The sequence below is a fragment of the Streptomyces sp. NPDC001604 genome, from assembly GCF_042893475.1.
In the GTDB taxonomy this organism is placed as follows: Bacteria; Actinomycetota; Actinomycetes; order Streptomycetales; family Streptomycetaceae; genus Streptomyces.
Map to the genome: position 1 here is coordinate 598,264 of NZ_JBIAUY010000002.1, position 57,043 is coordinate 655,306.

The 57,043-nt window shown below is 67.9% G+C and carries 56 protein-coding genes and 3 tRNA genes (1 of these 59 cut by a window edge); 27 read left to right on the plus strand and 32 right to left on the minus strand.

The annotated features are described in order from the left end of the window. Nucleotides 1-28 precede the first annotated feature (28 nt). The gene (locus ACFY1E_RS07975; protein WP_389072769.1) at nt 29-1,060 is read left to right on the plus strand and encodes a restriction endonuclease; all 1,032 of its coding nucleotides are present in this window, start codon (nt 29-31) and stop codon (nt 1,058-1,060) included. 85 nt (nt 1,061-1,145) lie between these two features. Here the strand turns inward: ACFY1E_RS07975 and ACFY1E_RS07980 are convergent, their stop codons facing one another. Genes ACFY1E_RS07980 through ACFY1E_RS08005 form a run of 6 tightly spaced genes read right to left on the minus strand, consistent with a single transcriptional unit; the run spans nt 1,146 to nt 5,420 of the window. Continuing rightward, nucleotides 1,146-1,904 carry a class E sortase gene (locus ACFY1E_RS07980; RefSeq protein WP_389072771.1) on the minus strand — a complete coding sequence of 253 codons (759 nt, stop codon included), beginning with the start codon at nt 1,902-1,904 and terminating at the stop codon, nt 1,146-1,148. A gap of 6 nt (nt 1,905-1,910) precedes the next feature. Next, the gene (locus tag ACFY1E_RS07985; protein ID WP_389072774.1) at nt 1,911-3,077 is read right to left on the minus strand and encodes a class E sortase; all 1,167 of its coding nucleotides are present in this window, start codon (nt 3,075-3,077) and stop codon (nt 1,911-1,913) included. Then, nucleotides 3,074-3,712 (minus strand): aminodeoxychorismate/anthranilate synthase component II, encoded by a 639-nt coding sequence (locus ACFY1E_RS07990; RefSeq protein ID WP_030939022.1) that lies wholly within the window; start codon nt 3,710-3,712, stop codon nt 3,074-3,076. Before ACFY1E_RS07990 ends, ACFY1E_RS07985 begins: the two co-directional genes overlap by 4 nt. Then, complete coding sequence (locus tag ACFY1E_RS07995) at nt 3,709-3,897, minus strand: hypothetical protein (RefSeq protein WP_115907047.1); 189 nt, start codon at nt 3,895-3,897, stop codon at nt 3,709-3,711. The genes ACFY1E_RS07990 and ACFY1E_RS07995 overlap by 4 nt, the downstream gene beginning before the upstream one ends. 26 nt (nt 3,898-3,923) lie before the next feature. Then, a complete protein-coding gene (locus ACFY1E_RS08000) occupies nt 3,924-4,616 on the minus strand; it encodes a class E sortase (protein ID WP_389072777.1) in 693 nt (230 codons plus the stop codon). 24 nt (nt 4,617-4,640) lie between these two features. Then, the gene (locus tag ACFY1E_RS08005; protein ID WP_389072779.1) at nt 4,641-5,420 is read right to left on the minus strand and encodes a DUF881 domain-containing protein; all 780 of its coding nucleotides are present in this window, start codon (nt 5,418-5,420) and stop codon (nt 4,641-4,643) included. A gap of 141 nt (nt 5,421-5,561) precedes the next feature. Here ACFY1E_RS08005 and crgA point away from each other — a divergent pair, with 141 nt between their 5' ends. Beyond that, nucleotides 5,562-5,816 carry a cell division protein CrgA gene (gene crgA / locus ACFY1E_RS08010; protein WP_389072781.1) on the plus strand — a complete coding sequence of 85 codons (255 nt, stop codon included), beginning with the start codon at nt 5,562-5,564 and terminating at the stop codon, nt 5,814-5,816. Between the two features lie 267 nt (nt 5,817-6,083). Here the strand turns inward: crgA and ACFY1E_RS08015 are convergent, their stop codons facing one another. Both ACFY1E_RS08015 and ACFY1E_RS08020 read right to left on the minus strand, forming a co-directional pair. After that, the gene (locus ACFY1E_RS08015) at nt 6,084-6,992 is read right to left on the minus strand and encodes a rhomboid family intramembrane serine protease (RefSeq protein ID WP_389072783.1); all 909 of its coding nucleotides are present in this window, start codon (nt 6,990-6,992) and stop codon (nt 6,084-6,086) included. A gap of 128 nt (nt 6,993-7,120) precedes the next feature. After that, nucleotides 7,121-7,654 (minus strand): peptidylprolyl isomerase, encoded by a 534-nt coding sequence (locus tag ACFY1E_RS08020; protein ID WP_389072785.1) that lies wholly within the window; start codon nt 7,652-7,654, stop codon nt 7,121-7,123. A gap of 362 nt (nt 7,655-8,016) precedes the next feature. On the opposite strand from ACFY1E_RS08020, the gene ACFY1E_RS08025 reads away from it, so the two are divergent. After that, entirely contained in the window at nt 8,017-8,718 is a 702-nt protein-coding gene (locus ACFY1E_RS08025) for a DUF5324 family protein (RefSeq protein WP_389072788.1), read from the plus strand. Between the two features lie 277 nt (nt 8,719-8,995). On the opposite strand, the gene ACFY1E_RS08030 is transcribed toward ACFY1E_RS08025, so the two are convergent. Further along, nucleotides 8,996-9,068: transfer RNA gene (locus ACFY1E_RS08030), tRNA-Ala, on the minus strand. 181 nt (nt 9,069-9,249) lie between these two features. On the opposite strand from ACFY1E_RS08030, the gene ACFY1E_RS08035 reads away from it, so the two are divergent. Further along, nucleotides 9,250-9,798: a transcriptional regulator gene (locus ACFY1E_RS08035; RefSeq protein WP_030938997.1), complete on the plus strand. Its 549-nt coding sequence runs from the start codon at nt 9,250-9,252 to the stop codon at nt 9,796-9,798. A 172-nt stretch (nt 9,799-9,970) separates the two neighbouring features. Continuing rightward, nucleotides 9,971-11,536, plus strand: coding sequence for a protein kinase (locus ACFY1E_RS08040; protein ID WP_389072791.1), 1,566 nt, complete (start codon nt 9,971-9,973; stop codon nt 11,534-11,536). Nucleotides 11,537-11,610: 74 nt separating this feature from the next. Here the strand turns inward: ACFY1E_RS08040 and ACFY1E_RS08045 are convergent, their stop codons facing one another. Beyond that, entirely contained in the window at nt 11,611-12,894 is a 1,284-nt protein-coding gene (locus tag ACFY1E_RS08045) for a hypothetical protein (protein WP_389072794.1), read from the minus strand. A 201-nt stretch (nt 12,895-13,095) separates the two neighbouring features. Next, a complete protein-coding gene (locus tag ACFY1E_RS08050; protein WP_003999697.1) occupies nt 13,096-13,224 on the minus strand; it encodes a DLW-39 family protein in 129 nt (42 codons plus the stop codon). Nucleotides 13,225-13,551: 327 nt separating this feature from the next. On the opposite strand from ACFY1E_RS08050, the gene ACFY1E_RS08055 reads away from it, so the two are divergent. After that, nucleotides 13,552-13,872, plus strand: coding sequence for a DUF6344 domain-containing protein (locus ACFY1E_RS08055; RefSeq protein ID WP_389072796.1), 321 nt, complete (start codon nt 13,552-13,554; stop codon nt 13,870-13,872). 434 nt (nt 13,873-14,306) lie between these two features. On the opposite strand, the gene ACFY1E_RS08060 is transcribed toward ACFY1E_RS08055, so the two are convergent. Continuing rightward, nucleotides 14,307-14,389, minus strand: a tRNA-Ile gene (locus ACFY1E_RS08060). A 511-nt stretch (nt 14,390-14,900) separates the two neighbouring features. Here ACFY1E_RS08060 and ACFY1E_RS08065 point away from each other — a divergent pair. Further along, nucleotides 14,901-15,191, plus strand: a complete 291-nt coding sequence (locus ACFY1E_RS08065; RefSeq protein WP_389072799.1) for a peptidase inhibitor family I36 protein — start codon at nt 14,901-14,903, stop codon at nt 15,189-15,191. Between the two features lie 659 nt (nt 15,192-15,850). Here ACFY1E_RS08065 and ACFY1E_RS08070 read toward each other — a convergent pair. Both ACFY1E_RS08070 and ACFY1E_RS08075 read right to left on the minus strand, forming a co-directional pair. Beyond that, nucleotides 15,851-16,516 (minus strand): YdcF family protein, encoded by a 666-nt coding sequence (locus ACFY1E_RS08070; protein WP_389072801.1) that lies wholly within the window; start codon nt 16,514-16,516, stop codon nt 15,851-15,853. Between the two features lie 42 nt (nt 16,517-16,558). Further along, nucleotides 16,559-17,317 carry a GntR family transcriptional regulator gene (locus tag ACFY1E_RS08075; protein WP_389072803.1) on the minus strand — a complete coding sequence of 253 codons (759 nt, stop codon included), beginning with the start codon at nt 17,315-17,317 and terminating at the stop codon, nt 16,559-16,561. Between the two features lie 191 nt (nt 17,318-17,508). Here ACFY1E_RS08075 and ACFY1E_RS08080 point away from each other — a divergent pair, with 191 nt between their 5' ends. From ACFY1E_RS08080 to ACFY1E_RS08125, 10 genes are all read left to right on the plus strand, one after another. Continuing rightward, on the plus strand, nt 17,509-17,838 hold the full coding sequence (locus ACFY1E_RS08080; protein ID WP_385229246.1) for a hypothetical protein: 330 nt from the start codon (nt 17,509-17,511) through the stop codon (nt 17,836-17,838). 2 nt (nt 17,839-17,840) lie between these two features. After that, on the plus strand, nt 17,841-19,184 hold the full coding sequence (locus ACFY1E_RS08085; RefSeq protein ID WP_389072806.1) for an FtsK/SpoIIIE domain-containing protein: 1,344 nt from the start codon (nt 17,841-17,843) through the stop codon (nt 19,182-19,184). A 158-nt stretch (nt 19,185-19,342) separates the two neighbouring features. After that, nucleotides 19,343-19,978, plus strand: a complete 636-nt coding sequence (locus ACFY1E_RS08090; RefSeq protein WP_389072809.1) for a DUF2637 domain-containing protein — start codon at nt 19,343-19,345, stop codon at nt 19,976-19,978. A 20-nt stretch (nt 19,979-19,998) separates the two neighbouring features. Further along, complete coding sequence (locus ACFY1E_RS08095) at nt 19,999-20,184, plus strand: mobile element transfer protein (RefSeq protein WP_389072812.1); 186 nt, start codon at nt 19,999-20,001, stop codon at nt 20,182-20,184. Between the two features lie 19 nt (nt 20,185-20,203). Next, nucleotides 20,204-20,530 carry a SpdD protein gene (locus ACFY1E_RS08100; protein ID WP_389072814.1) on the plus strand — a complete coding sequence of 109 codons (327 nt, stop codon included), beginning with the start codon at nt 20,204-20,206 and terminating at the stop codon, nt 20,528-20,530. Nucleotide 20,531: 1 nt separating this feature from the next. Beyond that, a complete protein-coding gene (locus tag ACFY1E_RS08105) occupies nt 20,532-20,774 on the plus strand; it encodes a hypothetical protein (RefSeq protein ID WP_389072816.1) in 243 nt (80 codons plus the stop codon). A 93-nt stretch (nt 20,775-20,867) separates the two neighbouring features. Next, nucleotides 20,868-21,050, plus strand: coding sequence for a hypothetical protein (locus ACFY1E_RS08110; RefSeq protein WP_389072818.1), 183 nt, complete (start codon nt 20,868-20,870; stop codon nt 21,048-21,050). Nucleotides 21,051-21,054: 4 nt separating this feature from the next. Further along, a complete protein-coding gene (gene repSA, locus ACFY1E_RS08115; RefSeq protein WP_389072821.1) occupies nt 21,055-22,479 on the plus strand; it encodes a replication initiator protein RepSA in 1,425 nt (474 codons plus the stop codon). Continuing rightward, nucleotides 22,476-22,664, plus strand: a complete 189-nt coding sequence (locus tag ACFY1E_RS08120; protein ID WP_389072822.1) for a helix-turn-helix domain-containing protein — start codon at nt 22,476-22,478, stop codon at nt 22,662-22,664. The genes repSA and ACFY1E_RS08120 overlap by 4 nt, the downstream gene beginning before the upstream one ends. Next, nucleotides 22,664-23,821 (plus strand): tyrosine-type recombinase/integrase, encoded by a 1,158-nt coding sequence (locus tag ACFY1E_RS08125; protein ID WP_389072824.1) that lies wholly within the window; start codon nt 22,664-22,666, stop codon nt 23,819-23,821. The genes ACFY1E_RS08120 and ACFY1E_RS08125 overlap by 1 nt, the downstream gene beginning before the upstream one ends. Before the next feature lie 69 nt (nt 23,822-23,890). On the opposite strand, the gene ACFY1E_RS08130 is transcribed toward ACFY1E_RS08125, so the two are convergent. The 9 genes from ACFY1E_RS08130 to dnaA all read right to left on the minus strand — a co-directional run bounded on the left by ACFY1E_RS08130 (nt 23,891) and on the right by dnaA (nt 37,011). Further along, a tRNA-Ile gene (locus tag ACFY1E_RS08130) sits at nt 23,891-23,967 on the minus strand. A gap of 135 nt (nt 23,968-24,102) precedes the next feature. Next, a complete protein-coding gene (locus ACFY1E_RS08135; RefSeq protein WP_389072826.1) occupies nt 24,103-24,906 on the minus strand; it encodes a DUF3566 domain-containing protein in 804 nt (267 codons plus the stop codon). 18 nt (nt 24,907-24,924) lie between these two features. Beyond that, nucleotides 24,925-27,519 carry a DNA gyrase subunit A gene (gene gyrA, locus ACFY1E_RS08140; RefSeq protein WP_389072829.1) on the minus strand — a complete coding sequence of 865 codons (2,595 nt, stop codon included), beginning with the start codon at nt 27,517-27,519 and terminating at the stop codon, nt 24,925-24,927. A 42-nt stretch (nt 27,520-27,561) separates the two neighbouring features. Continuing rightward, the gene (gene gyrB / locus ACFY1E_RS08145) at nt 27,562-29,646 is read right to left on the minus strand and encodes a DNA topoisomerase (ATP-hydrolyzing) subunit B (protein WP_389072830.1); all 2,085 of its coding nucleotides are present in this window, start codon (nt 29,644-29,646) and stop codon (nt 27,562-27,564) included. Nucleotides 29,647-30,019: 373 nt separating this feature from the next. After that, nucleotides 30,020-30,553: a DUF721 domain-containing protein gene (locus ACFY1E_RS08150; protein ID WP_389072831.1), complete on the minus strand. Its 534-nt coding sequence runs from the start codon at nt 30,551-30,553 to the stop codon at nt 30,020-30,022. Next, complete coding sequence (gene recF, locus ACFY1E_RS08155; RefSeq protein WP_389072833.1) at nt 30,550-31,671, minus strand: DNA replication/repair protein RecF; 1,122 nt, start codon at nt 31,669-31,671, stop codon at nt 30,550-30,552. The genes ACFY1E_RS08150 and recF overlap by 4 nt, the downstream gene beginning before the upstream one ends. Nucleotides 31,672-31,726: 55 nt before the next feature. Continuing rightward, nucleotides 31,727-32,602, minus strand: coding sequence for a phosphogluconate dehydrogenase (NAD(+)-dependent, decarboxylating) (gene gnd / locus ACFY1E_RS08160; RefSeq protein ID WP_389072835.1), 876 nt, complete (start codon nt 32,600-32,602; stop codon nt 31,727-31,729). Between the two features lie 140 nt (nt 32,603-32,742). After that, entirely contained in the window at nt 32,743-33,873 is a 1,131-nt protein-coding gene (dnaN, locus tag ACFY1E_RS08165; RefSeq protein ID WP_030938963.1) for a DNA polymerase III subunit beta, read from the minus strand. Between the two features lie 1,224 nt (nt 33,874-35,097). After that, a complete protein-coding gene (dnaA, locus tag ACFY1E_RS08170; protein ID WP_389072838.1) occupies nt 35,098-37,011 on the minus strand; it encodes a chromosomal replication initiator protein DnaA in 1,914 nt (637 codons plus the stop codon). Between the two features lie 374 nt (nt 37,012-37,385). Here dnaA and rpmH point away from each other — a divergent pair, with 374 nt between their 5' ends. The 9 genes from rpmH (at nt 37,386) to ACFY1E_RS08215 (ending at nt 44,334) form a co-directional block, all read left to right on the plus strand. Next, entirely contained in the window at nt 37,386-37,523 is a 138-nt protein-coding gene (gene rpmH / locus ACFY1E_RS08175) for a 50S ribosomal protein L34 (protein WP_003956500.1), read from the plus strand. 21 nt (nt 37,524-37,544) lie between these two features. Continuing rightward, a complete protein-coding gene (gene rnpA, locus ACFY1E_RS08180; protein WP_389072841.1) occupies nt 37,545-37,916 on the plus strand; it encodes a ribonuclease P protein component in 372 nt (123 codons plus the stop codon). Then, complete coding sequence (gene yidD, locus ACFY1E_RS08185) at nt 37,913-38,266, plus strand: membrane protein insertion efficiency factor YidD (RefSeq protein WP_389072843.1); 354 nt, start codon at nt 37,913-37,915, stop codon at nt 38,264-38,266. The genes rnpA and yidD overlap by 4 nt, the downstream gene beginning before the upstream one ends. Nucleotides 38,267-38,269: 3 nt before the next feature. Then, nucleotides 38,270-39,553 carry a membrane protein insertase YidC gene (yidC, locus tag ACFY1E_RS08190; RefSeq protein WP_389072845.1) on the plus strand — a complete coding sequence of 428 codons (1,284 nt, stop codon included), beginning with the start codon at nt 38,270-38,272 and terminating at the stop codon, nt 39,551-39,553. A 15-nt stretch (nt 39,554-39,568) separates the two neighbouring features. Then, nucleotides 39,569-40,081: a R3H domain-containing nucleic acid-binding protein gene (locus tag ACFY1E_RS08195; RefSeq protein ID WP_351473061.1), complete on the plus strand. Its 513-nt coding sequence runs from the start codon at nt 39,569-39,571 to the stop codon at nt 40,079-40,081. A gap of 119 nt (nt 40,082-40,200) precedes the next feature. Then, nucleotides 40,201-40,917: a 16S rRNA (guanine(527)-N(7))-methyltransferase RsmG gene (gene rsmG, locus ACFY1E_RS08200; RefSeq protein WP_389072847.1), complete on the plus strand. Its 717-nt coding sequence runs from the start codon at nt 40,201-40,203 to the stop codon at nt 40,915-40,917. Nucleotides 40,918-41,218: 301 nt separating this feature from the next. Further along, on the plus strand, nt 41,219-42,292 hold the full coding sequence (locus ACFY1E_RS08205; RefSeq protein ID WP_389073371.1) for a ParA family protein: 1,074 nt from the start codon (nt 41,219-41,221) through the stop codon (nt 42,290-42,292). Next, the gene (locus ACFY1E_RS08210; protein WP_389072849.1) at nt 42,289-43,389 is read left to right on the plus strand and encodes a ParB/RepB/Spo0J family partition protein; all 1,101 of its coding nucleotides are present in this window, start codon (nt 42,289-42,291) and stop codon (nt 43,387-43,389) included. The genes ACFY1E_RS08205 and ACFY1E_RS08210 overlap by 4 nt, the downstream gene beginning before the upstream one ends. Nucleotides 43,390-43,716: 327 nt before the next feature. Continuing rightward, nucleotides 43,717-44,334 (plus strand): GNAT family N-acetyltransferase, encoded by a 618-nt coding sequence (locus tag ACFY1E_RS08215; RefSeq protein WP_344403187.1) that lies wholly within the window; start codon nt 43,717-43,719, stop codon nt 44,332-44,334. 94 nt (nt 44,335-44,428) lie between these two features. Here the strand turns inward: ACFY1E_RS08215 and trxA are convergent, their stop codons facing one another. From trxA to ACFY1E_RS08250, 7 genes are all read right to left on the minus strand, one after another. Further along, complete coding sequence (trxA, locus tag ACFY1E_RS08220) at nt 44,429-44,761, minus strand: thioredoxin (protein ID WP_003991504.1); 333 nt, start codon at nt 44,759-44,761, stop codon at nt 44,429-44,431. A gap of 41 nt (nt 44,762-44,802) precedes the next feature. Next, nucleotides 44,803-45,771, minus strand: a complete 969-nt coding sequence (trxB, locus tag ACFY1E_RS08225) for a thioredoxin-disulfide reductase (RefSeq protein WP_389072852.1) — start codon at nt 45,769-45,771, stop codon at nt 44,803-44,805. Between the two features lie 168 nt (nt 45,772-45,939). Beyond that, nucleotides 45,940-46,860, minus strand: a complete 921-nt coding sequence (locus ACFY1E_RS08230; protein ID WP_389072854.1) for an anti-sigma factor family protein — start codon at nt 46,858-46,860, stop codon at nt 45,940-45,942. Continuing rightward, entirely contained in the window at nt 46,857-47,594 is a 738-nt protein-coding gene (sigM, locus tag ACFY1E_RS08235; RefSeq protein ID WP_389072857.1) for an RNA polymerase sigma factor SigM, read from the minus strand. The genes ACFY1E_RS08230 and sigM overlap by 4 nt, the downstream gene beginning before the upstream one ends. A 31-nt stretch (nt 47,595-47,625) precedes the next feature. After that, a complete protein-coding gene (locus tag ACFY1E_RS08240) occupies nt 47,626-49,341 on the minus strand; it encodes a protein kinase family protein (RefSeq protein ID WP_389072858.1) in 1,716 nt (571 codons plus the stop codon). A gap of 138 nt (nt 49,342-49,479) precedes the next feature. Continuing rightward, nucleotides 49,480-51,756, minus strand: coding sequence for a murein biosynthesis integral membrane protein MurJ (murJ, locus tag ACFY1E_RS08245; RefSeq protein ID WP_389072860.1), 2,277 nt, complete (start codon nt 51,754-51,756; stop codon nt 49,480-49,482). Nucleotides 51,757-51,800: 44 nt separating this feature from the next. After that, a complete protein-coding gene (locus ACFY1E_RS08250; RefSeq protein WP_389072863.1) occupies nt 51,801-54,191 on the minus strand; it encodes a DUF6049 family protein in 2,391 nt (796 codons plus the stop codon). 259 nt (nt 54,192-54,450) lie between these two features. On the opposite strand from ACFY1E_RS08250, the gene ACFY1E_RS08255 reads away from it, so the two are divergent. Further along, nucleotides 54,451-55,893 (plus strand): CCA tRNA nucleotidyltransferase, encoded by a 1,443-nt coding sequence (locus ACFY1E_RS08255; RefSeq protein ID WP_389072865.1) that lies wholly within the window; start codon nt 54,451-54,453, stop codon nt 55,891-55,893. A 103-nt stretch (nt 55,894-55,996) separates the two neighbouring features. Here the strand turns inward: ACFY1E_RS08255 and ACFY1E_RS08260 are convergent, their stop codons facing one another. Together ACFY1E_RS08260 and ACFY1E_RS08265 are read right to left on the minus strand one after the other, a co-directional pair. Continuing rightward, nucleotides 55,997-56,506 (minus strand): hypothetical protein, encoded by a 510-nt coding sequence (locus ACFY1E_RS08260; RefSeq protein ID WP_389072867.1) that lies wholly within the window; start codon nt 56,504-56,506, stop codon nt 55,997-55,999. Nucleotides 56,507-56,629: 123 nt separating this feature from the next. Then, nucleotides 56,630-57,043, minus strand: partial view of an MFS transporter gene (locus ACFY1E_RS08265; RefSeq protein ID WP_389072870.1) — the final stretch only. Its footprint extends 849 nt past the window's final position; the window shows 414 of its 1,263 coding nt (coding positions 850-1,263); its start codon lies beyond the right edge, outside the window; it ends in the stop codon at nt 56,630-56,632.

The following is a 57,043-nucleotide window of genomic DNA, read 5'->3' on the forward strand; positions in this document are numbered from 1 at the left end:
CGGCCTCACCACAAGCGAAGGGCAGAACGTGATCAACGAATCGGCGCTACTGGAGTCCAAGTCCCTGCGGGACAGCGTCCTGGAGCGCACGGACGTGCTCGACAGAGTGAAGGCGCTGTCGCTGCTGCCGGACGGGATGCATGTGACTACGGCGATGGTGGCGGCGTACTTCGAGGTAGGGCTCACCGCCATCACATCTCTGATCCATGATCACCGGGAAGAGCTCAAAGCCAGCGGCTATCGCGTATTGACAGGTTCAGAACTGACTTCCTTCAAGGAACTCAGTGGAATCCAGTCACGCACAAGGTCCCTTGCCCTCTTCTCCCGCCGAGCCGTCCTCAACGTCGCCATGCTCCTCCGGGACAGCGAAGTCGCACGTCAGGTGCGTGTGTACCTCCTGGACATGGAGTACCTGGCGCGCACCCAGCCTGTGGACAACTCCGTCCACAGCGACGCCGTCTCCCTCGACGACCGCATCGACCAACGCATCACCCTCATCCTCGGCAAGACGGTCGTGCCGATGTTCAACGCCCTGATCGAGACCTCGGGCGAGCACCGCAGGGAACTGATCGCTCTGCGGACGGGCGTCCAGCGCATCGAGCGGAGTCTTCGCAGGCACAGCATTCGCCTGCAGAGGCTGGAAGGGCCGCGTTGTGACTGGTCCAACACTGAGGTCATGGCCTCCGTCGACGCCATGTCCGGCCGCGAGTTCGAGCAATACGTCGCAGAGTTGCTGCGCCTGGACGGCTGCACTGACGTCGTCGTACGAGGCGGCTGCGGGGACCGGGGCGTCGACATCATCGGCCGTACAGCCGACGGGCGCCGCGTCGCCGTCCAGTGCAAGAGATTCGCGCCGGGCCTCTCCATCACCAGCTCTGACGTCCAGAAGTTCGTCGGGGCAGCCAAGGTTCTGCACGTCTCGGAAGTGGCCCTCTTCGTGGCGACATGCCCCTTCACCCGTGAAGCTCTGAAAGTCGCCACCGCGGGCGGCGTGACCGCCGTACACCGCAGGATGGTGGCGGAGTGGAGCGCCGGGGAACCCCTGAAGGTCCTGGAGTAACGACGCCGAGCGCCAAAAGGGCCCGAAGCCGCAAAGGGTAGTTGCGGCTTCGGGCCCGGCTCATTACGCGTGACTGCCCGTCACGCTAACGCAGTTCCTCCGGCGGCGTCCTCTTGCTGTCCACCTTCTCCACCCGCACCAGCTCCCCCCACACCACATACCGATACCGGCTCGTGTACACCGGCGTGCACGTCGTCAGCGTGATGTAGTGGCCCGCCTTCTTCTTCCCCGACTCCTTCGGGATCTGCGAGATGACCTTCACGTTGTACTTCGAGGTCTCGTCGAGGACGTCGTAGACCTTGTAGATGTACCACTTGTCCTTCGTCTCGAAGACGATCGGGTCGCCGACCTTCAGCTTGTCGATGTTGTGGAACTTCGCGCCGTGCCCGTCCCGGTGCGCGGCCAGCGTGAAGTTGCCCTTCTTGCCCGTGGTGGGCAGCGTCGCCTTGACCGGGTCCGTGTAGTAGCCGGCCACGCCGTCGTTGAGGACCTCCGTCGACGTGCCCTTCTCGACCAGGACCTCGCCGTTCTTCATGGCGGGGACATGCAGGAAGCCGATGCCGTTCTTGGTGTCCAGCGCACCGGGGCCCGTGGACCGGCCCTCGTGGGCCCATGTGTCGCGGACCTTCTCGCCCTGCTTGTCCGCCGCCCGGTCGGCTATGACGTTCGTCCACCAGAGCGAGTACACGACGAACAGGCCCAGCACCAGGCCCGCCGTGATGAGGAGTTCACCGAAGACGCTCACCACCGCCGCGATACGGCCCGTGCCGCGGCGGCGGGCCGGTGGCGCCGCGGGCGCGTCCGTGTCCTCTTGAGTGTCGTCGGTGGTCGCTGCCACGTTCATCTGTCCCTACTCGACGAGCGCATCCGGCTTGCCCTTGCTGCGCGGCCGTTCCTCGACCATCTTGCCCCAGACGATCAACCGGTACTTGCTGGTGAACTCCGGAGTACAGGTCGTCAGCGTGATGTACCGGCCAGGCTTGGTGAAACCCGACTGGGGCGGCACGGGGCTGATCACGCTCGTATTGCTCGGTGACGTCACCGGCAGCGTCGACGTCACCTTGTAGACGAAGTACTCGTCCTGCGTCTCGACGACGACCTCGTCGCCCTTCTTCAGCTTGTTGATGTACCGGAAGGGCTCGCCGTGCGTGTTCCGGTGGCCCGCAAGCGCGAAATTGCCGGTCTTCGCGTCGGGCATCGCCGTCTTCAGCCTGCCCTCGCTGTAGTGACCCACCATGCCCTTGTCCAGCACCTGCTTGTTGCTGACGCCCTGGGCGATCGGCACGACCACGTCCAGCTCGGGAATGTGGAGGATCGCGAAACCCTGGCCCGGTTCGAACTCGCCCGGCGCGCGCTTGCCGCTCGCCCAGTCGTTCTGCAGGGTGCTGGTCTCCTTGTCCGCCGCCTCATGCGCCCGGACGTTCGTCCACCACAGCTGGTACGTGACGAACAGCAGCATCAGCACACCGGTGGTGATGAACACCTCACCGATCGCCCGGCTCGCGACGACGCCCGGACTCGGCTTGCGCGCACGGGCCTGCCGACGTGCCTCAACCCGCGAAAGCGGAGCCTTGGAAGCGTCGGCTGACGTCTCCTCGGCGTCTTCCGTGGCCTCCGAAGTCGTACGAGCGCCCCCATGACGCCCATGACGGCGCTTGGCAGCCTTCCTGCGGGCCGCTCGGCCGCCCGGAGTGGTTCCAGTGGCAGGTGTGGCTGCTGAGGCCTCAGAGGGCGATATGGAACCGTCCGACGGCGGCTCCGGTATCCGCAGAGCCACCGTCTCCTCGTCCACGGGCGGAAGATACGGCTCGGGCTCCGCCACCGGGGGCGCGGCGCGGTGCCGCCCCTGCTGCCCCGCCGGCTCGCCGTTCCACTCATCGAACGCACCGGAGGTCTCGAATCCACCGGACGCCTCGAACGAACCGGGCGCCTCGTACCCCCCAAACGAGCCGTACCCCTCGTACGGCTCCTGCCCGTACGAGGCGGCGGACTCACGCTCGGGGCGCAGCGCGGTCACGCCGTGGCCCTGCCCACCACCGGGGCGAGCCCCGCCGACCTCGCCACGGCACCCTGGTCGCCGCACTCCACCAGCCAGTTGGCCAGCATCCGGTGACCGTGCTCCGTCAGCACCGACTCCGGGTGGAACTGCACACCCTCGACCGGGAGTTCACGGTGCCTGAGCCCCATGATGATCCCGTCGTGCGTCCGCGCGGTCACCTCCAGCTCGGCCGGCACCGTCTCCGGCTCCGCGGCCAGCGAGTGGTAGCGCGTCGCCGTGAACGGCGAGGGCAGCCCGGCGAACACGCCCCTGCCCTCGTGCTCGACCAGCGAGGTCTTGCCGTGCAGCAACTCGGGCGCACGGTCCACCACACCCCCGTACGCCACCTGCATCGACTGCATGCCCAGGCAGACACCGAACACCGGGACACCGGTCGCCGCACAGTGCCGCACCATCTCGATGCAGACGCCCGCCTCCTCCGGCGTCCCCGGACCCGGCGACAGCAGCACACCGTCGAAACCGTCCTGGGCATGCGCCGTCGACACCTCGTCGTTGCGCAGCACCTCGCACTCGGCACCCAGCTGGTACAGGTACTGCACCAGGTTGAAGACGAAGCTGTCGTAGTTGTCGACGACGAGAATCCGCGCACTCACTGGTTGTCCACCGTCACATCGTTGAAGGGCAGCAGCGGCTCGGCCCACGGGAAGACGTACTGGAACAGGACATAGACCACTGCCAGGACCAGCAGGAGTGAGATCAACGCCTTCACCCACGCGTTGCCCGGCAGATGCCGCCAGATCCAGCCGTACATGCCGTCCCTTCCGTTCCACCACGGCATCAGACTCACGCCGTACCCGCACCAGACTAACGGCGCAGCGCCTCTGGTTTCCCGGCCTCCACAGGCTGTGTGGAATCCAGGTGCCCCCACACGATCAGCCGATGACTGTGCCCCCACTCCGGATCGCACGTGGTGAGCGTCAGATAGCGGCCCTCACGCGTATACCCCGACTTACGTGGCACAGGATCGATCACCTCAACGTCCGTCGGAACAGTTTTGTAGGGCCCTTTGTCGATCCGATACGTGAACCAGGTGGTCCCGTCCGTCAGCACCACCGCGTCACCCGGCCTCAGCTCGGGGAAGTCCACGAACGGATCTCCGTACGTCCGCCGGTGCCCCGCCACCGCGAAGTTGCCCTCCTGCCCCAACTGCGCGGTGTTGGCGTAGTGCCCCAGCCCCTTCTTCAACGTGCTCACCGCAGTGTCCTCGAGCACCGGCTTGTTCCACGTGAAACCAAGCCGCGGGATGTACATGATCGCGAAGGGCCTGCCCGCGACATACGGCGCCGGCTTCCGCGGACCGGCCGAGGCCCCGGAAGCGACAGGGGCCGTCGGATGCGCCGTCTGCTTCGCCCACTGATCGTGCAGCACATCGATCTGGTGGTTCATCGCACCATCCGCCCGCACACCCGTCCAGAACAGCACATAGATGACGAAAAGCACGATCAGGCTGCCCACGGTGATACAGAGCTCACTGACGGTCCTGACGACGACGCGCACCGGCAGCTCCCGAAACGGCTCAGTTCACTCCACGGGCTGGGCGTAGTGCAGATCCACTGTGCCCGAGTAGCCGGGCAGAGTCACCGTCCCGTCGTGGGTCACTTTCCAGCCGAGGCCATACACATTCACGTAGACCATGTAGTTCTGGATCGCCGTGGAATCCGACAGCGCCTTGTTCAGCTTGTCGGGATCCCCGATCGCCGTGATCTTGTACGGCGGCGAGTAGACGCGCCCCTGAAGGATCAGGGTGTTGCCCACGCAGCGCACGGCACTGGTGGAGATCAGCCGCTGGTCCATCACCTTGATGCCCTTGGCGCCGCCCTGCCACAGCGCATTCACCACCGCCTGCAGATCCTGCTGGTGGATCACCAGGTAGTCCGGCTGCGGCTCGGGATAGCCGGGGAGCTTCGCGGTGGCGTCCGGCGGGGCGTCGTTGAGCGTGACGGTGATCGCCTCACCCTTCAGCTTCTGCGTACCCGCACCCTTCTCCAGACCTGCGAGCTTCTCGTCCTGCGCCTTGGTGCTGCCGTCGTCACGCTCGGCGAAGGACTCGACCTCCCGGCGCAAAGAGCCGTTGGACTCGTCCAGTTCGCCGTTCTTGCGGCTGCGCTCCTGGATGAGGTCGGAAAGCTTCAGCAAGGACGTGTCCGTACGGATATTGGTGCCCTTGGCCGTATTGAAGCTGGTGAAGAAAATGAGCCCCGCGAGGGCGAAGACGGCCACCGTGAGCACCCGCACCGGCCGGAAACGGCGTGCGCGGGCAGGACTGGATCCGTCCTGGTGGGAGTCGGCAGAATTGCTCAACGTACCCTTATCTCCTTCGGCGCCGCGGAAGCACTACGCTAACGGACGCCCGGGGGAGCGCTAAGAGTCCCCTTGTACGCTGCTCCGGAGCCAGCCCAGTTCCCTGCGCGGCCACGCAGCGCATCGACAGGAGAGACCCTCGTGCCGAAGTCACGTATCCGCAAGAAGGCCGACTACACGCCGCCGCCGGCGAAGCAGGCGACCAGCATCAAGCTGAACAGCCACGCGTGGGTCGCGCCCGTCATGCTGGCCATGTTCCTCATCGGCCTGGCCTGGATCGTCGTCTTCTACGTGACCGACGGTTCGCTGCCCATCGATGCGCTGGACAACTGGAACATCGTGGTGGGCTTCGGCTTCATCGCCGCCGGATTCGGCGTCTCCACGCAGTGGAAGTAACGGCCACCTCTCGGTGAACATAGCCCTGCCCAGGGCTATCCGCTGAGTTATCCACAGCCCGCAGAAAAATCCACAGCTCCTGGGGAAAAGAACGACCATCTGTGGATAACCAGTCGGCCATTGACGCCGATACGACCATCCCACCCAGCTTCGCAAGCCTGTTCGCCCCCTGCCTGACCTGCGGAAACACTGGTCGGTGACAGGGGGCACAGCTGTTCCCGCACGCTATGCACAAGAGTGGCAACCCGCTGTGGACAAGTGGGCACGTCAGGTGAGCTGAGCCGTCCTGAGCAGGGTCAGGACCACTACGACGACCAGGACGACGGCGCAGGTGCCGTACTGGACGAGGGCGCGGTGTTCGCGTGGGGCGTGGACCATGGCGTAGCCGGTGATGACGCCGGCGACGAGGCCGCCGATGTGGGCCTGCCAGGCGATGTTGCTCCAGCCGAAGGTGAAGATCAGGTTGATCACCAGCAGGGCGATGATCGGCCGCATGTCGTAGTTGAGGCGGCGCATGAGGACGGCGGTGGCGCCGAAGAGGCCGAAGATGGCGCCGGAGGCACCGAGGGAGGCTTCGGTCGGTGAGGCCAGCAGGTAGGTGAGGGCGCTGCCGGCGAGGCCCGAGACGAAGTAGAGGGAGAGGTAGCGGGCGCGTCCGAGGGCGGCTTCAAGGGGGCCGCCGAGCCACCAGAGGCTGAGCATGTTGAAGCCGATGTGCCAGGGTTCCTGGTGGGTGAACATCGCGGTCACCAGGCGGTACCACTCGCCGTCGGCGACGCCCTGGGTGGCTTTGAAGGGTGCGGGGGGCCATTCGCCGATGAGGACGAGGTGGTCCAGGAGCGAGGTGTGTACGTGGACGGCGATGAACACCGCCACGTTGATCCCGATGAGGATTTTGGTGAGGAGCCGGGGGTCGGCCGTGACGGTGCCGCCGGCGATGGTGCGGGGGCGGGTGGCGGCCGGGGGGTGTCCGGTGCCGGAGTCGCCGCGGGCGCATTCGGGGCATTGGAAGCCGACGGAGGCGTTGACCATGCATTCGGGGCAGATGGGGCGTTCGCAGCGGGTGCAGCGGATGCCGGTCTCGCGGTCGGGGTGGCGGTAGCAGCCGGGCAGGCTCTGGGCGTGCTGGGGTCCCTGGTCGTCCGGGCCTTGTGGGCTGCCTGGCGCCTGGTCCATGAGATCCCCTAGGTCGTCGTTCGGGTGGTGTGCACAAATGCACCGCCCCGCCCATCTTTACGGATGGGCGGGGCGTTTGGTTCCTGCTGTGCGGGGACCCGACGTTGCGGGTGGGGTCCTCGTGGGTCTCAGCCCTCGCGGGTTTCGACGACGACGGACTCGATGACGACGTCGTTGACCGGGCGGTCGGTGCGGGGGTTGGTCTGGGTGGTGGCGATGGTGTCGATCACCTTCTGGCTGGCGGGGTCGGTGACCTCGCCGAAGATGGTGTGCTTGCGGTTCAGCCACGTCGTGGGGGCGACGGTGATGAAGAACTGGGAGCCGTTGGTGCCCGGGCCGGCGTTGGCCATGGCGAGCAGGTAGGGCTTGTTGAAGGAGAGGTCGGGGTGGAATTCGTCCTCGAACTGGTAGCCGGGACCACCGGTGCCGTTGCCCAGCGGGTCTCCGCCCTGGATCATGAATCCGCTGATCACCCGGTGGAAGACCGTGCCGTCGTAGAGCTTGTCCGTGGACTTCTGGCCGGTGGCGGGGTTGGTCCACTCACGCTCGCCGGTGGCGAGCTCGACGAAGTTCCGGACCGTCTTGGGCGCGTGGTTCGGCAGCAGCCGGACCTCGATGTCGCCGTTGTTGGTCTTCAGGGTGGCGTAAAGCTGCTCGGCCACGATCTGCCTTCCGTTGTCTTCCTGTGACTCCCTGATCCTCGCACGGTCTGCGTCGTGCGTCGCCCGGCGCCCGTCTGTGGGGGCTTGGCGGGGGGTGTTGCTTGCAGAAAACCGGTCGAGTGTGTCCGGGCCGGGGGCGCTCGGCGGCGATCCGTGGCATTGTCGACGACAAGCGCCTGTTGCCCCGTATTCATCCTCTATTGGACTTGATCGGCTCTTGATCGGCTCTTGCTCGAGATGGTCCTGAGTCGATGTGCATGACCCGGATGCCTGCCCTCACATGCCCCGGTGTCTGTTGACAGGCATGATCCGTAAAAGGGTGGAAAGTCGAAATACCGTACGCCACCGAGGAGGAGGAACCCGTGACCCGCATCGACAGCGTGCGCGCCGCGACCGGTTCGGCGAAGGACAGCGTGCTGCACGCCGCGGAAGTGGTGGCGCCCTACGCCGACACGGCCAAGGACAGGGCCGCACACTACGCACACGAGGCACGCGTACGGCTCGCGCCGAAGGTGTCCCAAGCCGCGGATCAGGCCCGCGTGCAGTACGAGGCGCATGTCGCGCCGCGTCTGGAGCAGGCCCGTACGCATGTGCCGCCGAAGGTCGACCAGGCCGCCCATGAGGCTGCCGTCCGTACCCGGCAGGCGGCCCGGCAGGCCGCCGATTATTCCCGGCCGAGGCTGGAGCAGGCGGTGGCCGTGGCCGGGCCTGTGAGGGACGAGGCCGCCGCGCGCGGTGCTGCCGCATTGGCTGCGCTGCGCGGTCAGGTCTCGTCGAAGGAGATTCAGAAGCTGGTTCGTCGGCATGAGCGTCGGGCGAGGGCCGGGCGTGCGGCGAAGGTTTTGCTGGTGCTCGGTGCTCTCGCGGGCGGTGCTTTTGCTGCCTGGAAGTGGTGGGACAAGCAGGCCAACCCTGACTGGCTGGTCGAGCCGCCTGCTGCGACGGAGGTTCCGGAGTCGGGCCGGTTGTCGTCGGTGGACGGCAGTGGTCAGTCGTTGCTCGACCCTGAGGTGCAGGCCAAGGAGGCCGAGGAGGAGGCTGCTCAGCGCGACGACGGCCGGTGACGTGCTGTGGGCTGAACTATGGCGTGGGGCGGGAGACTTGAGGGTCTTCCGCCCCACTGCTGTGTTTCACGTGAAACACGTCCGGCGGCGGAGTCCCCTCGCGGATGGCGTCCGTGGTGTCCGGGCCGAGGCTGACATCGAGGTGGGGGCCGTCACCTGCTGACCAGGGCGCGCGGCCGTACACCTCTGTGCCCGGCAGCAGGGTCCCGGCCAGGTGGTCGCGGTGCTTAAAAATCCCCTCCGCACCGCGTTTCCGCAGGTCGGAGGGGATCCGGAGTGGAGCCTAGGGGAGTCGAACCCCTGACATCTGCCATGCAAAGACAGCGCTCTACCAACTGAGCTAAGGCCCCGGAAAGGGGACATCCCCCGGAAGAACCGCGTACCGGTGGGCGCCGCAGACCAGAGTACCGGGTCACCCCCGGTATCTCGCAAAAAGATTGGGGGTCCCCGTGGACGACCACTCTCCGTAAGATGCTCGGCGTGGTTCGCTACAGCGAACCACAGTTCTTGGGGAAGCGATGGGGAGACGCAATGGACGCCGCACAGCAGGAAGCGACCGCAAGAGCGCGGGAACTGCAGCGGAACTGGTACGGGGAGCCGTTGGGGGCGCTCTTCCGTAAGCTCATAGAAGATCTCGGACTCAACCAGGCCCGTCTCGCGGGGGTGCTGGGGCTGTCCGCTCCGATGCTGTCGCAGTTGATGAGCGGGCAGCGGGCGAAGATCGGCAACCCGGCTGTCGTGCAGCGGGTGCAGCTGCTGCAGGACCTGGCGGGGCAGGTCGCGGACGGCAGCGTGAGCGCGGCCGAGGCCACGGAGCGCATGGAAGAGATCAAGAAGTCGCAGGGGGGCTCGGTGCTCAGCAACACCACGACCACGACGAGCAGTTCGGGGGCGCCCACGGTCAAGCGGGTGGTCCGCGAGATCCAGTCGCTGCTGCGCTCAGTGGCGGCTGCGGGGGACATCATCGACGCCGCGGACACTCTCGCCCCCAGTCATCCGGAGCTGGCAGAGTTCCTCCGGGTGTACGGCGCGGGCCGCACTTCCGACGCGGTCACGCATTACCAGTCGCACCAGAGCTGAGTCCGTGGCCCGGTCGCCGAAGGGGGTTCGGCAGCCGGGCCGACGGTCGAGGAGGGGCGCGGGGCTCGTATCACTCGTCACACTCGTCGAGGAACGGCGCTGGGGGGAGTCGTACCACCCGTCGAGGGGCAAGCAAGGGGGGTAGCCGAAGGGGGAGGAGCGACGCACAGCCATGGGTGAGGTCTTCGCCGGCCGGTACGAACTGGTCGACCCGATCGGGCGCGGCGGGGTCGGCGCTGTCTGGCGCGCCTGGGACCACCGCCGCCGTCGCTATGTGGCCGCCAAGGTGCTGCAGCAGCGCGACGCGCACTCTCTGCTGCGTTTCGTCCGCGAGCAGGCTCTGCGTATCGATCACCCCCATGTGCTGGCGCCGGCCAGCTGGGCCGCCGACGACGACAAGGTCCTGTTCACGATGGATCTCGTTGCCGGCGGTTCGCTGGTTCATCTGGTCGGTGACTACGGTCCGTTGCCGCCGGCCTTCGTGTGCACCTTGCTGGACCAGCTGCTTTCGGGGCTGGCCGCGGTGCATGCGGAGGGTGTGGTGCACCGCGACATCAAGCCGGCCAATGTCCTGCTGGAGGCCACGGGCACGGGTCGGCCGCGGCTGCGGTTGTCCGATTTCGGCATCGCGATGCGGCTGGGTGAACCGCGTCTGACGGAGACCAATCTCGTGGTGGGGACGCCGGGTTATCTGGCGCCTGAGCAGATGATGGGGTCGGAACCGGACTTCCCCGCCGATCTGTTCGCGGTGGGCCTGGTCGCGTTGTATCTGCTGGAGGGTGCCAAGCCGGACGCCAAGGCGCTCATCCAGTACTTCGCGGCGCACGGGACGCCGAGCGCGCCCAAGGGCATTCCCGAGCCGCTGTGGCAGGTTGTGGCGACGCTGCTGCAGCCCGACCCGCAGGCCCGGTTCCGTACCGCCACAGGGGCGCGCAAGGCGCTGGCCTCTGCCAGGGAGTTGTTGCCGGAACCCGGCCCCGACGACGAGTTGATCGAGATCTTCGACCAACTCGGTCCGCTTCCACCGGGGTTCGCCCCCTCGGGACCGCTCAAGGCCGCACCGGGGGTGGAGGCGAGGAAGGAGGCTGACACTGACGGAACTGGTGTAAGTGGGGCCTTTCCGCGGCCCGTTGAGCGGTCTGTTGATCGGTCTGTTGATCGGTCTGTTGAGGCAGAGGCATCCTCCGTGTCGTCCGCGTCGGGCGCTGAAGCCGTGGGGTCCGCGGGCGTGACACCGCTGCCCGATCCGCGTCAGGGGCCCGGACAGCAGCCGGAGCCGTCCGTCCCCACGCAGCCGCCCAGCATGTCGGACACCGGCAGCTTCCATCTGCCGCCCCCGCAGGCCACCGCCTCCTCCGCCCGGACTCCCGCTCCACAGCCGCCGACGCCCGACGCACAGGCGCACCCCGACCAGGGCAGCCGGCACCAGTCCGCCTACGCCTCCCCCCATGACCCCACGCATGTACTGCCCTCCCCCCAGTCGTACGCACCGCTGTATCCGGCCCCGGCCCAGGCCCCGACGCCGTACCAGCGCGCTGATGTCTCTACTGTTTCGTACACCGCTCAGGCCCCTCAGGTTCCGCCTCCTGTGCAGGCAATCCCCCAGGAGTCGACGCGCCGTAGCCATCGCGCCCGTCCCACACGGCGTCCCGGCCCGCCCGCCAAGGTGGCGATCCCGCTCCTGCTGCTCGCCCTGGTCTGCTATGCCGTGGGGTTCTGGGCGCTGGCCCGTATCTGAAGGACTGTCCGCCGGCTCCCGATCCGAGGCCGCAGGACCTCACAGGGTCTCTGCCCCGCGCCGGGCGGCGAGCCTCACCAGGTCCGTGCTTTCCGCCGTGCTGCGACCGTCCACACCGCGAGTACTGCGAGCACGGCAGTGCCCGCTCCGATCCCGCCCGCGGCGACTGCCTTCATCGTGGCGTGGGTGTCTGGGGTCGCGCCTTCGGCGGCTGCCTGCCGGTCCTGCGCGGTGACCTCGAAGACGTTCCCCGGGACGGACTTGCCTTCGTAGCCGGGGCCGTCCTGCGCCGCGCCGTCGATCCCGATGCGCAGCGTCAGTCTGAAGGGCCCGTCGCCGAACTTCTGGGCCACTCCCGCGGCGAGGTGCACCACCAGGTAGTACGAGCCGGCGAACCGCATTCCGTTCACGCGGTCGGGGATGGCGTAGCGGTTGCTGTAGTCGACGGGAGGCACCGCGGCGAGGGAGGCCGACTTCTGCTTGCCGTCGTAGCCGACGTCCGCGTCCTCCACAGCGGCGCGGACGGGGTTGTAGAGCGTGAGGGCCAGGGCGTCGATGGCGTAGCCGTGGCCGTCGCCGTTGACGCTGCCGAGTTCGGCCGTGGCGGAGGGCTGCTGGCCCCAGCCGACCGGGATCTTGTAGAAGAGCGTCTGCCCGGGCGTGATGTCGGCGCTCCAGACGCCCTGTCCCACGGAGGCCGCCCGGGAGAAGCCAGCGCCGCCCTGGCTGTGCTCGACCGCGCCCGAGACAGGGGTGGGTGAGGCGGAGTTCCACACCGTGGGCGGGCTCGTCGCCCCGGCCTGCTTCAGGCGCGGTTCGGTGGTGGTGGTGATCTCCAGGTCCCAGGCGCCGGGCGAGGAGTCTGCCGTACCGGTGCGTTCGACGACGACGTAGTAGGTGCCGGCGCCCTGGCAGAGGGGGGCGGCCGGGGAGGTCGTTCGTGCGCCCCATGCCGTGATGGGGTGCGGGCTCTTGGCGGCGCCGAAGCGGGCGCGTTCGTTGGAGCAGGAGTGGTTGTCGGCGTCCTGCACCGAGACCCTGATGCCGTCGGTGATGGAGAGCGTGGCGTCCGCGCGGGGGATGGCGGTGACGGAGACGTACGCGTTGGACGCGGCGTCGAGGTGAAGGCGGTAGTAGAGCTCCGCGTCCCTGGGGAGGGAGCTGCGGTAGGTCCTGCCGGCTTCGAGCAGCTCGGCGCCCGTGGTTCCTTTCGCTCCGTCCACAGGCTGTGCGTCCTCCGCAAAGGCGTAGGAGGAGGCGGTAAGGACGCCGGGGCCCGGGGTTTCGGCTGCCGCCGCGGCGGCGGCCGGCCAGGGCGCCGCCGCTGCCGTGCACAGCACCGCTGCCGCGGCCGCCACGCGCGCGCGTGCCGAGGGACGCCCGCGCCATGCTCTCGCGCGCCACCACGCCGTACGCCGCCCCATCACGCGCCACCCCTCGTCGTCGTCCGGACCGCTGGACCGTGGCCATCCTGCCCTGCGAGGCGGGGCCTCATCCGGGCAACACAAAACCCCGACCGCAAGGACGGCCGGGGTCTGTTCAGATTCGGTTGTCGATACTCACGAACCCGTGGGCACGGAGTCGGTCGCCTCCGTCCACAGATCCTGCTCGGCGCGATCCGCCTGGATCTGGCGGTACACGAGGAGCCCGCCGATGGCGGCCAGTGCGACCAGGAGAAGCTTCTTCACCGCGCGACCTCGTCTTTCCTTGACGTAGGGGACTTCTGGCGCCCGACTATACACACCGACCGATACCGATCGGTGACCTGCGTGGGCCCTCAACTCCCCTCCGGCAAACCGCAGTAGAACCGGAGGTCACCGCTCCGATCTGAGGGTGATCACATCCCCACGGACGGTGACTTTGTTCTTCATTCTCCTATTTACGAGCGGTTTGCGCCCATCCGGGTGTTGTTCATCTGAACATCGCCGCGCCACGGGCGTCGGTCCACCACTTCGCGGCCCCGATACACATCATGAGGAAAGTACGCAAATCGCCCGACCCGAAAGTGAGGGGCCATGGCCCAGAACCAGGTCATGAAGCTGTGGAACGTCCTCGTCACCGCCTTCCTGGCGCTGTGCACGACGCTCGGACTGATCACGACGACCGCCGCCGCGGCGGTACCGCAGACCGAGGCGCCCGGCAACTGCAGTGCGCCGGTGATGCTCCCGACGGCATCCCACTGGTCCTGGACCTACGCCAGGGCCCTGCCCCCCACGATGAAGCAGCGCATCCGCGCCGAGGCCCACGGAAAGTCCCCCAGCTGCCGCCACAGCCCCCTCACGGAGACGGAGGCGGCCACGAATCTCTCCGAGCCGGCCACTCCCCTCCAGCTGTGAGACACCGCCGCTGCAACCCGGCGTAACGGCGAACTTGCGTACCCGAACCGCCCATGAAGAAGACCCCCAACCGATCCGGTTGGGGGTCTTCTTCATTTTTCTGCGCCCCTGCGACAATGCCGCGACGGTCAGGCCAGTCATGAGGCGAGGGAAACGGCGTGCTTCTCCGCGGGGCCCTCGCACTGATCGCGGGCGGCGCGTTGATAGGGGGTGGCCTGTGGCTGTCGCGGCGTGGACGTCCGGGTGTGGGACTGGGCAGACGTGACCTTTTCGGCGCGTTACAGGACCCGGTGGGGGTCGCCCTGGAAGAGCCTTGAACGCATGAGACTGCAGTTCGGCTTCATGGGCGTCGCGTTGGTGATCCTCGGCCTGGTGGCCGTGACGCGCTGAGAGCGCAAAAGACCCCCAGTCCTGTGGACTGGGGGTCTTCGTGCTGGTGGGGCTAACAGGATTTGAACCTGTGGCCTCATCCTTATCAGGTCGATCATGGGGTCTGGCAACGCTGACCAACCGCCCCTGCACCTCGGCCAATCGTCCACTGTGGTCCGGCCTCGACCGCTGCCGTTCGGGGCTGTTGGTGTCAGGCGCTGGTGTCAGCCGCCGCACGCGGTCTTGAAAAGGGCGTCCCATCCGTCCTCGGGCATCAGCTTGGAAGATCGCATAACCGGAGCTTGGCCGACCCGCCGATTGCCGACTTCGGCGTTCCCGGTCTTTAGCTGGCGTTCGCCATTCGTCCCCATTCGCTGCGGCTCGACCGGACACGTAGAGGGTGGCGCGCAGCCTCCTCCTGCATTCCTCGACGCGGCAGACGGTGGAGGGGAGTGGGCACCCTCTGATCCGCAGCTCGGTGATGGCTAGAAACAGAGGCTGAACAGCGCAGCGATACGGCAAGAGTTGATCAGCAGCATGCGATGGTGGCAGAGTCACGCTCGTTCGAGTGACTGAACTCGAAATCGAAACGGGAGGAATGTATGCGTTTTCGGCGAAGTGCAGCCTTGTTCCTATCCAGCGCCCTGACGATCCCTGTCATGGCCCTGACCTCTACAACTGCTGATGCCGCGCCCCAGTGCACGCCCGGCCGATACAACACCTGCTTCTACTCGGGCCAGAATCTGACGGGCGACAAGGAGGGCGCCAGCAGCCTGCCTAACAACTGCCTCCATGTTGACGCCTTTACGGCTCATTCTGCATGGAACCGCAGCGCGTACAAGCTGACAGTGTATGAGAAGGCAGGGTGCACCGGTCACTACCAGTCGACTGGACCCGGCGGGAAGATCAATAGGCCCACTTGGGGGATTGGGTTCTACAAGCTCACCTGATTTGGCAGTAGCGCGCTCCACTCGGGGCAGCTGGACTCCTACCGGCCTTCCCCCACTCAGCCCAGCTCCCATCCCGTCCGCCGTCGACCCACACACCGTGGAGCGGGCGTGGTTCATGGCGTCCAGGTGGAGCGCGCCACTGTACGAACGACCTGGACGCCATGGGCCGCGTCTGCTCGGCTTCGCCTGGGTCGACGGTGGACGGGATGGGAGCCCACCACGCACGCCCCTACGGATCCGCGGTCGGGAACGGCGCCCCCTCCATCCCGGTGTCGGCCGATCCCCCGCCGGAGGCATGTTCTTGATCGGGCCGTGCTATGCGGTGATCGACTCACGGCCATCGGCCCTATCCACATGTGGGCGCGCGTCGGCGTCGGCCGCGCCGAGCGGGCCGAAGGCAGGAGCGCGGGCGCGGCCATAGCCGGGAAGCGCGCCCGGCGGAGCGGAGCGCAGCCGGGGCTTGATGAGGTAGAGAAACCTGTAACAGATCCCCGGGTCCCGGTCGAAGATCATTTACTGAGGAGCGGTGACAGCTCGCAGCCGTCATACGTCTGAATGTGCGGCGCCTCGTCGCGCAGAGCGTCCGTGATGGGCATTGCGTGGACCGCGCTCATCGCCGCTGCTCCGTCATCCCGGTCTGAGCCATGCAACTGCGGCATTCAGGCAGAGTGCTGGTCCGTGGCGAGAAGTCGGCTGCTGAAACCCTCGTGGCACAGCCGCTCGTACGCCTCAAGCACGTCATCCGGCACGGGCTGGCTGATCATGTATCCCTGCTCCGGGTAGATCAACAGGCGCTGAAGTGCCCCCACCAGCATGTCAATGACCAACCGAGCGTCCTGGATGGAGTCCGCGTACTCCTCAAGCGTCATCGGAGTGGACGCGCTGACGATCTCGACTTCGGGCCATAGCTTGCGGGCCGTGGCGTACGCGCGCCTCTCCTCGTACGGCTTGCTGATGAGGAGCACGGAGGAGACATCCACTCCGGCCTCCTCGAGCACGGCCCTGGAGAAGCGGATGTTCTCGCCGGTGTTGCGGGCGTTGGGCTCTACGAGCACAGCTGAGCTGGGCACACCGAGTTCGAGGGCTCGTTCGAGGTAGTGGACGGCTTCCCCGCGGGGCATGCGTTCCCGCGTCGTCGGGCTGGTGGCTCCTGTGAACACAAGCAGGGGAGCCATGCCTCGCTTGTACAGGTCCACTGCCGTATCGGCCACACCCAGGTCGTGACTGCCCAGACCGATCGCGACTGAGCACGGCCGTGGGGTGTGGCCCATCTGGTGGTAGTCCCACAAGCGTCGGGCGTCGGCCCATGCCTGGGTGGAGATCATTCCTACCCCTTCTCGCCCTCACTTCGCCAGCCGAGGCTCGGCCTACGCGTCGAAGTCGTATTCCAGGATGTACGAGGCGGCATCGAGCGTCATCTCGTTGATCTCGACGGGGCGTCCTTCATCCGCGAACGCGGTTCGGCAGATGAGTAGGACCGGTGTACCCGCGGAGATGCTCAACTGCGTCGCCTCGTGCTTCGTGGGCATGCGCGAGCGGATCTCTTCGCGGAAGTGCACTGGCTTGTGCCCAAGTTCCGCAAGCCGCGCGTACGTTCCACCTGGCCCGGTGTCCTCCTGAGTGATCGCCGACCCTGCGACCACCGATGTGGGGAGATAACTCGTCGCGAGCAGAACGGGCTTCCCGTCCAAGACGAACCGCCGACGTCGCACGCAGACGGTGTCCTCTTCACCCAGGTCCAACACCTGCCCGATCGGTTCCGGTGCGGCTTCCTCCGTCACCGTCACTTGATCCACCACGAGTGCGCGGTTCTCGATGTCGGCAGACCAGATGGACCGGCCGCTGCCCCACTGCTCCTGTGCGAGCCGTTGGATCCCCCGACGCCTCAACGGGCGGAATGAACGGACGAACACGCCGGCACCCTTGCGGGACTCGGCAATGCCTTCGTCCTTGAGCACACTCAAGGCTTGACGGGCTGTCATGCGGGCCACGCCATGCGCGGCCATCAGGTCGTTCTCTCCCGGAAGCCGATCACCGGGACCGTACTCGCCCGACCGGATCGCCTCGCGTAGAGAGTCCGCAATCCGCTGGTACTTCGGCCGACGGTCGTCGTCGGTGGTGGTCATTCGGGAGCCCTCCCTTCTTCTCTAGACAGCCTAGGCCATACATACGGACCTTGCCCTCTCGTGTAGCCGCGATCCCACCTTCTCAACATCTCTAGACAGATTCCCTTGACGTCTCTAGAGATGTATGCCTTACTGGAGATGTCTAGAGAGGTTGCGAAACGGGCAGCCTCCAAGAACTGAGGGATGGACTCATGCCGTCGTTCAAGATCGACCTTTCGACCGCTGTGGTGTTCGTGGCGACCGCGCCCGAGCCGAAGATGGTCAACAAGAAGACCGGTGAGCGGGCCGTGGACCGCGAGACCAACGCGGGGCTGTCGACCGTGGGTCTGCTGGTCTCGGACGAGGGGGAGGGGAACCTCTACCAGGTAACCGTGCCGGAGACCGGCCTCCCCGATGGCCTCACGCCGGGCATGCCGGTGCGGGTGGTCGGACTCAAGGCCCGTGACTGGGAGAACGAGTTCAACGGGCAGAAGCGGCACGGGATCTCGTTCCGTGCGGTCGCCATCACGGCGGGGGCCTGACCATGACCGACGTGGCCACCTGGTTCGAACTGGGCGGGGTCGCGGCCGGTGCCGGTGGGCTCGGCTACGCGAAGTACCAGGCTCCGCGCGTGTACTGGTCGCTGGTCGGCCTGCCGGTCACCTGGGGCCGGTTCACCTGGACCTACCGGGACACGATGGAGGTGTGCGGGCTGACGGTGAAGCCGTCCGGCCTTCGTGCCTTCGTCAAGCGCAACCTGGCCCGCAGCGAGGTGCGGCCGGTGCCGCCGAGGGTCCGCCGGGTCCGCCCGACGTCGACCGGGCTGCGGGTCACGCTCCGGCTTCCCGCCGGTCTGGAGCCCGCCGACATCGCCGCTTCCTCCGAACGCCTCCGCCACGCCTGGGGAGTCCGCTCGGTGGCCGTGGCGGAGACGAAGCCCGGCTACGTGGAACTGCGGATGACCGGCTACGACGTGCTCGGCAAGGTCAAGATGCCGCGTAAGGCTCAGCCCCGTGACCTGGTCGTTCCGGTCGCGCTGCGCGAGGACGGCACGGTGTTCGAGCGGGACTACCGCAAGGTGCCGATGGCTCTGACCCTGGGCGCGACGCTGTCAGGCAAGTCCGTGTATCAGCGCAATCTGATCAAGGGGCTGGCCGAGCTGCCGGTGGGTCTGATCGGGATCGACTGCAAGCGCGGTGTTGAGCACGGCCGGTACGCGCCGCGCCTGTCCGCGCTGGCCACCGACCCGGAAGCCGCCGGGCGTCTGATAGACGCGCTGGTTGCCGAGATGGAAGAGCGCTTCGATCTCCTCGCCCTGTACGGCGTCTCGGACCTGTGGGAACTGCCGGACAAGGTGCGGCCGGTGCCGCTGGTCGTGCTGATCGACGAGGTGGCAGAGCTGTTCCTCGTGGTCTCGAAGAAGGACGAGGCGGCCCGCGACCACACCGTCATGCAGCTGGTCCGCCTCGGCCAGATGGCCCGTGCGATCGGGATCTACCTGGAGGTGTGCGGGCAGCGCTTCGGCTCCGACCTGGGCAAGGGTGCAACTGCCCTGCGGGCTCAGCTCACCGGCCGCGTGGTGCACCGCGTGAACGACAAGCAGACCGCAGACATGGGGCTCGGCGACATCGCCCCGGATGCCGTCATGGCCGTGACCACGATCGCCCCGGACCGCCCCGGGATCGCCGTGGCCGGTGACACCTCCGGCGGCTGGTCCCGCATCCGTACCCCGGAGACCACCCCGGACGAGGCAGCCGCCGTGTGCCGCCAGTTCGCGCACCTGACCCCGGCCCTTTCGTTCCTCGCTCCGTTCCAGCCGGTCGGCCAGATCGTGCCGCCGATGCCCACCGCGCCGCCGCTGGTACAGCCGCAGCCGGTCACGGAGTAACCCCCCGCTTTGCCGGTCGGCGCGACCGCCTCGCGCCAAGTCCCTACCCCCGCCATGCCGAAACCCGGAACGGAGGTCGTCCATGGCCCGCAAGTCCAGTGGTTCTCCGTCAATGCGATGAAATCCGCGTTCGTTCCCCGCGAAGGGAGGTGAAGACCATGCCCCGCTCGGTCCGCTTCGACGCCGTACTCGTTCAGGCCGTGATCGCCGGTGCCCTGTCCTTCGCCCACTTGCACGACCTCGCCGCTGCGGCTGGTCAGACCGGCTGGAAAGCCTGGGCCTACCCCGTCTCGGTCGACCTGCTCCTGGTCGCCGTGTGGCGGCGCCTGCGCACCGACCGATCCGGGCTGGCCTGGTTCTGGTTCGTGATCGCCCTGGTCGCCTCGCTCTGCGCCAACATCGCCACCGCCGGAATGCTCGACCTGGACCACGTCCCGGCCTGGCTGCGCATCCTCGTCGCCGGATGGCCCGCCCTGGCCTTCCTCGGCGGCACCCTGCTCACCCACTCACCGACTCCCACCGGAGACCGGGTGCCAGATCCGCCGGCACCCGCAGCCCCGGCCGCCGCACCCGAGCCGGAACCCGATCGCGAACCGATCGCTGCTGCGGAGCCCGTTCCCGCGCTGCCCCAAACGACCCACCCGTCGGTGCCTCCGGCCCTGGTCGACCACGCCCGCAAGGTCGCCACCGAACACCGCACCCGCACCGGCACGGACATCGACACCGCCACCCTGCGCGCCCGCCTCGGTATCCCGGAAGACCTGGCTGGAGCGATCGCCGCCCAACTCGCCTGACCCACAAGGAGGTTCCACCCATGCGCCCGAACCGCTTCTACGACGTGATCCGCATCGGCCCCGTCCAGGTCGGCACCTTCAACAACGGACGCGGCCAGACCAAGCACACCGCCGCCTGCACCTCCCCGAACTGCGGTTTCTCCACCGAGCACGGCGACCGCTCGGCCGCCGAACTCGCCGCCCGCACCCACCGCTGCAACCCCTGACCCGAAAGGAGAGCGCCCCGTGTTCACCCCGAAGTACCCCACCCCCGACACCTCACCGGCACCGGCACCGGCACCGGCACCGGCACCGGCACCGGCCGTCATCCCACAACCCGCCACCGACCCGGCCCCCAGCGCTCCTGCACCGGCGGTTCCCGTGTCCAACCGGCCGAGCATCCAGCTCACCCCCGGCACCGCACTCGTCCTCGTCGGCGGCGGCACCGCCGTGGTCCTCGTCATCGGCGCGGTCCTGGTCTCCATGCTCCTCGCGGTCGCCATCACCGGCATGTCCGTGGCCGTGACCGCCGTCGTACTCCGCTCACTCCTCAACCAGGAAAGGAAGCACTGACATGGGTCTCTTCAGCCGCAAGAGCAGCGACAACACCCCCGCCAACCCGGCCATGGCCGAACTCGGACGCGACTACGCGATCGCAGAACGCCACGGCGACCGCAGGGCCATGAGCCGCATCCGGCAGGAACTCGGCTCCACCGACCGCAGCGACACCGAGCGGGACTCCTTCGAGCAGGGACGGCAGCAGTACCAGGACATCCCGCCCGCCTACTCCAAGCCCCGCCGCAACCGCCGCCGCTGAACGGCCCCCGGGGCGGCTCTCTCGCCAAAGAACCGCCGCCCCGGACGCCTGCACCTCTTCCAGATCCAACGGACCCGAAAGGGAAGCCTCATCATGCCCCAGCACGTCTCGAACACACCCGTCTGCCGCGACTGCGACGGCTTCCCCGTCGTCGCCATCACCACCGGCGACCGCCACGACGACGGCACCCGCGTCACCCTCCGCGTGCACTGCTTGACCTGCCAGGGCACCGGCCACACGGCCCGCGCCGTTCGTCTCGTCCGGGCTGGTAGGTGACCAGGTGACTGACACCGCCACCCTGGCGGGCCTCGATGCGGCCACCCTCGGCGACGTGCTGAGGGTGGCCAACTCGGCCGACTTCGACCGCTGGCAAGAACAGATCAAGCGCACCAGCGGCTGCTCCGACCCGATCCGCCTCATCGGCGGCACCAAGACGATCGACCCGGCCACCAAGACCGTGCTGCACGCCTACTCCACGGACACCGAGCCGGGAGGCATGCTCCGCATCGCCTGCGGCAACCGCCGTGCCTCCCGGTGCCCGGCTTGCGCCTGGACCTACGCCGGAGACACCTACCACCTCATCCGCGCCGGACTCGTCGGCGACCCGGACAAGGGCACCCCGCACACCATCCGGGATCACCCCCGGGTCTTCGCCACCCTCACCGCGCCCTCGTTCGGCCCGGTCCACAACCGCCCCGGCAACCGGCCCTGCCGCTGCGGCGCCCGGCACCCCGAGGATGCACCCGAACTCGGCACCCCGCTCGACCCTGGCACGTACGACTACGCGGGCGCAGTGCTGTGGAACAACCACGCATCCGACCTGTGGCGCTACTTCACGATCTACCTCCGCCGCGAGATCGCCCGCCGGGCCGGACTCACCCAGAAAGCCGCCCGCGAACAGTCCCGCGTCTCCTTCGGCAAGGTCGCCGAGTACCAGAAGCGCGGGGCCGTGCACTTCCATGCCGTGATCCGCTTCGACGGCCCCGACGGGCCAGACGATCCGCCCCCGGCCTGGGCCACCCTCGATCTGCTCACCGACGCAATCCGCGCCGCTGCTGCCCGCGTCGCGGTCGACGTCCCCCTGGCCCGCTACCAGCCGCATCCCGATCAGCCGCCGCGCACCGAGCCTGCTCGCACGCTGCGCTGGGGCACCCAGCTCGACGTCCAGCCGATCGGCGCCTTCGGCCACGGCGAAGAGATCACCGAACAAGCCGTCGCCTCCTACGTCGCCAAGTACGCAACCAAGGCAGCCGAGACCACCGGCACCGTCGACCGCCGGATCGGCAACAAAGAGGCCCTGGTCCTGCTCGACGTACCCGACCACCCCGCCCGATTGATCGCGGCCTGCCTCGACCTCCACGTGCTCTACCCAGACCGCAAGCTGCGGGACTGGGCTCACATGCTCGGCTTCCGCGGCCACTTCTCCACCAAGTCCCGCCGCTACTCCACCACCCTCGGCGCCCTGCGCCAGGTCCGCGCCGACTACCGCGCCACCCAGCAACGCGAAGCCCTCGGCCTGCCCGACCCCGAGGAGAACCCGGAGGCAACCACGCTCACCCTCGCCCACTGGACCTACGCCGGACACGGCCACACGCCCGGCGAATCCTGGTTCGCCGCCAACATCCGCCGCGACATCCAGCTCAGCCGCGAAACCGCCCGCGACGAACTACCCGCCTTGCTCGACCTGGAAGGAGCCGCCGCATGACCACTGCCACCCCGGAGCTGCTGACCGTGCCGGACGTCATGAGGCAGCTCAAGGTAGGCCGTACCAAGGTCTACGACCTGATCCGCACACACCGCCTGGTCTCAATCAAGGTCGATGGCTGCCGCCGGATCCCGGCTGATGCGGTGCAGGACCTCATCCGCCGGCATATCGGGGAGGCTGCCTGATGGCCAAGCGTCGGCCTAACGGCGGCGGCACGATCTCAAGGCGGTCGGACGGCCGTTACATGGGGCGTGCCTACGTCACCGACACGGACGGCAACCGCGTCCGCAAGACCGTCTACGGCGCCACGTGGGACGAGGCGAACGAAAAGCTCGGCAATCTCCAAGGCCAGGAGCGCAATGGCATCCCGGTGCCGTCCCGCTCCTGGACGCTCGGCGAGTGGCTGGCCTACTGGCTGGAGCACATCGTCGAGCCGGAGCGTGAGCACAACACGTACGTCAAGTACGAGTCCAAGGTCCGGCTGTACCTGCTGCCGCACCTCGCCAAGAAGCCGCTAGTCAAGCTCACGCCTGCCCAAGTCCGCACCTTCATGGCCACGTTGAAGCGCGAGAAGGTAGGCGCCTCCACGCGGTTCGAGGTGCTGCGCGTGCTCCGCAACGCCCTCAATCGGGCCATCCGCGAGGAGCTGCTGACGCGCAACGTCGCGCTCCTGGTCGACATGCCCAAGGTCACCAAGGACAAGGGCAAGGCCTGGAACGCCCGCGAGGCCGTCACGTTCCTGCGCGCGGCTCGTGCCCACCGCCTGTACGCGGCATGCGTCCTGGTCCTCGTGCTCGGCCTGCGCCGCAGTGAGCTCCTGGGCCTGCGCTGGCAAGACGTCGACTTCGAGGCGCGGCACTTCACGCCGGTCAAGCAGGTGCAGCGGGTCAAGGGCGTCGGCCTGGTCCTCAAGGACCTCAAGACCGAGTCGTCACAGGCGGTGCTCCCGCTGCCGGAGTTCTGCGCCCGGGCCCTGGAGGAGCGCCGGGAGCTTCAAGAGCTGGAGCGGAAGATCGCCGGTACGCACTGGTCGCAGGAGCCGGACCAGGATCTGATCTTCTCGTCGGAGCATGGCGGCATGATCGACCCGGTGGGGTTCTCACGGACCTTCGATCGCCTCGTGAAGCGAGCCGGTGTGCGTCGAATCACGGTCCGGCTCGCCCGGCACACCTGCGGCACCCTGCTCGCCTTCTTGAAGGTGCACCCCAAGGTCGCTCAGGCGATCCTTCGGCACAGCCAGATCAGCATGACCATGGACGTCTACACGCACGTGGTCGGTGACAGCGAGCGCGAAGCCGTCGCGCTGCTCGCCGAGCTCTTGGAAGATCCGCTCATCGGCTGATCGCTGCCGTTGGTGTCAACCGGTGGTGTCAAAAGACCCCCAGTCCGTGTGGACCGGGGGTCTTTTCGCTGGTGGGGCTAACAGGATTTGAACCTGTGGCCTCATCCTTATCAGGGATGCGCTCTAACCAACTGAGCTATAGCCCCGCCGCGCTCTGCGGTGTGTGTCCCGCGCGCTGACCCCTGAAGATTAGCGCACGACGTGGGCAGTCCCAAAATCGGTTGTCTCAGGGACGGGGGCAGGGACGGCGGCAGGGGTTCGAGCGACGTTCCCGGTCGGTGTCACTCGTCCTCGGCGAGCGTCAGCTCGATGCCGCCGACGAAGCCCGCGGAGAGGTTGTAGATGAACGCGCCTAGGGTCGCGAGAGCCGTCGCGAGGACGACGTCGATGACCGCGATGATCGACGTGAACATCAGGACATGCGGGAGCGACAGGAACGACTGCAGGTCGAAGCCGTTCGACTCGTTGGAGCCGGTGGCTTCCGAGATCGTGCCGCCGACCGTCGAGAAGACGCCCATCGCGTCCATGACCATCCACAGGACCGCGGACGCGACGACCGTGCAGATGCCCAGCGCGATGGAGAGCAGGAAGCTCACCTTCATGACCGACCACGGATCGGCCTTCGCCACGCGCAGACGTGCCTTGCGGATACGGGGCGTGGTGCGCGCGCCGGTGCGCGGCCGCCGTACGGCGCCGGCCGGTGTCTGGGCGGGCGCCTGGGCCTGGTTCTGGTAGGCCTGCGGCGGGTGGTAGGGCCCGGCGGGCTGCTGCGCCTGCCGCTCACCGGGGAGCGGAGAGGCCGCCTGGGGCGGTGCGGGCTGGGCCGGAGGCTGCTGCGGCTGCGGCTGGGCGGCGGGAGCCGCCCCGGCCTTCTGCTGCTGCGTCTGCGGGCCTCGGGCTTCCGTCACAGTTCCCCCCTGGGATCCATGAGTCTTCGACGAGGGCGAGTCGGTCTCGGCTGCGTCGATCTTGCGCAGTTGGGTCGTGTGCGGATCCGTCGCACGCGCGGCGGAGCCACGGCCGCCTCCGTCCGATTCCGTACCCGTGGGGGTAGCGGCCGATCCGGCGCCCGTGGCTCCGCTCACGATGACTCACTCCTCGTGCTACTCGGCCGAGGGCGCCTCACCCTCGTCCGTGCCGGTGGTCGCGGCACCTTCGGCGGTCTCGTCGACGGCCACATCGCCGTCGACCTCCTCCGCCTCGCGTCCCGCCTCGGCGTTACGAGCGATACCGACGACGGCATCGCGCTTGCCCAGGTTGATCAGTTGGACGCCCATGGTGTCACGGCCTGTCTCCCTGACCTCGTTGACTCGCGTACGAATCACACCGCCCGACAGCGTGATGGCGAGGATCTCGTCGGTCTCCTCGACCACCAGCGCGCCGACCAGCGAACCGCGGTCCTCCACGATCTTGGCAGCCTTGATACCGAGGCCGCCGCGACCCTGGACGCGGTACTCGTCGACGGCGGTCCGCTTCGCGTACCCACCGTCCGTAGCAGTGAACACGAACGTACCGGGTCGAACAACATTCATCGACAGAAGTTCATCGCCCTCACGGAAACTCATGCCCTTGACACCGGAGGTGGCACGGCCCATGGGCCGCAGGCTGTCATCCGTGGCAGTGAACCTGATCGACTGTGCCTTCTTGCTGATCAGAAGCAGATCGTCATCGGGCGAAACGAGTTCGGCGCCGATCAGTTCGTCGTCCGAACCGTCCTCCGTCTCCCGGAGGTTGATCGCGATCACACCGCCGGAGCGGGGTGAATCGTAATCCTTCAGCGGCGTCTTCTTGACCAGGCCGCCCTTGGTGGCGAGGACCAGGTACGGCGCCGCCTCGTAGTCGCGGATCGCGAGGATCTCGGCGATCGCCTCGTCCGGCTGGAAGGCGAGCAGGTTCGCGACGTGCTGGCCGCGCGCCTCACGGCCGGCGTCCGGGAGCTCGTACGCCTTCGCACGGTAGACGCGGCCCTTGTTGGTGAAGAACAGCAGCCAGTGGTGCGTGGTCGACACGAAGAAGTGGTCGACGATGTCGTCCTGCTTCAGCTTCGTGCCGCGCACGCCCTTGCCGCCCCGCTTCTGCGAGCGGTAGTCCTCCGTCTTGGTGCGCTTGATGTAGCCGCCGCGCGTGATGGTGACGACGATGTCCTCTTCGGCGATCAGGTCCTCGATGGACATGTCACCGTCGAAGGGCACCAGCATCGTCTTGCGGTCGTCGCCGTACTTCTCGACGATCGCGGCGAGTTCCTCGCTGACGATGCCGCGCTGGCGGACCGGGGAGGCGAGGATCTCGTTGTACTCGGTGATCTTCGCTTGGAGCTCGTCGTGCTCCTGGATGATCTTCCGGCGCTCCAGGGCGGCCAGTCGGCGCAGCTGCATCTCGAGGATGGCGTTCGCCTGGATCTCGTCGATCTCCAGGAGCTCCATCAGGCCCGCGCGCGCGATCTCGACGGTGTCGCTGCGCCGGATCAGCGCGATGACCTCGTCGATGGCGTCCAGGGCCTTCAGCAGGCCGCGCAGGATGTGCGCCCGCTCCTCGGCCTTGCGCAGGCGGAAGCGCGTGCGGCGGACGATGACCTCGATCTGGTGCGTCACCCAGTGGCGGATGAACGCGTCCAGGGAGAGCGTGCGCGGGACGCCGTCGACCAGCGCCAGCATGTTGGCGCCGAAGTTGGTCTGCAGGTCCGTGTGCTTGTACAGGTTGTTCAGGACGACCTTGGCGACCGCGTCCCGCTTGAGCACGATGACCAGCCGCTGACCGGTGCGGGAGCTGGTCTCGTCGCGGACGTCCGCGATGCCGCCGATCTTGCCGTCCTTCACCAGGTCGGCGATCTTCTGCGCGAGGTTGTCGGGGTTGACCTGGTACGGCAGCTCCGTGACCACCAGGCACTGGCGGTTCTGGATCTCCTCGACCTCGACGACCGCGCGCATCGTGATGGAGCCACGGCCCGTGCGGTAGGCCTCCTCGATGCCCTTGCGGCCGACGACGAGCGCCCCGGTCGGGAAGTCCGGGCCCTTGATGCGCTCGATGAGCGCGTCCAGGAGTTCCTCGTGCGAGGCGTCCGGGTTCTCCAGGTACCACTGGGCGCCGGCCGCGACCTCGCGCAGGTTGTGCGGCGGGATGTTCGTCGCCATGCCGACCGCGATACCGGCGGAGCCGTTGATCAGCAGGTTCGGGAAGCGGGCCGGCAGGACGGTCGGCTCCTGGGAGCGGCCGTCGTAGTTGTCCGTGAAGTCGACGGTCTCCTCGTCGATGTCACGGACCATCTCCATCGACAGCGGCGCCATCTTGCACTCGGTGTAGCGCATGGCCGCCGCCGGGTCGTTGCCCGGAGAGCCGAAGTTGCCGTTGGAGTCCACCAGCGGCATCCGCATCGACCACGGCTGCGCGAGACGGACCAGCGCGTCGTAGATCGAGGAGTCGCCGTGCGGGTGGTAGTTGCCCATGACGTCGCCGACGACACGGGCACACTTGTAGAAGCCACGCTCGGGGCGGTAGCCGCCGTCGTACATGGCGTACAGGACGCGGCGGTGGACGGGCTTGAGGCCGTCCCGGACGTCGGGCAGCGCACGCGAGACGATGACGGACATCGCGTAGTCGAGGTACGAGCGCTGCATCTCCGTCTCGAGCCCGACGGGCTCGACACGCTGGGCGATGTCGCCGCCCTCTTCAGGCGTGAGGGGGGTGTTCTCGTCGGCCATTGCTGGTGAAGATCCTTCCTGGTGCGGTCAGCTGAGACCGACTCAGATGTCGAGGAAGCGGACGTCCTTGGCGTTGCGCTGGATGAACTGGCGGCGCGCCTCGACGTCCTCGCCCATCAGGACCGAGAACAGGTCGTCGGCCTGCGCGGCGTCGTCCAGGGTGACCTGGCCGAGCACGCGGTGCTCCTGGTCCATCGTCGTGATGCGCAGCTCCTCGGCGTTCATCTCGCCGAGGCCCTTGAAGCGCTGGATGGAGTCCTCACGCACCCGCTTGCCGCGCTGGCGGCCCAGCTCGAGCAGCGCGTCGCGCTCTCGGTCCGAGTACGCGTACTCGGTGTCGTCCCGACCCCACTTGATCTTGTAGAGCGGGGGACGCGACAGGAACACGTGCCCGGCCTCGACCAGCGGCCGCATGAAGCGGAACAGGAAGGTCAGCAGCAGGGTGTTGATGTGCTGGCCGTCGACGTCGGCGTCCGCCATCAGGATGATCTTGTGGTAGCGGAGCTTCTCGATGTCGAAGTCCTCGTGCACGCCCGTGCCGAAGGCGGAGATGAGCGCCTGGATCTCCTGGTTCTGCAGGATCTTGTCGATCCTGGCCTTCTCGACGTTGAGGATCTTTCCTCGGATCGGGAGGATCGCCTGGTACTGCGGGTTGCGGCCGGACTTGGCCGAGCCGCCGGCGGAGTCACCCTCGACGATGAAGATCTCGCACTTGGTCGGGTCGTTCGACTGGCAGTCGGAGAGCTTGCCCGGCAGGGACGCCGACTCCAGCAGGCCCTTACGACGCGTCAGGTCACGGGCCTTGCGGGCCGCCACGCGCGCGGTGGCCGCCTGGATGCCCTTGCGGATGATGTCCGCCGCCTCGTTCGGGTTGCGGTCCAGCCAGTCGTTGAGGTGCTCGTAGACCGCCTTCTGGACGAAGGTCTTCGCCTCCGTGTTGCCCAGCTTGGTCTTGGTCTGGCCCTCGAACTGCGGCTCGCTCAGCTTCACCGAGATGATCGCCGTCAGACCCTCGCGGATGTCGTCACCCGTGAGGTTGTCGTCCTTCTCGCGCAGCAGCTTCTTGTCGCGCGCGTACTTGTTGATCAGGTTGGTGAGCGCCGCGCGGAAGCCCTCTTCGTGCGTACCGCCCTCGTGCGTGTGGATGATGTTGGCGAAGGAGTACACGCCCTCGCTGTAACCGCTGTTCCACTGCATCGCGACTTCGAGGGAGAGGCTCTTCTCCTTGTCCTCCGCCTCGAGGTCGATCACCGTCGGGTGCACCACGTCGCCCTTGCGGGAGTTGAGGTACTTCACGAAGTCGACGATGCCGCCCTCGTAGTGGTACGTGACGTGCTTGACCTCGGCGGTCTCGTCGGCACCCGCCTCGTCCGCCCCGGAGGTGGCCTTCGCCGACTCGCGCTCATCAGTGAGTTTGATCGTCAAACCCTTGTTGAGGAACGCCATCTCCTGGAAGCGCCGCGAGAGCGTCTCGAAGGAGTAGTCGGTGGTCTCGAAGATGTCGGCGTCGGCCCAGAAGGTGACCGACGTGCCGGTCTCCTCAGTGGCCTCGTGCTTGGCGAGCGGCGCCGTGGGGACGCCCATCTTGTAGTCCTGCGTCCAGCGGTGGCCGTCGGTCCTGACCTCGACCGCGACCTTCGAGGACAGCGCGTTCACCACGGAGACGCCGACGCCGTGCAGACCACCGGAGACCGCGTAGCCGCCCCCGCCGAACTTGCCGCCCGCGTGCAGAACGGTCAGCACGACCTCGAGTGCCGGCTTGCCCTCGGAGGGCACGATGCCCACCGGGATGCCACGGCCGTTGTCGACCACGCGGACGCCGCCGTCGGCGAGGATCGTCACGTCGATGGTGTCCGCGTGGCCGGCCAGTGCCTCGTCGACGGAGTTGTCGACGACCTCGTACACGAGGTGGTGCAGCCCTCGCTCACCGGTCGAGCCGATGTACATACCGGGGCGCTTGCGGACCGCGTCCAGGCCCTCGAGGACGGTGATGGCGCTGGCGTCGTACGAGGCGGTGACCTCGCCGTTCGACGAGGTCACCGCGCCGTTCTCGCCGACGTCGGTGGACGGGATGTTCTCGTTGGGGTTGCCGGAATCGGCCACGAAGCGCCCTTTCTGGCACAGCACGAGCCGGGCTCGTCGGCGGGTTGCCGGAGCGGCTGCGGCATGTTGCGTTGGTAAGCCTTGTTCAGCGTTGCTCAGCTTTTCCCGGACGTCCCCACGACTGGGGCGGGATTGGCTTCCAGTCTACCGGTAGCGCCGACAGTGATGGGGGTTTGCCGGTACCTGAGTCCTCATGTGGCGCCCTGAACCGGCGTCTGCCGGGTCCCCATATACGGAGCAGGGCTCCAAGAGGCTCACAGAGGCACTCAGCGCTTCCGACTGTCAACCCTTGGCTACTTGGGAGTCAGGTCGCAATTCGCAACCGTGTGCGGTGGCACGCCACAGAGGCCGCCGACACCACGACGGGACCGCCGACGGCCTGCAGATGTGAGGTCTGTCACCCATACGTATCGCCGGGGCCCGTGCTGCCAGGGGCACGCAGGGGACCGTAGCGACGGGCGGGACCACCGGGGCCGTTCACCTTGATCATCTTCACCGCGCCGTGGCCGAGGTCCTCGTTGAGCCGGGCCACCAGCGTGGGGGCGAGCAGGCGCAGATTCGTCGCCCAGGCCGTCGAATCGCAGCGCACCACCAGGACCCGCTCGTCCTCGTCGTACTTCTCCGGCTCGCAGTGCTTGGCCACGTCCTCGCCGACGATCTGCGGCCAGCGGCCCATCACCCCGCCCACCGCCGCCGGCGTCTCCCAACCGCGCTCGGTGATCAGCCGGTTGATCGCAGCACCGAGCGCCATGGGGTCGCGTCCGTCAGCACGAGCGCCGGAGCGCAGACCACCGCGCCGCGCCTGTTTCTTCTGCTGCGCCGCGTCCCCACGCGCGCGTGCCTGCTCCTTCGCCGCCCTCAGCGCCACCCGCGCGAGGTCGACGCCGGACGGCTCGGGGGCCTTCTTGGGCGCGGGCTGTTCGTCCGTCATGCGCGCTCCACCGTCCCGTCCGACACGGAGTACCGCGTCCCGGTCAGTACGTGCGGCACGTCGTCGTCGACCGCCGCGGTCACCAGCACCTGCTCACCGGGCGCGACCAGCTCCGCCAGGCGCTCCCGGCGCCGGGTGTCGAGTTCCGCGAAGACATCGTCGAGGACCAGCACCGGCTCGTTGCCCTCGGCCCGCAGCAGGTCGTACGAGGCGAGGCGCAGCGCCAGCGCATACGACCAGGACTCCCCGTGGGAGGCGTACCCCTTCGCGGGCAGCTGACCGAGTTTGAGAAGCAGATCGTCCCGATGGGGTCCTACGAGGGTGACGCCCCGCTCGATCTCCTGCTTGCGCGCCTCGGCGAGCGCCCCCATCAGCTGCTCGTAGAGATCCTCGCGGGTATGTGCCTCACCGGGCGCGGACGGCTTGTACTCCAGGCCGACCGGGCCGCCCCCCGGCGCCAGCTGCTCGTACGCCTTGTCGGCCAGCGGCTGGATCGCCGCGACCAGGTCCAGCCGCTGGGCGAGCAACTCGGCGCCCGCGCGCGCAAGATGCTGGTCCCAGACGTCGAGCGTGGACAGGTCCATGGAACGGCCGCCGTGCCGGCGCGCCAGCGCGGCCGACTTCAGGAGCGTGTTGCGCTGCTTCAGGACCCGCTCGTAGTCGGAGCGCACGCCGGCCATGCGCGGGGCACGAGCGGTGATCAGCTCGTCGAGGAAACGACGCCGCTCCCCGGGATCCCCCTTCACCAGGGAAAGATCCTCGGGCGCGAACAGCACGGTCCGTACGATGCCCAGCACATCACGCGGCCTGACCTGCGAGGACCTGTTGATGCGGGCGCGGTTGGCCTTGCCGGGGTTCAGCTCCAGCTCCACCAGCTGCTGCCGCTCACCCTGCCTGATCTGCGCCCGGATGACCGCGCGATCCGCGCCCATGCGCACCAGCGGGGCATCGGAGGCCACCCGGTGACTGCCGAGGGTGGCGAGATATCCGACGGCCTCGACGAGGTTCGTCTTGCCCTGCCCGTTCGGGCCGACGAAGGCGGTGACGCCCGGGTCGAGCGGGACCTCGACCCGGGCGTACGAGCGGAAGTCGGCCAGCGACAGGTGCGTGACGTGCATGGTCGGTCGCCGACCTCCCCCAGGTTGCGGGCTGACTTTTCAACAGCCCTGTGGATTACTTTTTCTCGACCGCGTGGCCGCCGAACTGGTTCCGCAGCGCCGCGATCATCTTCATCTGCGGAGAGTCCTCCTGACGCGACGCGAACCGCGCGAAGAGGGAGGCCGTGATCGCGGGCAGCGGCACGGCGTTGTCGATGGCGGCTTCCACAGTCCAGCGTCCCTCGCCGGAGTCCTGTGCAAAACCTTTCAGCCTGTCCAGGTGCTCGTCCTCGTCGAGGGCGTTCACCGCGAGGTCCAGCAGCCAGGACCGGATGACCGTGCCCTCCTGCCAGGACCGGAAGACCTCGCGCACATCCGTGACCGAGTCGACCTTCTCCAGCAGCTCCCAGCCCTCGGCGTAGGCCTGCATCATCGCGTACTCGATGCCGTTGTGGACCATCTTCGCAAAGTGCCCCGCACCGACCTTGCCGGCGTGCACCGAGCCGAACTTCCCCTCGGGCTTCAGCGCGTCGAAGACCGGCTGCACCTTGGCGACGTTCTCCGCGTCACCGCCGTACATCAGCGCATAGCCGTTCTCCAGGCCCCAGACGCCGCCGGAGACACCGCAGTCGACGAAGCCGATGCCCTTGGCCGCCAGCTCCTCGGCGTGCCGCTCGTCGTCGGTCCAGCGGGAGTTGCCGCCGTCCACGACGACGTCTCCCGGCTCCAGGAGCTCGGCCAGCTCGTCGATCGTCGACTGCGTGGGCGCTCCGGCCGGGACCATCACCCAGACCACGCGGGGCCCGCTGAGCTTGCCCACAAGTTCTTCCAGGCTGTGGACATCGGCGAGGGCCGGGTTGCGGTCGAATCCGATCACGGTGTGGCCTGCGCGGCGTATCCGCTCGCGCATGTTGCCGCCCATCTTGCCGAGGCCGACGAGACCGAGCTCCATCAGTTGTTCCTTAGGTTGCTGTGTGGCGTGTGGGGCACGTTCGTACCTGCGTCCGAGCCTAAACCCGGACGCTCGCGCACACCTGTGGGCATACCCGCTCATAAGTACGCCCCGACCTGCGGATTCTCTGTGGAGAGCGATCAGCCGCTGAGCCGCACAGGCATGATCAGGTACTTGTAGGCCTCGTCCGCCTCGGCGTCCAGCGCCGGCTTGCCGCTGAGCAGCGCGGGCTTGGTGGACGTCGTGAACGACAGCTGCGCCACCGGCGAGTCGATGGCGCTCAGGCCGTCCAGGAGGAACGTCGGGTTGAAGGCGATCGAGATGTCGTCGCCCTCCAGCTGCGCGTCCACACGCTCCACAGCCTGTGCATCGTCACTGGAGCCGGCCTCCAGGATCAGCACGCCCTGCTCGAAGCTCAGCCGCACCGGGGTGTTGCGCTCGGCGACCAGGGCGACACGCTTGACGGCCTCCACGAAGGGGGCGGTCTCGATGACGGCGACGGTGTTGAACTCCGTCGGGAACAGCGTGCGGTACTTCGGCAGGTCGCCCTCGAGGAGGCGGGTGGTGGTGCGCCGCCCGGCGCCCTCGAAACCGATCAGCCCCTCGCCCGCGCCCGAGCCGGACAGCGCCAGGATCACGCTGTCGCCGCTCGTGAGGGCCTTGGCGGTGTCCAGGAGCGTCTTGGCGGGCACCAGGGCGACCGCGGAGGCCTCGGGGTTCTCCGGCTTCCACAGGAACTCGCGGACCGCGAAGCGGTAGCGGTCGGTGGAGGCCAGGGTGACGGTGTCGCCCTCGATCTCGATGCGCACACCGGTGAGGACGGGCAGCGTGTCGTCACGGCCGGCCGCGATGGCCACCTGGGCGGCGGCGGAGGCGAAGACCTCACCGGGGACGGTGCCCGTGGCGTTCGGCATCTGCGGCAGCGCCGGGTATTCCTCCACAGGCAGGGTGTGGAGCGTGAATCGGGAGGATCCACAGACCACGGTCGCCCGTACACCGTCTGTGGAAATCTCCACGGGCCGGTTGGGGAGGGCGCGGGAGATGTCGGCGAGCAGCCGGCCGGAGACGAGGACGGTGCCCTCCTCCTCGACCTCCGCCTCCACGGACACCCGCGCGGAGACCTCGTAGTCGAAGCTGGACAGGCTCAGAGCGCCGTCCTCGGCCTTCAGCAGGAGGCCGGCGAGGACAGGCGCCGGCGGACGGGCCGGGAGGCTGCGCGCCGCCCAGGCAACTGCCTCCGCGAGTACGTCGCGTTCCACCCGGATCTTCACTGTTGCCGCCTCCTGCTGTTGCCGGCGTTCTCGCCCTGCCTGGCTTCGTCGTCTGTCTCGGTGTCGTCGGTCCCTGCGGTGGGAAGGACACCGGGAACAGTCTGACGCACGGCACTGACAGTAGGTGCCTCTCGGGGTCAAGTCGTGACGAGGGGCAGCCGGGAGCCGGACGGCGAGTTGTGCACAGGACCCCCTTCGAAACGAACTTCTCGCTCTCTCTAGTCGGGAGTAGTAGTAGGGCCTGTGGAAACCGTGGATAACCCCGTTTGCCCAGCTCAGAGGCAAGATTTTGTCCACGGGCCCTGTGGGCGGAGACGGTGGACAACTCTGCAGATCTGTGGAGAACGGAAAGTTCTGCACACCCCGTGCACAGCCTGAGGCGAGTTCTCCCCAGCGCCGTCCCCAGCTTTACCCACGTTGCCCACAGCCCAACCCGGCACCTTTGTGTGACGCCTTTCACTCGACGCGGTGATCAGGCGCGTCACGTTGCCGAACAGTGGACAGCGCTGTGGAGAAGGTGGTGTTTGCTGGGGACAGTCGAGCCCAACCTGTGGGTTGCCGGTGGACAACTTCATGCACAGCTTGTGGATCATCTCGTCGTCCACAGTCTGTGGAGAGCCTTCGTCCACTGTTCCACAGGCACCTGAGCTGCCCTGATCCCGTTTCAACCCCCGGCCTGTGGACGAGGTTTGGGACAACTTCCAAGTCCCCAGGGTGTGGACGCGAGAAAGTAGGCAAATCTGTGGAGGACGGCCGTAACCCGGCCGGTATTCGAACATCAGGAGCCGCAGCGTGGGCGCGACGAGTCCCACCGAGTCCGCAGCGGCCCACTTCCGGAACCCTCCCGGACACCCGAAGGCGCCCGTGACAAGTCCGATATGGGGGCTTCGACGAAGCCTTGTCGGTAACGTCACGTGTGGTTTGCGACGTGTGGTGCGGCTGTGTGGGGGCTGGGGCGGGGCCGGTGGGCGGCCGAGTCTGTGGCGAGGTGATCGAGCGCGTCGACCAGTCCGTGAGGCCCGCGCGTGGGTGGTGCCGTCATCGCAGACAGGGGGAGCCCCGGAGTGCGGGTCGGCTATGTCGATACGGGGCTCCGCCGCATGGCCGCGACCAGTTCCCTCCGCCCCACGGCGGAATCGACCGAGGCCACCCCGGGATGTCGAAAGGCGTCCCGGGGATCTCTCCCCAGGACGCCCTGAACGCCCAGAATCGTCGTCCGGACCGTTACCCGTTCTTGATGCGGTTCGTCAGCTCCGTCACCTGGTTGTAGATCGACCGCCGCTCCGCCATCAACGCCCGGATCTTCCGGTCGGCGTGCATCACGGTCGTGTGGTCCCGGTTGCCGAACTGCGCCCCGATCTTCGGCAGCGACAGATCTGTCAGCTCCCGGCACAGGTACATGGCGATCTGGCGTGCCGTGACCAGCTGTCGCCCGCGCGAGCTCCCGCACAGGTCCTCGACGGTGAGCCCGAAGTAGTCCGCGGTCGCCGCCATGATCGCCGTCGCGCTGATCTCCGGCGTGGAGTCCTGACCCCCGGGGATCAGATCCTTCAGCACGATCTCGGTCAGCCCCAGATCGACCGGCTGCCGGTTGAGCGACGCGAACGCCGTCACGCGGATCAGCGCGCCCTCCAGCTCGCGGATGTTGCGCGAGATGCGGGAGGCGATGAACTCCAGTACCTCCGGCGGGGCGTTGAGCTGTTCCTGGACCGCCTTCTTGCGCAGGATCGCGATGCGGGTCTCCAGCTCGGGAGGCTGGACGTCGGTGATCAGACCCCACTCGAAACGGTTCCGCAGCCGGTCCTCCAGCGTCACCAACTGCTTGGGCGGCCGGTCGCTGGAGAGCACGATCTGCTTGTTGGCGTTGTGGAGCGTGTTGAAGGTGTGGAAGAACTCCTCCTGCGTCGACTCCTTGTCCGCGAGGAACTGGATGTCGTCGACGAGCAGGATGTCCATCTCGCGGTAGCGCTTGCGGAAGCTGTCGCCCTTGCCGTCCCGGATGGAGTTGATGAACTCGTTGGTGAACTCCTCCGAGCTCACATATCGCACGCGCGTGCCGGGGTAGAGGCTGCGCGCGTAGTGCCCGATGGCGTGCAGCAGGTGCGTCTTGCCGAGCCCCGACTCCCCATAGATGAAAAGGGGGTTGTACGCCTTTGCCGGTGCCTCGGCGACGGCGACCGCGGCGGCGTGCGCGAAGCGGTTCGAGGCGCCGATGACGAACGTGTCGAAGAGGTACTTCGGGTTCAGGCGGGCGGTGGGCTCGCCGGGGCCGGTGGCCGGCGCGGGCTTCGCGGCCAGGGGGCCGGGGGCGCCGCTGGAGGCGGGCAGAGAGGAGCCGACCGGGCCGCCGCGGTGGACGCGCCCGGAGCCGGACGGCTGGTCGGGCAGCTCTCGGCGGGCGTCGCGCTGGTCGTAGTCCGGGCGGGGCTGGTCGTAGTCGGAGCGCGGCTGGTCGTAGTCAGGCCGCTGCGCGTCGTACGGCGGGCGCTCCATCGACTGCGGGCGGTAGTCCTGGGAGGGCGGGGCGTAGGAGTCCTGGGCAGGTGAGCCGTAGCCGTCCTGGGGCGGCGATGCGTAGGGGTCCCGCTCGGGGAAGCCGAGGCGCTGCTGCTGCCAGCTGTACTCGTCCTGCGACGGGCGCGGCCAGGCGCCGGGCTCGGGGCGCTGGTACTCCGAGGGGTAGGCCGGGCGGGCGGTGGGGAGCTGGTCGCCCGGGTCGCCGGGGAGTTGCTCGGGGCGGCCCGCCCGGTGGTCGTCGGCGCGGTGGCGGCCGTAGCCGTCGTACTGCCCGGAGGGGAGTTCGGGCTCCTCGTAGCGCGGCTGGGGGCGGGCGGGGGGCGCCGGCGGGGCGGGGGGGTCGCCCGCGGAGTCGTCGACGGTGATCGCGATGCGGATCGGGCGGCCGCACTCGCGGCTCAGGCTTTCGCTGACGATGGGGGCGAGGCGGCCTTCGAGCACGCCCTTCGCGAACTCGTTGGGTACGGCGAGCAGGGCGGTGTCGGCGACCAGCGCGAGTGGCTGGCAGCGCCGGATCCAGTGCTCGTCCTTTGTCTCTACGCCCTGCCCTCGAGCGTCGCCGAGAAGTTGTTCCAAGACTCGTGGCCACACTGCGGCAAGATCGGCAGGTACGTCAGCCACAGGGCACGCTCTCTCACGGGTCCCACGAACGTGTGATGGTGGGACGGGTCGGGATTCAAATGGGGTGGGGCAGGTACAAGGGAACGAATCGGAGTTCAGCCACGGTAGTCAGGGCGACGGGTGCGGTTCAAGTTGTTGTCCCCAGGCTGTGGATAGTGTCTCCCAGTGACCGCTGGTTTGACCGGATGGCGTAGCCCCGCGTACCGTAACCAGGTCGAGTTGTCGATGGCTGCTGCCGCCTGCCTCCGATGGGCACAGATCATTTGGGTGATCGGGAAGCGGTGCACTCGGGCGTTACTGCGAGCTACTCGTGGGCGCACGGTGACAGCCAGGACGGCACCCCGCCACTACCGATTGATTTCTGGAGCCCCCGAGTGAGCAAGCGCACCTTCCAGCCGAACAACCGTCGTCGCGCCAAGACCCACGGCTTCCGGCTGCGTATGCGCACCCGTGCCGGCCGCGCGATTCTCGCGTCCCGCCGTAGCAAGGGTCGCGCCCGCCTGTCCGCCTGATCCCGGTCAGGTCATGCCGTCGTGCTGCCCACCGAGAACCGGCTGAGGCGGCGCGAGGACTTCGCGACCGCGGTACGACGAGGGCGCCGGGCCGGACGCCCGTCCCTCGTCGTCCATCTTCGTAGCGGTGCCACGGACCCGCACGCGCCTGGGGAGAGCGCTCCCCCGACGCGTGCGGGTTTCGTCGTGAGCAAAGCAGTGGGTGGTGCGGTGGTACGCAACAAGGTCAAGCGCAGACTGCGCCACCTGATGCGTGACCGAGTCACCCTGTTGCCCCCCGGTAGCCTGGTAGTCGTACGAGCGCTGCCCGGTGCGGGCGACGCCGACCATGCACAACTGGCCCGAGACCTGGATGCCGCCATCGAGCGGCTGCTGGGAGGGGGCGCGCGATGAAGTACCCGCTGCTGGCTCTGATCAAGCTGTACCAGTGGACGATCAGTCCGCTGCTCGGGCCGGTGTGCAAGTACTACCCGTCGTGTTCCCACTACGGCTACACGGCCATCGACCGGCATGGTGCGATCAAGGGCACTGCGCTCACCGCGTGGCGCATCCTGCGGTGCAATCCGTGGTCGCTGGGCGGTGTGGATCATGTGCCGCCGCGCAAGCGCCCGCGATGGCACGAAATGCTGCGTGGCGCCTGGCGTGCACGCAAGGGCGGGCCCTCCGCCGGCGAACCGGCCACCGAGGAGAATCCTCCTTCGAGCCCGGCCGCAGAGACCTCGTCCCATGCCCAAGGAGCATGATTAGTGGACACGATTGCCAGCCTCTTCAGCTTCATCACGACACCCGTTTCATGGGTCATCGTCCAGTTCCACTCGGTGTACGGGAAGATCTTCGGTCCTGACACCGGCTGGGCCTGGGGCCTGTCCATCGTGTCCCTGGTGATCCTGATCCGTATCTGCCTGATCCCGCTCTTCGTGAAGCAGATCAAGGCGACCCGGGCGATGCAGACGCTGCAGCCCGAGATGAAGAAGATCCAGGAGCGCTACAAGAGCGACAAGCAGCGCCAGTCCGAAGAGATGATGAAGCTGTACAAGGAGACGGGTACCAACCCGCTCTCCTCGTGCCTTCCCATCCTGGCGCAGTCCCCGTTCTTCTTTGCCCTGTATCACGTGCTCAACGGCATCGCGTCGAACCAGACCATCGGCGTGATCAATAAGTCCCTGCTGGCCAGTGCCCAGAAGGCCCACATCTTCGGCGCTCCGCTCGCCGCGAAGTTCACGGACAGCGCCGCGAAGGTCGACGCGCTGGGGGCTTCCCTCACCAACGTCCGGGTCGTCACCGCGATCATGATCGTCCTGATGTCGGCGTCGCAGTTCTACACGCAGCGCCAGCTGATGACGAAGAACGTCGACACCACGGTGAAGACGCCGTTCATGCAGCAGCAGAAGATGCTGATGTACGTCTTCCCGGTCATGTTCGCCGTCTTCGGCATCAACTTCCCGGTCGGTGTCCTCGTCTACTGGCTGACCACCAACGTGTGGACCATGGGCCAGCAGATGTACGTCATCCACAACAACCCGACCCCGGGTTCCAAGGCCCAGGCCGCCTACCTGGAGCGCCTGACCAAGCACGTCACGCAGCACGGAAAGATCCGTCGGCGCAGCGAGAAGACCATCGTCAAGGCGATCGTCGCCAAGGGCCGTGACCGCAACGAGTTCGAGCGCAAGTTCATCAACGCCCTGAACAAGACGGGTCTGGTTGCCCAGACCGACGGCACCGTGACGAAGAGCGAGAGCGCTGCCGCCGCCCAGTCCGAGGACGGTACGGCGACCACTGGTGGCGCCGCCGCTCCCAGGCGCCAGCAGCCCAAGCGGCAGAGCAAGGCCCAGCGTCAGTCCGGCGGTGCGAAGGTGCCCGGCGACTCCGAGCCGAAGACGTCGCTGAGCAAGTCCGACGAGCCGGAGGACGCCAAGCCCTCCGCCGCTGCGAAGAAGGCCGAGCCGAAGCCTGCCGGCGGTACCCGCAGCAAGGCCCAGTCCGGGCAGCGCAAGGGTCCGCAGCGCCCCAAGTCCCCGTCCAAGAAGTAAGAAGGAGCCCATCCCGTGACGGAAGGCACCACCTCCGCCGCTGCCGAGGGTGCAGACACCCTTACCCGCCTGGAGCAGGAGGGCGAGATCGCGGCGGACTACCTCGAGGGTCTGCTGGACATCGCCGATCTCGACGGCGACATCGACATGGACGTCGAGGCCGACCGCGCCGCTGTCTCGATCATCAGCGACGCGGGCAGCCGAGACCTGCAGAAGCTGGTCGGCCGAGACGGTGAGGTGCTTGAGGCGCTGCAGGAGCTCACGCGCCTGGCCGTGCACCGGGAGACCGGGGACCGCAGCCGGCTGATGCTGGACATCGGCGGCTACCGTGCGAAGAAGCGCGCCGAGCTTTCCGAGCTGGGCGCGAAGGCGGCCGCCGAGGTCAGGAACACCGGCGAGCCCGTGAAGATGAAGCCGATGACGCCGTTCGAGCGCAAGGTCGTGCACGACGCCGTCAAGGCTGCGGGCCTGCGCAGCGAGTCCGAGGGCGAGGAGCCGCAGCGCTTCGTCGTTGTGCTTCCGGCCTGATCGGTCCGTACGTTCCTCCGGCCCCGTCTGTAGCGCAGGCGGGGCCGAGCTTTGTCAGCCTGATAGTTCTGGTGGTCTCGGCGCTCGGTGCGCTGATGCGGTACGGAAGGACGGTCCCCGTGACGGAGGCAGCGGAGCTTCCCCCTGCGCCCGAGCAGGCGCGCGCGGTGTTCGGCGATCGCTTCGCGGACGCGGTCCGCTATGCGGAGCTGCTCGCTGAGGCGGGTGTGCAGCGCGGTCTGATCGGCCCGCGTGAGGTGCCTCGTCTGTGGGAGCGGCACCTGCTGAATTGCGCGGTGCTTTCCGAGGTCGTGCCCGAGGGCGTGACGGTCTGCGATGTCGGCTCGGGTGCCGGCCTGCCGGGCATTCCCCTGGCGCTGGTCCGCGAGGACCTGAAGATCACGCTGCTGGAACCGCTGCTGCGGCGTACGAACTTTCTCACCGAGGTCGTGGAGTTGCTCGGGCTGGACCATGTGACGGTCGTGCGCGGCCGTGCCGAGGAGGTCATGGGCAAGGTGCCGTCGGTGCATGTGGTGACGGCGCGGGCCGTGGCTCCGCTGGACCGGCTGGCCACGTGGGGCATTCCACTGCTGCGACCGTACGGGGAGATGCTGGCGCTCAAGGGCGACACCGCCGAGGAGGAGCTCAAGAGTGCGGCCACGGCACTCAGCAAGCTGGGTGCCGTGGAGACGTCCATCCTGCATGTGGGTGAAGGGGTGGTGGATCCGCCGTCCACGGTCGTCCGGGTCGAGGTCGGGGAGAGCCCCGGCGGTGTCCGCTTCGCGGCGAAGAAGGCCAAGGCCGCACGGGCGGGGCGGGCACGTCGGCGCCGCTGATCCGGCCTGACGACGAGACGTACTCCACACAAGCTGCCAAACCTACGCACGCCGGAGTGTCGCGACAGTTCGGCCACCGCTGCTGTGCATCGTGTTTCACGTGAAACGTCGCTCACTGCTCCACGGCATCATCAGCCGCGGCCGCGCCGCTGCCGAACCCCGCGACCGGAAGCCTCTCGGTTCACTTGGAGAGGCACCCGTATCCGACGAGATTCGGTCCCCCGTGAGGGGGGCCGAGTTGTCCACAGAGGTGGATTTCTCCACAGAACAACAGGCCTCACTGGTTCACGACCCCGAAGACATGGGAGGCTCTGTTCATTGCGAGCCTGAAGTCGAGGAGAGTGAATCCTTGCGGTCCGACGCCAACATCGCGGGACCGATGACCGATCCGGTCCCCGGTCCCCGTACCGAGTCGATGGGGGAGGATGTTTCACGTGAAACACCGCCTCCGATGGACGACACTCCGATCGGTCGTGCTGCCCAACTGGCGGTGGAGGCTCTGGGCCGCGCAGGCGAGGGCCTGCCACGGCCCGAGCAGACACGCGTCATGGTGGTCGCCAACCAGAAGGGCGGTGTCGGCAAGACGACGACCACCGTCAATCTTGCCGCCTCCCTGGCCCTGCACGGCGGCCGCGTCCTGGTGATCGACCTCGACCCTCAGGGCAACGCATCCACTGCGCTGGGGATCGACCATCACGCCGAAGTCCCGTCCATCTACGACGTCCTGGTCGAGAGCAAGCCCCTTGCGGAGGTCGTCCAGCCGGTCCCCGATGTCGAGGGTCTCTTCTGTGCCCCCGCCACGATCGATCTCGCCGGTGCGGAGATCGAGCTGGTGTCCCTGGTGGCACGCGAGAGCCGTCTGCAGCGAGCCATCCAGGCCTACGAGCAGCCGCTGGACTACATCCTGATTGACTGTCCCCCTTCGCTCGGCCTGTTGACGGTCAATGCGCTGGTGGCCGGCGCAGAGGTCCTCATCCCCATCCAGTGCGAGTACTACGCGCTGGAGGGTCTGGGGCAGCTGCTGCGCAACGTCGACCTGGTGCGGGGGCACCTCAACCCCGCGCTGCATGTATCGACGATCCTGCTCACCATGTACGACGGTCGGACGCGGCTCGCGTCCCAGGTCGCGGACGAGGTGCGCAGCCACTTCGGTGACGAGGTGCTGCGGACGAGCATTCCCCGCTCGGTCCGTATCTCCGAGGCGCCGAGTTATGGGCAGACGGTGCTGACCTACGATCCAGGATCGAGCGGAGCCCTGTCCTATCTTGAGGCGGCACGAGAAATCGCGCTGAAGGGTGTGGGTGTCTCCTACGACGCGCCGCATGCCCATATCGGCGCCCAGAGTGATCGAAGCATGGTGGAGGGGATTCAGTGAGCGAGCGACGGAGGGGTTTGGGCCGTGGTCTCGGCGCGTTGATCCCTGCTGCCCCGACGGAGAAGACGCCGGCTCCGGCCGCGATGGGGGGCGCAGGTTCTGCGTCGCCGTCGGCGGTGCCGGTGCTGACCACCGACCGGGGAGTGGCCGCGGCGAAGGTGACAACGCTGCCGCCTGTTTCACATGAAACCGAGGAGCCGTCGCTGAACGGCGTCACGGAGGCGCCCGCGTCTCCTGTGGGCGCCCACTTCGCGGAGCTTCCTCTCGATGCGATCACGCCGAACCCGCGCCAGCCGCGTGAGGTCTTCGACGAGGATGCGCTGCAGGAACTCGTCACCTCCATCAAGGAGGTGGGACTCCTCCAGCCGGTGGTCGTACGGCAGTTGGGCCCCGCCCGCTACGAGCTCATCATGGGCGAGCGGCGCTGGCGGGCCTGCCGTGAGGCCGGCCTGGACGCGATCCCGGCGATCGTGCGGGCCACGGAGGACGAGAAGCTTCTCCTGGACGCCCTGTTGGAGAACCTGCACCGGGCGCAGCTGAACCCGCTGGAAGAGGCTGCCGCCTACGATCAGCTTCTGAAGGACTTCAACTGCACGCACGACCAGCTGGCGGACCGGATCGGTCGGTCCCGACCCCAGGTCTCCAACACGCTGCGGCTGCTGAAGCTCTCGCCGGCGGTCCAGCGTCGGGTGGCTGCCGGGGTCCTGTCCGCCGGTCATGCGAGGGCGCTGCTCTCCGTAGAGGACTCGGAGGAGCAGGACCGGTTGGCTCACCGGATCGTGGCCGAGGGGTTGTCCGTGCGAGCCGTCGAGGAGATCGTGACCCTGATGGGGTCGCGGCCGCAGACGGCCCAGCGGTCCAAGGGGCCTCGGGCCGGCGCGCGAGTCTCTCCGGCGCTGACCGACCTCGCGACCCGTCTCTCGGACCGTTTCGAGACACGCGTGAAGGTCGACCTGGGGCAGAAGAAGGGCAAGATCACCGTCGAGTTCGCCTCCATGGAGGACCTCGAGCGGATCCTCAGCAGCCTTGCTCCTGGCGAGGGGCCGGTTCTGCAGAAGAGCCTCCTGGAGGACGATTCCGAGGATCTCGAGGCCTAGACAGCCTCTGGCCGACGGGCGGTTCGCTCGCTGGGCCGAAAGAGTGGGCCGTGTCCGGTGTGTACCGGAACACGGCCCGCTCTTTGCTTTCAGGCAGTATCGATGGAATCGCTTCGTGGATACGATGCGTTCAGGTATGGCGCATCCACCTGGCAGTACCTCTGAGAGGGAGGCAGGGGCCATGCGAACGATGAGCCGCACCGGACTGGTGAGCGCAGGTCTCGGACTGGGCGCGGTCGGCGGCTTCGTCGGCAGCCTGCTGAGGGAACGGAGCTCTCTGACAGCCGCCCGCGACGCTGCGGGCGAAGGAAGCGAGGAACAGGCTTCATGGGGCGTCGGCTCGTACCGCTCACGCTGGACAACCTTCAGGACCTTCCCAACCGCTGTCGCGCGTGTGTCTTCTGGGAGTTGGATCCAGTCAGCGGTGAGGCCGCGGTAAAAGCGGGCACGTCCGCTCTGGAGAAGGAGGCGTGGATTTCCGCGGTCCTGCTGGACTGGGGGTCCTGCGGCCGGGTCGTCTACGTCGACGATGTACCGGTGGGCTTCGTCCTGTACGCCCCTCCGGCCTACGTTCCGCGCTCCACGGCCTTCCCCACGAGTCCCGTTTCGTCCGACGCAGTGCAGCTGATGACCGCGTTCATCATGCCGGGCTATCAGGGGCAGGGGCTCGGGCGGGTCATGGTCCAGACGGTCGCCAAGGATCTACTGCGGCGGGGGTTCAAGGCAATCGAGGCGTTCGGGGACGCACGGTGGAAGGAGCCCGCGTGCGTTCTGCCGGCCGACCATCTTCTGGCCGTGGGCTTCAAGACGGTCCGCCCTCACCCGACTTACCCGCGTCTGAGGCTGGAGCTGCGGACGACACTGTCCTGGAAGGAAGACGTGGAGATGGCGCTCGACCGGCTGCTGGGTGCCGTGCAGAAGGAGCCGGTGCTGAGACCGCTGTGAAGGGCGTCCGGACAAGCGAATGGGCCAACCCTTCCGGGTTGGCCCATTCGTGTTTCACGTGAAACATGCACCGCCGACTCGACGGCTTCGCCGACTACTCGGCGATGAAGTCCTCGAGGTCGCGGACGATCGCGGCCTTCGGCTTCGCACCGACGATGGTCTTGGCGACCTCGCCACCCTGGTAGACGTTCAGCGTCGGGATGGACATGACGCCGTACTTGGCGGCCGTACCCGGGTTCTCATCGATGTTGAGCTTGACGACCTCGATCTTGTCGCCGTACTCGGCGGCAATCGCCTCGAGAGACGGCGCGATCTGGCGGCAGGGGCCGCACCAGGCGGCCCAGAAGTCCACCAGTACGGGCTTGTCGCTCTTGAGGACGTCCTGCTCGAAGGAGTCGTCGGTCACATTCTTCAGGGTGCCGGCCACGGCGGGCTCCTTAACTGGTTGGTGCGTGGGGCGGATGGAGGTCAGACAGAGGTCTTCTCGGGCTCGGCCTGCTCTTCGTCCGCAAGGGCGGCGAGGAAGCGCTCGGCGTCGAGCGCGGCGGAGCAGCCGGTACCGGCGGCGGTGATCGCCTGACGGTAGGTGTGGTCGACCACGTCACCGGCGGCGAAGACACCGGTCAGGTTGGTGCGGGTGGAAGGAGCGGCGACCTTGAGGTAGCCCTCCTCGTCGAGGTCGAGCTGGCCCTTGAAGAGTTCGGTGCGCGGGTCGTGGCCGATCGCGATGAACAGGCCGGTGACCGCCAGGTCCGAGAGCTCGCCGGTCTTGAGGTTGCGCAGCTTCAGGCCCGAGAGCTTGGGGTCGCCCTGGATCTCGGCGACTTCGCTGTCCCACACGAACTTGACCTTCGGGTCGGCGAAGGCGCGCTCCTGCATCGCCTTGGAGGCGCGCAGGGTGTCCCGGCGGTGGACGATCGTCACGGACTTGGCGAAGCGGGAGAGGAAGGTCGCCTCCTCCATCGCGGTGTCGCCGCCGCCGATCACGGCGATGTCCTGGTCCTTGAAGAAGAAGCCGTCACAGGTGGCACACCAGGAGACACCGCGGCCGGAGAGGGCGTCCTCGTTCGGCAGGCCCAGCTTGCGGTGCTGGGAGCCGGTGGTGACGATGACGGCCTTTGCCCGGTGAACGGTGCCGGCGGTGTCGGTGACGGTCTTGATCTCACCGGTCAGGTCGACGGAGACGACGTCGTCCGGGACGAGCTCGGCACCGAAACGCTCGGCCTGGGCGCGCATGTTGTCCATGAGCTCCGGGCCCATGATGCCGTCCCGGAAGCCAGGGAAGTTCTCCACGTCGGTGGTGTTCATCAGCGCGCCACCGGCGGTGACGGCGCCTTCGAACACGAGCGGCTTCAGTGACGCGCGCGCGGTGTAGAGCGCCGCCGTGTAGCCGGCGGGCCCGGAGCCGATGATGATCACGTTACGGACGTCGCTCACGGCTTGTTTCCTCGTCTCTGGACTGCGTCGTCGGACCGGGGGAGCCCCTCTCAGAACTCTCACCCCACCCAACGGATCCTAAGGGGCGTGCATTCCCACTGTGTCCGGGCACACGGAGGCGCGACACGGTACGGGATACCACGCATGACGGAGACGAAGCCTGTGCGTTCAGGGACGGGTGTAGGAGTGCGTCAGGAGAACCTTTGCCTTGTCGGCGGACGCATGGCTCACACAGCTCGCATCCACGAGGTATGCGGTCACCTTGTTACTGGCGGAGGTGTCGGACATGACCACGAGCAGGACGTTCATGCCCTTGTACCTCCCCTCCTTCGCCGCGAGCGCCGCGTCGGTGCGCCCGATGCCATTGCGGACACAGTCCGGGACCGTGGGCTCCTTGAAGATCTTGGGCTGGTTGCTCCCGCCCTCCACGCCAAGACTGTGCGGGGCATGGGAGCCGCTGCCCGAACCCTGGCTCTTGAGGAGACCGGTGACCTGGCCCTGCAGCGTGGCCTCCGAGAAGGTGTCCGGGGCGGCGGACTTGCCGCCCCGGGCTTCGGAAGCGGGCGGCTTCCCGTCGTTCAGCGATGTCAGCAGGACGGAACCGAAGCCCAGTGCGGCGACGGTGAAGACGGTGCCCAGGATGGCGATCCTGCGGCGGCCTCCCCGCTTGCGCTGCTTGCGACCCGGCCCGGTGGTGGAGGCACGGGAATGACCCGCGGGACGGTCCACCGTGGCCGATGTTTCACGTGAAACACGCGCGCTGTCACCGGCGTCGTCCGCGACACGGGACGCACCGACGAGTGTTGCCGGGGTGTCCGTGACATCGGGTGCCGTCGCGTTCAGCAGTGCCTCGGCCGCGAGAGCGGCATCGATCCGGCCTGCGACATCGGCGGGCATGCGGGTCGCACCCGGCACCGAACCGAGCAGTTCTCGGATCTCCTCCAGCGAGGCGTAGACGTCCGCGCAGAGCTCGCACTCGTCCAGGTGCCGTCGTACGTCGGCAGTCCGGGACGGCGGAAGCAGCCCCTCGGTGAGGTCGGAGATTTCGGCGACGTCCGGGTGTCCGGCCATGTCCGTCGTGGATGTCACGCTCGCCCACCTCCGCCCTTCACAGCAGCTGAATCGCTTGGCCCGGTATCCGGCCCTCTGTCGCGTGGACCGGCCGTCGGCGGTCCCGCTGCCGGTGGGACGGATGTCCCCTCGGTCCGGTTCCGTCCCTCGCCCTGTTCCTTGGGGCCACCGGCGTTTTCCGGACGGAGGTGGGTGAGGAGCGGCAGGAGTCTTGCTCTGCCACGGGCGCAGCGGCTCTTCACGGTGCCGGTGGGGACGTCGAGCACACGGGCGGCTTCGGCGACCGGGTATCCCTGCATGTCCACCAGGACGAGGGCGGCGCGCTGGTCGGGCGGCAAGGTGCCGAGAGCCTCCAGCAGCTGCCGGTGCAGATCGTTGCGCTCTGCGGGAGCCGATGCCTCCTCATGGGGCTCCAGCAGTTGCTCCAGCCGCTCGGTGTCGTCGACCGGGGAGGTCTTGCGCGAGGCGGCCTTGCGGGCGCGGTCGAGGCAGGCGTTCACCGTGATCCGGTGCAGCCATGTCGTGACGGCCGACTGGCCCCGGAAGGTGTGGGCGGCCCGGTAGGCGGACACCAGGGCGTCCTGAACGGCGTCAGCGGCCTCCTCGCGGTCCCCCAGCGTCCGCAGGGCCACCGCCCACAGCCGGTCACGATGACGCCGCACAAGCTCGCCGAAGGCGTCCGGGTCGCCCTCTACATGGCGGGCCAGGAGGTCCTGATCGCTTGCGTCGCCGTATGCGGTGTCATCTGCCATCGGACCCCCTCCCCTGGGATGCGGTGCGCTTTCAGCCGGTGAACTTCACGTCGGTGATGGCCTGCTTGTAGCCGGCGCTGCTGTAGTCATCCTGTGGGGCGTTCGGCACGTCCGTGATCCACAGCAAGACGTACTGGGTCTTCAGCTTCTTCGAGGCCTTCACCGTGAGAGAGGTGCCACTGGTGGTGGCGGTTCCGATCTCATCCATCCCATCGACCGATGTCGACGGGGATAGTGAGTCGGTGGCGTACAAGTGGATCGTCGTGTGGTTGCCGCTGTACCGGAGCCCTATCGTCGCTTCCGAGATCGTCTGGGCCGAACTCAGCTCGTAGATGATGCCCACGCCGGGCTTGTAGGGCGCGAGCTTGGGCCCGGCGTTGTAGCGCTTGGTGCGCCAGTAGGTCGAACTACTGCCGTCGTAGGTCTTCTTGACGTCCGCAGGTGCCTGGAGGGAGCCCTCCAGGGAATACTCCTGCGCGTTTTCGATCGTGATCGGCTTGGTCGGCTTGGTGTTGCCGCTGTTCTTGCCGCCCCCGTCCGTCGTCTGCGTCTTGTTCGTGTCGTCGGACTTGTTGCCGTCCATGAGCGCGTCCGCGAGCTGCCAGCTGCCGAGGCCCAGGGCCGCGATGAGGAGGGCCGAGACGGCCCATTTCAGGGCCTTGCCGGTACGGCTCTGGAGCGGGGCCGGGGGAACCGGCACCGGCTGGGCGGCGCCGGGGTGCGGTGCGGGGCGGCCGTACGTGCCCTGCTGGTACGTGGTGCGCTGGTACTCCGGCGGCGCGGTGAACGCGGGCTCCGGCGGGCGGATGCGGGGCATCTCGCCGATCGCCTTCACCAGTTCCTCCGGCGTGGTGCACGGGGATTCGTGGCGGGAGGCGGTCGCCCCGTCGTTGGCGAGTGCGCGCATGGCCAGCTCGGACAGACCGCGGTGGACACCGGCCCGCACCTGGTCGGGTGCGATCAGACCGACGTCCTTGGGCAGCCCCGCCAGACCGTACGCGTCGTTCTCGTACGGCCAGCGCTGGGTGAGCCCCGCGTACAGGAGCGCGCCGACGGACTCCGTGTCGGTGCGCTGCGGGGTGTCCGAACTGATGCCGCGCAGCGCGGCGTTCACGGCGAGGCCACGGATGCGCCACTGGCCGCTGGAGGTACGCAGCACGGCGTTGGGGTTCAGCCGCAGATGGGCCAGGCCCTCGCGGTGGGCTGCAGCCATTGCGGAGGCGATCTGACTGACCATCTGGTAGGCGTCGTGCGGCTCCAGCGGACCGGAGGCGAGCAGCGTGGTCAGCTCGGCGGCGTCGGGCAGCCACTCGTGGACGACGTAGACGAGGTCGTTCTCCTCGACCGCGTCCAGCACCTGGACGAAGCGGGGATCACCGAGCAGTGCCGAGGAGCGGGCCGCGGCCAGCACCGAACGTGCCCGTGAATGGTCCGCAGGCAGGATGTGGACTCCGACGGCGCGGCGAAGCTTCTCGTCCACGGCACGCCAACTGCTGAATCCGTCCAGACGGGTGACGCACTCCTCGAGCCGGTACCGTCTGGCGAGTTTGTGGCCGCTGTGCAGCTCGGGTGGTGAGGCCTTCCCGGGACCTTCCGTCCCGCCACTCCCCTGTGCCTCGTCGATCTCCGTGTCCCGCTCCCGGTTCTGGGCCACCCCGTCGGCCGTGGACTGGTCCGCCTCCGCGGTCAGCGGTTGGTCGCCGCTGTTGTCTGCCACGTCGACGGCAGCCGTGCTCCGTTCCGCCACCGTCGTTCCTGCCTCCCCATTCAATGCGCGCCGGCCAACACCCGTGCGCGCTGTCCGACGCCGAAACCAATTGTGCCCACAGTCCGCCGCTATGCACGACACACGGTGGCGGACGATGGTTGTGCGCGTACCCCTGTGTCAGCGCCCCAGACGCCCGCGGACCATGCCGACCAGTGAGTTCAGCTCCTCGATGCGCATCTTTCGGGCGGCCAGGAAGAAGATCCCGAGCAGCACCGCGCCACCGGCCAGCAGCGCCGCGAGGGATCCGACGACGCCCTGGCCGAGCGTGTGGCCGATCTCGTAGCAGGCGGCGCCGCTGAGGGCCGCTGCGGGCACCGAGGCGATGCAGAGCCTGGCGTACGTCCGCAGGACGCGGGCGCCGTCCAGGTCACCGCCGAGCCGCTTGCGCAGCCGGTTCCAGGCGACGCCGACGCCGATCGCGTAGGCGAGGCCGTACGAGGCGGCCATGCCGGCCACGGCCCAGCGGGGCGGCAGGGCGACGTAACACAGCGCCGAGGCTCCTGCGTTGACCGCGGCCACGATGACCGTGTTGTAGAAGGGCGTCCGGGTGTCCTCGTAGGCGTAGAAGGCGCGCAGGACGACGTACTGCACGGAGTACGGGATCAGGCCGAGGGCGAACGCCATCAGCATGAAGCCCATGTTGGTGGCCTCGCTGATGCCGGAGGAGCCGAAGATCAGCGTGCACATCGGGATGCCGAGGGCGAGGAAACCGAAGGCGATCGGCACGATGGCGACGGCCGTGGTGCGCAGGCCCTGGGAGATGTCGTCGCGGACGGCGCCGCTGTCGTCCTCCGCCGCCGAGCGCGAGATGCGCGGCAGCAGGGCGGCCATCAGGGAGACGGTGATGATGGCCTGCGGCAGGCCCCAGATCAGCTGGGCATTGGCATAGGCGGCGAAGCCGGTGCCGTCGACGGGTGAAGCCTTGCCGGCCGAGGTGGACAGCTGCGAGACGACGATCGCGCCGGCCTGGTTGGCGAGGACGAACAGGACGGTCCACTTGGCGAGCGTCACGGCCTTGCCGAGGCCGTGGCCCCTCCAGTCGAACCGCAGCCGCAGCCGGAACCCGGTCTCGCGCAGGTACGGGATCATCGCCAGCGCCTGGACGACCAGGCCGAGCAGCACACCGATGCCGAGGAGCCGCTGGCCCTCCGGCGGGATGTTGGTGACCTTCATGCCGGAGTCGGCCGCTGTGCCGTACACCCACATGAACATGCCGAGCGTCACGATGATGACGATGTTGTTCAGGACCGGCGTCCACATCATGGCGCCGAACTTCCCACGGGCGTTGAGAATCTGACCCATCACCACATGGACGCCCATGAAGAAGATCGAGGGCAGGAAGTAGCGGACGAAGGTGACGCCCACCTCGTTGGCCGCCGGGTCGCTGGCCACCGAGTCCGACAGCAGGCGGATCAGGAGTGGCGCGCCGAAGACCGCGAGGACCGTGAGGGCGCCCAGCGCCACCATGACCAGCGTCAGCAGACGGTTGGCGTAGGCCTCGCCGCCGTCCTCGTCCTCCTTCATGGCCCGCACGAGCTGTGGCACGAACACCGAGTTGAGGCCGCCGCCGACGGTCAGGATGTAGATCATCGTGGGCAGCTGGTAGGCGACCTGGAAGGTGTCGCCGAGCAGGCCGACGCCCAGCGCCGAGACGATCAGTGCGGAGCGGATGAAGCCGGTGAGGCGGGAGACCATCGTGCCCGCGGCCATCACGGCGCTCGACTTGAGCAGGCCCCCGCCCTTCTTCGCCGGGGCCACCGGAGCTGCTGGGGGCACCGGAGCTGCGGGCGGGGTGGTGCCGAGGTTCATGGTCTGGTCGGTCGCGGGCGTGGGCGCCGCCGCAGCCTGGTTCTGCGGGGTCGCCGAGGACGCGCCCGGCGCGACCGTCGGGCCGGGCACGGACGGGGGGTCCGACGGAGGGTATCCGCCGTTCTGCTGCTGGTCCCGGAAGAGATGCGCGAAGGCGTCCGGCTCGTGGCGCTCCTCGCCCGCCCCGGTGACCAGGTCGTCGACGCCCACGTACTGGGTGGTGCGGGGGTCGTCGCCGTACGGCAGGTACTGGCTCGGGCCGTCCGGCTCCGGCGCCGGTGTCTGGGCCCAGACCCGGGAGTCGGGGGCGTACGGGGACTGAGGCGGCTGGGAGTACAGCGGTTGCTGCGGCTGGTAGGTCCCCGGGGGCGGCGGGGGGTGGGCGGCACGGTCGTAGAGAGCCTCGGCGACCGGGTCCTGCGCGGAGAGGTCCTGCGCCCGGTAGGGGTCCTGGTCGTAGGCGTCCTGGAGGTACATGTCCGCGGGGGGCTGCGGCGGTACCTGGCCGTGCTCGGGCAGCGGGCCCTCGGGGGGGCCCGAGCTGCCCGCGGCCTGGCCGCGGTCACCGTCGTACGGCGCGTTCATGGTTACCCCACCTCATCGTCCCGGGCCCACCGGCCACGACATCCTCAACGGTCCACTCTCTCACCCGTGCCGGACGGGTCGGTGCTTTCCGGTGCGGTGTCCGGTGTCGGGTCACTCGGCTGCTCAGGGTCGTCTGCCCGGGCGTCGGTGCCGGACTCCTCCTTGAGACGGTCTTCGGTGCCTTCTGGGTTCTTCGCGTCCTCGGCGGGCTCGCCGGCGTCGTCGGGACCGCCCTCCTCGGCCTCACGGGCGGCTGCACGCTTGCGCTGCGTGTACATCCGGAAGCCGGCGAGGACGAGCAGGAGGAAGCCGCCGCCGATGACCAGCATCACGGTGGCCGTGAACTCGGTGACCTTGACGTCGAAGGTGACGGCGTGGCCGTATTCCTGGCCGTCCTCCGTGTAGAGCTGGGCGACGACCGTGGCCTGGCCGTTGGCCTTGGCCGTGGTGGTGAATTTCACCGTCTGGCTGTGCCCGCCGGAGACCGTGACGGGTTGCTCCTGGTAGGCGTGACCGCCGATCTGAAGGCGGGTGGGGCTCGTCGAGGTGAGGCGCAGCGTCAGGTGCTGGACACCCTGTACCAGGTTGTTCTGGACGGTCACGGGGATGGTGGCGCTGCGTCCGGAGAGCTTGGTGTCGGACTTGTCGATCAGCTTCACCTGGCCGGTCAGATCGGTGAGGTGGTGGTCGACGTCATCGCGGAAGCCGGCAGCGGCGGCCGCGTTGCCCCGCCATGACGTGGACATCCCGCGGTTCATGGCGCGCCCGAAGGGGGTCACCACGCGGGACTCGTCGCTGAGGATCACCTTGAAGTTGTCGAGTTCGTCCTGTGTGGTCGCGATCTCCTCGAAGGCCGAACGCGGCAGCTCCTGCTTGCGCAGCGAGGACGGATACGCGGACGTCGAGGGCACCTTTGTCGTGGCGCCCGGGTCCGGTTTGGCCTTGGCGGCCGATGTGAGCTTCTGGATCTCGGACCAGTTGCCGCCCTCGAGGGCCGACAGAGCGTCGGCCATGGCCTGAGCCTGGTGGGTCGTGGGCATGCGCTGCGGAGCGACGACGATGCTGCGCTGCTGGTTCGTCTGCAGGTTGAGCGCCAGGCTCTGGGCCAAGAACTGCTGCACGGCGAGCGTGCCGTCGGAGGCCGTCGTGAGGTCGCCCTCGAACGCCTGCGACAGACGGGCGTCCGCGACCACCGCCGTGGTGCCGCCGCCGATCGGGCGTGCTGCGGAGGGGGTGTAGGACAGGCCGCCGGTCTCCTGGAGGCTGTCGCTGCGGGCGATGACCTGGTCGGCGCCGGCGGAGGTGGCGACCTTCACGATCGAGGGATCGACGGCGCCGTCCACGGGCCAGGCGAAGTCCGTGCTCGGTTTCACGTGGAGGATCGGCTCCACCGTGTTGGCGACGACGTCGGTGGCTTCCTTGAGGTGGCTCAGCGAACCGGTCACGCTCGTGCCGTTGTGGGCGAGGGAGGCGAGGTCCGGGTCGGCGAAGGGCAGCGCGACGACCTCCTTGTCGGCCACCGCCTTCTGCAGCTCGGCGAGCCACTGCTTGGCGACCGCCTGGTGCGTGCCGGCCGTAGTGGTGTTGCCGGCGGCCCGGATGCGATAGCTGCGGGTCATCGCGTCGACCGAGGCCAGCAGATCCGGGTCGATCACCCACGTGACGTCGAGGCTCTCCCCCAGGGACAGCATCTCGTCCAGACGGCCGCCCGGAGCGATCTCCTTGGCGAGATCGTCATTGAGGAAGACCGGTGTCTGCTGCTCGTTCGATCCCGTCTCCGCCGTCATGTGGACGGTGGACACCAGCGGCCACAGAAAGGTCGTCTTCGTCTTGGTGCCGGCCTCGTCGGGCTGCCAGGGCAGGAAGGTCCGCTGAATTCCGAGGACCTGGTCCCACGGCTGCGCGGCAGTCTGGCCGGACAGCGAGACGGCGAACTGGTAGACGCCGTCATCACCGAGGTTCAGCTTGTCGACCGGCACGGTGATGCTGAAGGGCTCGGCGACGCCCGGAGTGAGCTGGCGGAACTTCTCGACGTACTTGCCGCCGATCTCCGAGCCCCTCGCGCCCTGGAGGCTGCCACTGTCCTGGGCGACATCCGCGACGGCGGACCGCGTGTTCAGCTCAGGGCCCACGCGCAGTCCCACATGGGCGCCGGTGACCGTCTGCTTGCCGTTGTTGGTCACAGTTCCGGACACGGTCAGCGTGTCCCCGTCCGTGGGGACCTCGGGGCTGAGCGAGTCGATGGCGACGGACACCGAGCCCGAACCTGAGGCGTCCTGCGCGGCGGACTGATCAGCTGCGTTCGCAGAAGCCGCGGAGGGCAGCTGGAGGAGACCGGCCAGCAGAGGCGCTCCTGCGAGCAGTGCTCCGGTGCGCCGCAGCCACCGGCGGGCAGGTGAGGGATTCGTCCCCTGAAAGTCTGCCGCCTCGGCCACGCGCTCGTCCGTCCCTCGTCGTCGTCAGTGGTCGTCGGAATGTGCGTCCACGCATGGTAACGATGCGCGCTGAGGGGAAGTGCCGCGGACTGCCGCACAAGATCGGGGAGCAGGGCCGACCTGTCCCTTATCTGTGCGTATAAAGAGAAGCGCGATGTGTAGGCCCCAAGAGCATTGCTTGTGCACGTATCGACTGCCGTGTCCGTGGACGCTTAATGGAGGCGCCTGCGGTCGCACGGGCCACGTACCCTCTTCTGTTGTGCCGAACGTCAACGAAGCCAACCCCAGTGCCCCGAGCCAGGAGCCGCACCGCGTGCCGAGTGAACCGCTGCGGGTGGATCCTGTCGCCGACGATCTCGCCCGCCGTTTCCAGGAGGCCGGGTTCTCGCTCGCCCTGGTCGGCGGCTCGGTCCGGGACGCGCTGCTGGGCCGGCTCGGCAATGACCTCGACTTCACGACCGACGCCCGTCCCGAGGACGTCCTCAAGATCGTCCGTCCGTGGGCGGATGCCGTGTGGGAGGTGGGCATCGCCTTCGGGACGGTCGGCGCTCAGAAGAACGGCTTCCAGATCGAGGTGACGACCTACCGGTCGGAGGCCTACGACCGCACCTCGCGCAAGCCCGAGGTGTCGTACGGGGACTCCATCGAGGATGACCTCGTCCGGCGCGACTTCACCGTCAACGCGATGGCCCTCGCGCTCCCGGAGAAGAAGTTCATCGACCCGCACGGCGGACGGGACGACCTCGCTGCACGGGTCCTGCGTACCCCGGGGACTCCTGAGGCGTCCTTCTCCGACGATCCCCTGCGGATGATGCGGGCCGCACGCTTCGCCGCGCAGCTCGACTTCGAAGTGGCTGCTGAGGTCGTGACGGCCATGAAGGAGATGGCCGGCCGTATCGAGATCGTCTCGGCCGAGCGGGTGCGGGACGAGCTGAACAAGCTGATCCTGTCCGCGAACCCGCGCAAGGGTCTGACGCTGTTGGTCGAGACCGGTCTCGCGGACCATGTGCTGCCCGAGCTGCCGGCCCTGCGGCTGGAACGTGACGAGCACCATCGGCACAAGGACGTCTACGAGCACACGCTGATCGTCCTGGAGCAGGCGATCGCGCTGGAGGAGAACGGCCCGGACCTGACTCTCCGCCTGGCCGCGCTGCTGCACGACATCGGCAAGCCGCGCACCCGCCGCTTCGAGCAGGACGGCCGGGTCTCGTTCCACCACCACGAGGTGGTCGGCGCGAAGATGACCAAGAAGCGCATGACGGCGCTGAAGTACTCCAACGAGCTGGTGAAGGACGTCTCGCGGCTGGTCGAACTCCACCTGCGTTTCCACGGGTACGGCACCGGCGAGTGGACTGACTCGGCGGTCCGCCGCTACGTCCGTGACGCGGGCCCCCTCCTCGACCGCCTCCACAAGCTGACCCGCTCGGACTGCACGACGCGGAACAAGCGCAAGGCGGCGGCGCTGTCGCGCGCGTACGACGGCCTGGAGGAGCGCATCGCCCAGCTCCAGGAGCAGGAGGAACTGGACGCGATCCGTCCCGACCTCGACGGTAACCAGATCATGGAGATCCTGGGAATCGGCCCGGGGCCGGCCATCGGGCAGGCGTACAAGTTCCTGCTGGAGCTACGGCTGGAGAACGGGCCGATGGAGCACGATGCGGCGGTGGCGGCGCTCAAGGAATGGTGGGCTGAGCAGAGCTGAGGCCGTGAAACGGGGTGATGTTTCACGTGAAACATCACCCCGGGATGCGCGGTGGGGCGGTGTTTCACGTGAAACACCGCCCCAGGCGTGTGGTGAACCCTTGCTACTTGGCGGAGTAGGGCGTGAGGCAGAGGGTCAAGTCGTTCCTGCCGGTCTCCGTGTACTCGGCGTACTTGTTGCGGTCGCAGCCGGAGTCGTCGCTCTTCTTCTGAGCGACCTTGTACTTGGCCTTCGAGCTGCTGCAGTCCACGACCTTCAGACCCGGGTCGGTGGTGCTCTCCGGATTGCTGATGCTCATGCAGTCGCCCACCTTGGCGGTGTCGGGGTCGTGGCGGCTCGCGAAGTAGCCGACTCCGGCGGCTATGAGGGCGACAATGACGACCCCGATGCGCAGATACTGCTTGATGCCGCGCTTCGGCCGCTGCGGAGGGATCGGCGCGTACGGCGCGGTGGCGTACTGGGGGAACCCGGGCTGACCCGGCTGCTGCGGATAGCCGCCCTGGGGCGGATACGGCGCTGAGCCCTGCGGCGGGTACGGTGCCTGACCCTGGGGCTGGCCGTAGGGCTGCTGGCCCTGTGCGAACGGGTTCTGGCCCTGAGGCGGAGTGGTCACTTGCGGGTCCCCCTGAAGAGTTGGTGAGCGGCGGGCATAAGAGCCGCGTAAGACCCCGGTAAGTTATCGGCTGCCACTGACACTTCTGTAACCCGTAGGGACTCTGTGGCCTTGATGTGACACTCACCGGCGCTCAAAGCGAGCCATAGCCGCAGCAACCATCCCGTAGACAACGGCGACGGTGACGACCAGCGGCACGGAGCGGCCGTCCGGTGGCAGCATGAGGGCGGCCACCGCTGCGGCGCCGACGAAGGCGACGTTGAACAGGACGTCGTAGACGGAGAAGATCCGGCCCCGGAAGCCGTCGTCCACGGAGGACTGCACGAGCGTGTCCGTCGCGATCTTCGCGCCCTGGGTGGTGAGGCCGAGGACGAATGTCGCGACCAGCATGGGAGCGGTGGCGAACGGAAGACCGAGGGCAGGTTCCAGGACGGCGGCCGCCGCGGCGCACACCACGATCCAACGGCCCGGCCCGAGGCGTCCCGCACCCCAGGGCGTCACCACGGCCGCCGCGAAGAAGCCGGCGGCGGAAGTCCC

Coding starts and splice junctions, on each gene's coding strand:
- ACFY1E_RS08215 (WP_344403187.1), top strand. CDS start 43,717: ATGGGGCGTCGGCTCGTACCGCTCACGCTGGACAACCTTCAGGACCTT.
- recF (WP_389072833.1), bottom strand. CDS start 31,671: ATGCACGTCACGCACCTGTCGCTGGCCGACTTCCGCTCGTACGCCCGG.
- gnd (WP_389072835.1), bottom strand. CDS start 32,602: ATGGAGCTCGGTCTCGTCGGCCTCGGCAAGATGGGCGGCAACATGCGC.
- ACFY1E_RS08090 (WP_389072809.1), top strand. CDS start 19,343: ATGCCCCGCTCGGTCCGCTTCGACGCCGTACTCGTTCAGGCCGTGATC.
- sigM (WP_389072857.1), bottom strand. CDS start 47,594: ATGGCAGATGACACCGCATACGGCGACGCAAGCGATCAGGACCTCCTG.
- ACFY1E_RS08205 (WP_389073371.1), top strand. CDS start 41,219: ATGGGAGGCTCTGTTCATTGCGAGCCTGAAGTCGAGGAGAGTGAATCC.
- ACFY1E_RS08110 (WP_389072818.1), top strand. CDS start 20,868: ATGCCCCAGCACGTCTCGAACACACCCGTCTGCCGCGACTGCGACGGC.
- ACFY1E_RS08015 (WP_389072783.1), bottom strand. CDS start 6,992: ATGGACCAGGCGCCAGGCAGCCCACAAGGCCCGGACGACCAGGGACCC.
- ACFY1E_RS08070 (WP_389072801.1), bottom strand. CDS start 16,516: ATGATCTCCACCCAGGCATGGGCCGACGCCCGACGCTTGTGGGACTAC.
- ACFY1E_RS08125 (WP_389072824.1), top strand. CDS start 22,664: ATGGCCAAGCGTCGGCCTAACGGCGGCGGCACGATCTCAAGGCGGTCG.
- ACFY1E_RS08035 (WP_030938997.1), top strand. CDS start 9,250: ATGGACGCCGCACAGCAGGAAGCGACCGCAAGAGCGCGGGAACTGCAG.
- ACFY1E_RS07995 (WP_115907047.1), bottom strand. CDS start 3,897: ATGCCGTGGTGGAACGGAAGGGACGGCATGTACGGCTGGATCTGGCGG.
- ACFY1E_RS08105 (WP_389072816.1), top strand. CDS start 20,532: ATGGGTCTCTTCAGCCGCAAGAGCAGCGACAACACCCCCGCCAACCCG.
- ACFY1E_RS08075 (WP_389072803.1), bottom strand. CDS start 17,317: ATGACCACCACCGACGACGACCGTCGGCCGAAGTACCAGCGGATTGCG.
- ACFY1E_RS07980 (WP_389072771.1), bottom strand. CDS start 1,904: ATGAACGTGGCAGCGACCACCGACGACACTCAAGAGGACACGGACGCG.
- ACFY1E_RS08120 (WP_389072822.1), top strand. CDS start 22,476: ATGACCACTGCCACCCCGGAGCTGCTGACCGTGCCGGACGTCATGAGG.
- murJ (WP_389072860.1), bottom strand. CDS start 51,756: ATGAACGCGCCGTACGACGGTGACCGCGGCCAGGCCGCGGGCAGCTCG.
- ACFY1E_RS08095 (WP_389072812.1), top strand. CDS start 19,999: ATGCGCCCGAACCGCTTCTACGACGTGATCCGCATCGGCCCCGTCCAG.
- ACFY1E_RS08065 (WP_389072799.1), top strand. CDS start 14,901: ATGGCCCTGACCTCTACAACTGCTGATGCCGCGCCCCAGTGCACGCCC.
- ACFY1E_RS08055 (WP_389072796.1), top strand. CDS start 13,552: ATGGCCCAGAACCAGGTCATGAAGCTGTGGAACGTCCTCGTCACCGCC.
- ACFY1E_RS08150 (WP_389072831.1), bottom strand. CDS start 30,553: ATGACGGACGAACAGCCCGCGCCCAAGAAGGCCCCCGAGCCGTCCGGC.
- ACFY1E_RS08040 (WP_389072791.1), top strand. CDS start 9,971: ATGGGTGAGGTCTTCGCCGGCCGGTACGAACTGGTCGACCCGATCGGG.
- gyrA (WP_389072829.1), bottom strand. CDS start 27,519: ATGGCCGACGAGAACACCCCCCTCACGCCTGAAGAGGGCGGCGACATC.
- ACFY1E_RS08085 (WP_389072806.1), top strand. CDS start 17,841: ATGACCGACGTGGCCACCTGGTTCGAACTGGGCGGGGTCGCGGCCGGT.
- yidD (WP_389072843.1), top strand. CDS start 37,913: ATGAAGTACCCGCTGCTGGCTCTGATCAAGCTGTACCAGTGGACGATC.
- ACFY1E_RS08080 (WP_385229246.1), top strand. CDS start 17,509: ATGCCGTCGTTCAAGATCGACCTTTCGACCGCTGTGGTGTTCGTGGCG.